Annotated in this window: 53 protein-coding genes, 1 tRNA gene and 1 pseudogene (2 of these 55 running past the window's edge); 33 read left to right on the top strand and 22 right to left on the bottom strand. The window is 62.0% G+C overall.

Annotated features, from left to right (window positions below):
• The 5 genes and pseudogenes from RHE_RS19735 to RHE_RS32980 all read left to right on the top strand — a co-directional run.
• Positions 1-1025 carry the 3' portion of a formate dehydrogenase beta subunit gene (locus tag RHE_RS19735; protein WP_011427053.1) on the top strand. 532 nt of this gene lie to the left of the window's left edge, so only the last 1025 of its 1557 coding nucleotides appear in the window; the start codon falls outside the window, past its left edge; the stop codon is at positions 1023-1025.
• Between the two features lie 66 nt (positions 1026-1091).
• Positions 1092-3971: a formate dehydrogenase subunit alpha gene (fdhF, locus tag RHE_RS19730; RefSeq protein ID WP_011427052.1), complete on the top strand. Its 2880-nt coding sequence runs from the start codon at positions 1092-1094 to the stop codon at positions 3969-3971.
• A gap of 120 nt (positions 3972-4091) precedes the next feature.
• A complete protein-coding gene (gene fdhD / locus RHE_RS19725; RefSeq protein WP_011427051.1) occupies positions 4092-4916 on the top strand; it encodes a formate dehydrogenase accessory sulfurtransferase FdhD in 825 nt (274 codons plus the stop codon).
• Positions 4906-5151, top strand: a complete 246-nt coding sequence (locus RHE_RS19720; RefSeq protein WP_011427050.1) for a formate dehydrogenase subunit delta — start codon at positions 4906-4908, stop codon at positions 5149-5151. Before fdhD ends, RHE_RS19720 begins: the two co-directional genes overlap by 11 nt.
• A gap of 103 nt (positions 5152-5254) precedes the next feature.
• Positions 5255-5967, top strand: a pseudogene (locus RHE_RS32980) (MFS transporter); the annotation flags it as partial.
• A 280-nt stretch (positions 5968-6247) separates the two neighbouring features.
• Here RHE_RS32980 and RHE_RS19710 read toward each other — a convergent pair.
• From RHE_RS19710 to rocF, 3 genes are all read right to left on the bottom strand, one after another.
• Positions 6248-6724 (bottom strand): chemotaxis protein CheW, encoded by a 477-nt coding sequence (locus RHE_RS19710; RefSeq protein WP_011427049.1) that lies wholly within the window; start codon positions 6722-6724, stop codon positions 6248-6250.
• 197 nt (positions 6725-6921) lie between these two features.
• Complete coding sequence (gene rocD / locus RHE_RS19705) at positions 6922-8121, bottom strand: ornithine--oxo-acid transaminase (protein ID WP_011427048.1); 1200 nt, start codon at positions 8119-8121, stop codon at positions 6922-6924.
• A gap of 13 nt (positions 8122-8134) precedes the next feature.
• The gene (gene rocF / locus RHE_RS19700) at positions 8135-9070 is read right to left on the bottom strand and encodes an arginase (RefSeq protein WP_011427047.1); all 936 of its coding nucleotides are present in this window, start codon (positions 9068-9070) and stop codon (positions 8135-8137) included.
• Positions 9071-9201: 131 nt separating this feature from the next.
• Between rocF and RHE_RS19695 the strand changes: the two genes are divergently transcribed.
• Entirely contained in the window at positions 9202-9630 is a 429-nt protein-coding gene (locus RHE_RS19695) for an Lrp/AsnC family transcriptional regulator (RefSeq protein WP_011427046.1), read from the top strand.
• 18 nt (positions 9631-9648) lie between these two features.
• Here RHE_RS19695 and RHE_RS19690 read toward each other — a convergent pair whose 3' ends face one another.
• The 3 genes from RHE_RS19690 to RHE_RS19680 all read right to left on the bottom strand — a co-directional run bounded on the left by RHE_RS19690 (position 9649) and on the right by RHE_RS19680 (position 18484).
• Positions 9649-16068, bottom strand: a complete 6420-nt coding sequence (locus RHE_RS19690; RefSeq protein ID WP_011427045.1) for a translocation/assembly module TamB domain-containing protein — start codon at positions 16066-16068, stop codon at positions 9649-9651.
• Between the two features lie 61 nt (positions 16069-16129).
• Complete coding sequence (locus tag RHE_RS19685; protein ID WP_187331700.1) at positions 16130-18058, bottom strand: autotransporter assembly complex protein TamA; 1929 nt, start codon at positions 18056-18058, stop codon at positions 16130-16132.
• Positions 18059-18226: 168 nt separating this feature from the next.
• Positions 18227-18484, bottom strand: coding sequence for a YMGG-like glycine zipper-containing protein (locus RHE_RS19680; RefSeq protein WP_011427043.1), 258 nt, complete (start codon positions 18482-18484; stop codon positions 18227-18229).
• 328 nt (positions 18485-18812) lie between these two features.
• Here RHE_RS19680 and hemA point away from each other — a divergent pair, with 328 nt between their 5' ends.
• The 7 genes from hemA to RHE_RS19645 all read left to right on the top strand — a co-directional run bounded on the left by hemA (position 18813) and on the right by RHE_RS19645 (position 27530).
• Positions 18813-20027 (top strand): 5-aminolevulinate synthase, encoded by a 1215-nt coding sequence (hemA, locus tag RHE_RS19675; RefSeq protein ID WP_011427042.1) that lies wholly within the window; start codon positions 18813-18815, stop codon positions 20025-20027.
• A 298-nt stretch (positions 20028-20325) separates the two neighbouring features.
• Positions 20326-21345: a substrate-binding domain-containing protein gene (locus RHE_RS19670; protein ID WP_073990398.1), complete on the top strand. Its 1020-nt coding sequence runs from the start codon at positions 20326-20328 to the stop codon at positions 21343-21345.
• A gap of 57 nt (positions 21346-21402) precedes the next feature.
• Positions 21403-22641 (top strand): ABC transporter substrate-binding protein, encoded by a 1239-nt coding sequence (locus RHE_RS19665; protein WP_011427040.1) that lies wholly within the window; start codon positions 21403-21405, stop codon positions 22639-22641.
• A 73-nt stretch (positions 22642-22714) separates the two neighbouring features.
• Positions 22715-23632: a carbohydrate ABC transporter permease gene (locus tag RHE_RS19660; RefSeq protein ID WP_011427039.1), complete on the top strand. Its 918-nt coding sequence runs from the start codon at positions 22715-22717 to the stop codon at positions 23630-23632.
• Positions 23629-24492: a carbohydrate ABC transporter permease gene (locus tag RHE_RS19655; protein WP_011427038.1), complete on the top strand. Its 864-nt coding sequence runs from the start codon at positions 23629-23631 to the stop codon at positions 24490-24492. The genes RHE_RS19660 and RHE_RS19655 overlap by 4 nt, the downstream gene beginning before the upstream one ends.
• 19 nt (positions 24493-24511) lie before the next feature.
• On the top strand, positions 24512-26434 hold the full coding sequence (locus RHE_RS19650; RefSeq protein ID WP_011427037.1) for a glycoside hydrolase family 127 protein: 1923 nt from the start codon (positions 24512-24514) through the stop codon (positions 26432-26434).
• Between the two features lie 10 nt (positions 26435-26444).
• Entirely contained in the window at positions 26445-27530 is a 1086-nt protein-coding gene (locus tag RHE_RS19645; RefSeq protein WP_011427036.1) for an ABC transporter ATP-binding protein, read from the top strand.
• 18 nt (positions 27531-27548) lie between these two features.
• Here the strand turns inward: RHE_RS19645 and dxr are convergent, their stop codons facing one another.
• On the bottom strand, positions 27549-28739 hold the full coding sequence (gene dxr / locus RHE_RS19640) for a 1-deoxy-D-xylulose-5-phosphate reductoisomerase (RefSeq protein ID WP_011427035.1): 1191 nt from the start codon (positions 28737-28739) through the stop codon (positions 27549-27551).
• 372 nt (positions 28740-29111) lie between these two features.
• Between dxr and RHE_RS19635 the strand changes: the two genes are divergently transcribed.
• Positions 29112-29762, top strand: a complete 651-nt coding sequence (locus tag RHE_RS19635; protein WP_011427034.1) for a hypothetical protein — start codon at positions 29112-29114, stop codon at positions 29760-29762.
• Positions 29763-29824: 62 nt separating this feature from the next.
• Positions 29825-30112: a BON domain-containing protein gene (locus tag RHE_RS19630; protein WP_011427033.1), complete on the top strand. Its 288-nt coding sequence runs from the start codon at positions 29825-29827 to the stop codon at positions 30110-30112.
• Positions 30113-30208: 96 nt separating this feature from the next.
• Here RHE_RS19630 and RHE_RS33705 read toward each other — a convergent pair whose 3' ends face one another.
• Both RHE_RS33705 and RHE_RS19625 read right to left on the bottom strand, forming a co-directional pair.
• On the bottom strand, positions 30209-30361 hold the full coding sequence (locus RHE_RS33705) for a hypothetical protein (protein ID WP_166486919.1): 153 nt from the start codon (positions 30359-30361) through the stop codon (positions 30209-30211).
• 104 nt (positions 30362-30465) lie between these two features.
• Complete coding sequence (locus RHE_RS19625) at positions 30466-30729, bottom strand: hypothetical protein (RefSeq protein ID WP_042119062.1); 264 nt, start codon at positions 30727-30729, stop codon at positions 30466-30468.
• A 167-nt stretch (positions 30730-30896) separates the two neighbouring features.
• Between RHE_RS19625 and RHE_RS19620 the strand changes: the two genes are divergently transcribed.
• Both RHE_RS19620 and RHE_RS19615 read left to right on the top strand, forming a co-directional pair.
• Positions 30897-31415 (top strand): DUF2937 family protein, encoded by a 519-nt coding sequence (locus RHE_RS19620; RefSeq protein ID WP_011427032.1) that lies wholly within the window; start codon positions 30897-30899, stop codon positions 31413-31415.
• A 91-nt stretch (positions 31416-31506) separates the two neighbouring features.
• Positions 31507-31752, top strand: a complete 246-nt coding sequence (locus RHE_RS19615; protein ID WP_042119061.1) for a DUF982 domain-containing protein — start codon at positions 31507-31509, stop codon at positions 31750-31752.
• Positions 31753-32074: 322 nt separating this feature from the next.
• Here RHE_RS19615 and RHE_RS19605 read toward each other — a convergent pair.
• Together RHE_RS19605 and RHE_RS19600 are read right to left on the bottom strand one after the other, a co-directional pair.
• Positions 32075-32151, bottom strand: a tRNA-Arg gene (locus tag RHE_RS19605).
• 53 nt (positions 32152-32204) lie between these two features.
• Positions 32205-33368: a M20 aminoacylase family protein gene (locus RHE_RS19600; protein WP_011427030.1), complete on the bottom strand. Its 1164-nt coding sequence runs from the start codon at positions 33366-33368 to the stop codon at positions 32205-32207.
• Between the two features lie 158 nt (positions 33369-33526).
• Here RHE_RS19600 and RHE_RS19595 point away from each other — a divergent pair, with 158 nt between their 5' ends.
• Positions 33527-34660: a D-alanyl-D-alanine carboxypeptidase family protein gene (locus tag RHE_RS19595; protein ID WP_041678770.1), complete on the top strand. Its 1134-nt coding sequence runs from the start codon at positions 33527-33529 to the stop codon at positions 34658-34660.
• 32 nt (positions 34661-34692) lie between these two features.
• Positions 34693-35856, top strand: coding sequence for a CobW family GTP-binding protein (locus tag RHE_RS19590; protein ID WP_011427028.1), 1164 nt, complete (start codon positions 34693-34695; stop codon positions 35854-35856).
• Between the two features lie 63 nt (positions 35857-35919).
• On the opposite strand, the gene RHE_RS19585 is transcribed toward RHE_RS19590, so the two are convergent.
• From RHE_RS19585 to RHE_RS33280, 5 genes are all read right to left on the bottom strand, one after another.
• A complete protein-coding gene (locus RHE_RS19585; RefSeq protein ID WP_011427027.1) occupies positions 35920-36144 on the bottom strand; it encodes a sulfurtransferase TusA family protein in 225 nt (74 codons plus the stop codon).
• Between the two features lie 5 nt (positions 36145-36149).
• A complete protein-coding gene (locus tag RHE_RS19580; protein WP_011427026.1) occupies positions 36150-37382 on the bottom strand; it encodes a L,D-transpeptidase family protein in 1233 nt (410 codons plus the stop codon).
• A 196-nt stretch (positions 37383-37578) separates the two neighbouring features.
• The gene (locus tag RHE_RS19575) at positions 37579-38532 is read right to left on the bottom strand and encodes an acetyl-CoA carboxylase carboxyltransferase subunit alpha (protein WP_011427025.1); all 954 of its coding nucleotides are present in this window, start codon (positions 38530-38532) and stop codon (positions 37579-37581) included.
• A 62-nt stretch (positions 38533-38594) separates the two neighbouring features.
• Positions 38595-39548 carry a site-specific tyrosine recombinase XerD gene (gene xerD / locus RHE_RS19570; RefSeq protein WP_011427024.1) on the bottom strand — a complete coding sequence of 318 codons (954 nt, stop codon included), beginning with the start codon at positions 39546-39548 and terminating at the stop codon, positions 38595-38597.
• 5 nt (positions 39549-39553) lie between these two features.
• Complete coding sequence (locus tag RHE_RS33280; RefSeq protein ID WP_020922424.1) at positions 39554-39730, bottom strand: hypothetical protein; 177 nt, start codon at positions 39728-39730, stop codon at positions 39554-39556.
• Positions 39731-39878: 148 nt separating this feature from the next.
• On the opposite strand from RHE_RS33280, the gene RHE_RS19560 reads away from it, so the two are divergent.
• Genes RHE_RS19560 through RHE_RS19550 form a run of 3 tightly spaced genes read left to right on the top strand, consistent with a single transcriptional unit; the run spans position 39879 to position 42903 of the window.
• Positions 39879-40466, top strand: a complete 588-nt coding sequence (locus RHE_RS19560) for a shikimate kinase (protein ID WP_011427023.1) — start codon at positions 39879-39881, stop codon at positions 40464-40466.
• Positions 40463-41596, top strand: coding sequence for a 3-dehydroquinate synthase (gene aroB / locus RHE_RS19555; protein WP_011427022.1), 1134 nt, complete (start codon positions 40463-40465; stop codon positions 41594-41596). The genes RHE_RS19560 and aroB overlap by 4 nt, the downstream gene beginning before the upstream one ends.
• On the top strand, positions 41593-42903 hold the full coding sequence (locus tag RHE_RS19550; protein ID WP_020922421.1) for an HlyC/CorC family transporter: 1311 nt from the start codon (positions 41593-41595) through the stop codon (positions 42901-42903). The genes aroB and RHE_RS19550 overlap by 4 nt, the downstream gene beginning before the upstream one ends.
• Before the next feature lie 44 nt (positions 42904-42947).
• Here RHE_RS19550 and RHE_RS19545 read toward each other — a convergent pair whose 3' ends face one another.
• On the bottom strand, positions 42948-43232 hold the full coding sequence (locus RHE_RS19545; RefSeq protein WP_020922420.1) for a BolA family protein: 285 nt from the start codon (positions 43230-43232) through the stop codon (positions 42948-42950).
• A 102-nt stretch (positions 43233-43334) separates the two neighbouring features.
• On the opposite strand from RHE_RS19545, the gene RHE_RS19540 reads away from it, so the two are divergent.
• From RHE_RS19540 to RHE_RS19520, 5 genes are all read left to right on the top strand, one after another.
• Positions 43335-43952 (top strand): J domain-containing protein, encoded by a 618-nt coding sequence (locus RHE_RS19540; protein ID WP_042119057.1) that lies wholly within the window; start codon positions 43335-43337, stop codon positions 43950-43952.
• 305 nt (positions 43953-44257) lie between these two features.
• The gene (gene cobS / locus RHE_RS19535) at positions 44258-45250 is read left to right on the top strand and encodes a cobaltochelatase subunit CobS (protein ID WP_004679595.1); all 993 of its coding nucleotides are present in this window, start codon (positions 44258-44260) and stop codon (positions 45248-45250) included.
• A 12-nt stretch (positions 45251-45262) separates the two neighbouring features.
• The gene (gene cobT / locus RHE_RS19530; protein ID WP_011427018.1) at positions 45263-47164 is read left to right on the top strand and encodes a cobaltochelatase subunit CobT; all 1902 of its coding nucleotides are present in this window, start codon (positions 45263-45265) and stop codon (positions 47162-47164) included.
• A 24-nt stretch (positions 47165-47188) separates the two neighbouring features.
• The gene (locus RHE_RS19525) at positions 47189-48214 is read left to right on the top strand and encodes an esterase-like activity of phytase family protein (RefSeq protein WP_011427017.1); all 1026 of its coding nucleotides are present in this window, start codon (positions 47189-47191) and stop codon (positions 48212-48214) included.
• A gap of 63 nt (positions 48215-48277) precedes the next feature.
• Positions 48278-48844, top strand: coding sequence for an ATP-binding protein (locus tag RHE_RS19520; RefSeq protein WP_011427016.1), 567 nt, complete (start codon positions 48278-48280; stop codon positions 48842-48844).
• A gap of 15 nt (positions 48845-48859) precedes the next feature.
• Here the strand turns inward: RHE_RS19520 and RHE_RS19515 are convergent, their stop codons facing one another.
• Positions 48860-49495 carry a VUT family protein gene (locus tag RHE_RS19515; protein ID WP_011427015.1) on the bottom strand — a complete coding sequence of 212 codons (636 nt, stop codon included), beginning with the start codon at positions 49493-49495 and terminating at the stop codon, positions 48860-48862.
• Positions 49496-49606: 111 nt separating this feature from the next.
• Positions 49607-49903 (bottom strand): 50S ribosomal protein L28, encoded by a 297-nt coding sequence (rpmB, locus tag RHE_RS19510; RefSeq protein ID WP_008527777.1) that lies wholly within the window; start codon positions 49901-49903, stop codon positions 49607-49609.
• A 240-nt stretch (positions 49904-50143) separates the two neighbouring features.
• On the opposite strand from rpmB, the gene RHE_RS19505 reads away from it, so the two are divergent.
• Both RHE_RS19505 and yddG read left to right on the top strand, forming a co-directional pair.
• Positions 50144-50923, top strand: a complete 780-nt coding sequence (locus tag RHE_RS19505) for a DUF3108 domain-containing protein (protein ID WP_011427014.1) — start codon at positions 50144-50146, stop codon at positions 50921-50923.
• 30 nt (positions 50924-50953) lie between these two features.
• The gene (gene yddG / locus RHE_RS19500) at positions 50954-51844 is read left to right on the top strand and encodes an aromatic amino acid exporter YddG (RefSeq protein WP_042119055.1); all 891 of its coding nucleotides are present in this window, start codon (positions 50954-50956) and stop codon (positions 51842-51844) included.
• Between the two features lie 10 nt (positions 51845-51854).
• On the opposite strand, the gene RHE_RS19495 is transcribed toward yddG, so the two are convergent.
• Positions 51855-52277, bottom strand: a complete 423-nt coding sequence (locus RHE_RS19495; RefSeq protein WP_011427012.1) for a cupin domain-containing protein — start codon at positions 52275-52277, stop codon at positions 51855-51857.
• Positions 52277-53047 (bottom strand): hydroxyacylglutathione hydrolase, encoded by a 771-nt coding sequence (gene gloB, locus RHE_RS19490; RefSeq protein WP_011427011.1) that lies wholly within the window; start codon positions 53045-53047, stop codon positions 52277-52279. Before gloB ends, RHE_RS19495 begins: the two co-directional genes overlap by 1 nt.
• Positions 53048-53100: 53 nt before the next feature.
• Between gloB and RHE_RS19485 the strand changes: the two genes are divergently transcribed.
• The 4 genes from RHE_RS19485 to RHE_RS19470 all read left to right on the top strand — a co-directional run bounded on the left by RHE_RS19485 (position 53101) and on the right by RHE_RS19470 (position 56446).
• The gene (locus RHE_RS19485; RefSeq protein ID WP_041678769.1) at positions 53101-53877 is read left to right on the top strand and encodes a class I SAM-dependent methyltransferase; all 777 of its coding nucleotides are present in this window, start codon (positions 53101-53103) and stop codon (positions 53875-53877) included.
• A 123-nt stretch (positions 53878-54000) separates the two neighbouring features.
• A complete protein-coding gene (gene hisC, locus RHE_RS19480) occupies positions 54001-55098 on the top strand; it encodes a histidinol-phosphate transaminase (RefSeq protein WP_011427009.1) in 1098 nt (365 codons plus the stop codon).
• Complete coding sequence (locus RHE_RS19475; RefSeq protein WP_011427008.1) at positions 55095-56021, top strand: prephenate/arogenate dehydrogenase family protein; 927 nt, start codon at positions 55095-55097, stop codon at positions 56019-56021. The genes hisC and RHE_RS19475 overlap by 4 nt, the downstream gene beginning before the upstream one ends.
• A gap of 5 nt (positions 56022-56026) precedes the next feature.
• Positions 56027-56446 (top strand): GNAT family N-acetyltransferase, encoded by a 420-nt coding sequence (locus RHE_RS19470; RefSeq protein ID WP_011427007.1) that lies wholly within the window; start codon positions 56027-56029, stop codon positions 56444-56446.
• Positions 56447-56454: 8 nt separating this feature from the next.
• Here the strand turns inward: RHE_RS19470 and RHE_RS19465 are convergent, their stop codons facing one another.
• Positions 56455-57193: the 3' portion of a DUF2125 domain-containing protein gene (locus tag RHE_RS19465; RefSeq protein WP_011427006.1), read on the bottom strand. 278 nt of this gene lie beyond the right edge of the window; only the last 739 of its 1017 coding nucleotides appear in the window; the start codon falls outside the window, past its right edge — the gene reads right to left on this strand; the stop codon is at positions 56455-56457.

Below are 57193 nucleotides of genomic sequence, written 5' to 3'. Positions count from 1 at the left end.
TCTGCAATGCCGATGAGGGCGATAGCGGCACCTTTGCCGACAGGATGATCATGGAGGGCGATCCCTTCGTGCTGATCGAGGGCATGGCGATTGCGGGGCTTGCGACCGGCGCCACGAAGGGGTTCGTCTACACCCGTTCGGAATATCCTCATGCTATCGCGGTGATGAGCGAGGCGATCGGCATCGCCCGGCAGGCCGGCATTCTAGGCCCGTCGGTGCTTGGCTCGGGCCGCGCCTTCGATATCGAGGTGCGCACCGGCGCCGGCGCTTATGTCTGCGGCGAGGAAACGGCCCTCTTGAATAGTCTCGAGGGCAAGCGCGGCATTGTGCGCGCCAAACCGCCGCTGCCGGCGCATAAGGGGCTATTCGACTGTCCGACCGTCATCAACAATGTGATCTCACTGGCTTCGGTGCCTGTCATCATGGAAAGGGGCGCCGCCTTCTACCGCGATTTCGGCATGGGCCGCTCGCGCGGCACCATTCCGCTGCAGATCGCCGGCAATGTCAGATATGGCGGTCTCTACGAAACAGCCTTCGGCCTTTCACTCGGCGATATCGTCGACAGGATCGGTGGCGGCACGAGGACCGGCCGACCGGTCAAGGCCGTGCAGGTCGGCGGACCACTCGGCGCCTATTTCCCGCGGGCGCTGTTCGATACGCCTTTTGACTACGAATCCTTTGCCGCCAAGGACGGGCTCATCGGCCACGCCGGCATTGTCGTCTTCGACGACACGGCCGACATGCTGAAGCAGGCGCGTTTCGCCATGGAATTCTGCGCCGTCGAAAGCTGCGGCAAGTGCACGCCCTGCCGCATCGGCTCGACGCGCGGCGTCGAAACGGTCGACAAGATCGCGCGCGGCATTGAGCCGGAGAAGAACCGGGTGTTGCTCGGCGATCTCTGCAATACCATGAAATTCGGGTCGCTCTGCGCGCTCGGCGGTTTCACGCCCTATCCCGTGATGAGCGCTATGACGCATTTCCCGGAAGATTTTGTGCCGGCACCGGTCGTGGAGGCTGCCGAGTGATGATCTTCCAAGCTGCAGCCGCATGCCGTGACCTGCGCAATCCCATTTCCCTACAGGAGGCCGACCATGTCTCTCATCCATGAAATCGACTACGGCACTCCCGCTTCGAAATCCGAAACCATGGTGACGCTCACCATTGATGGGCAGCAGATCAGCGTGCCGGAAGGCACCTCCATCATGCGCGCCTCAATGGAAGCCGGCATCGAGGTGCCGAAGCTCTGCGCCACCGACATGGTTGATGCCTTCGGCTCTTGCCGGCTCTGTCTCGTCGAGATCGAGGGCCGCCCTGGCACGCCGGCCTCCTGCACGACGCCGGTCGCGGCAAACATGGTGGTGCACACGCAGACGGGACGATTGAAGGATATCCGCCGCGGCGTGATGGAGCTCTACATTTCCGATCATCCGCTCGACTGTCTCACCTGCGCTGCCAATGGCGATTGCCAGTTGCAGGACATGGCAGGCGCTGTCGGCCTGCGTGACGTGCGCTACGGCTATGAGGGCGACAATCACGTCAAGGCGCGCAGCAACGGCGACATCAATCTGAAATGGATGCCGAAGGACGAGTCCAATCCCTATTTCACCTACGATCCCTCCAAATGCATCGTCTGTTCGCTTTGCGTGCGCGCCTGCGAGGAAGTGCAGGGCACTTTTGCGCTGACGATCGAGGGGCGCGGTTTCGGCTCCCGTGTGTCACCCGGCATGCATGAGAATTTCATGGATTCCGAATGCGTTTCCTGCGGCGCCTGTGTCCAGGCCTGTCCGACGGCGACGCTGACGGAGAAATCGGTGATCGAGATCGGCCAGCCGGAACATTCGGCCGTCACCACCTGCGCCTATTGCGGCGTCGGCTGCTCCTTCAAGGCGGAGATGCGCGGCGAGGAGCTGGTGCGCATGGTCCCGTGGAAGGACGGACAGGCCAATCGCGGCCATTCCTGCGTCAAAGGCCGCTTCGCCTACGGTTATTCCACTCACAAGGACCGCATCCTCAACCCGATGATCCGCGAAAAGATCAGCGACCCCTGGCGGGAGGTGAGCTGGGACGAGGCGTTCGCGCATGTGGCGTCGGAGTTCCGCCGCATCCAGTATCAATATGGCCGCGACGCGATCGGCGGCATCACCTCCTCTCGCTGTACCAATGAGGAAACCTATCTGGTGCAGAAGCTGGTCCGGGCCGGTTTCGGCAATAACAATGTCGATACATGCGCCCGCGTCTGCCATTCGCCAACCGGCTACGGCCTCGGCCAGACGTTCGGCACCTCGGCTGGCACACAGAATTTCGACAGCGTCGATCATTCCGATGTCGTCGTCATCATCGGCGCCAATCCGACCGACGGCCATCCGGTATTCGGTTCGCGGCTGAAGAAGCGGCTGCGCCAGGGCGCCAAGCTTATCGTCATCGATCCGCGCCGTACCGATATCGTCCGGTCGCCACATGTCGAGGCTTCATATCATCTGCCGCTGAAGCCCGGCACCAATGTCGCCGTCATGACGGCGCTGGCGCATGTGATCGTCACCGAAGGGCTTTATGATGAGACCTTCATCCGCGAGCGTTGCGACTGGTCGGAATTCGAGGATTGGGCCGCCTTCGTCGCCGAACTGCAGCACAGCCCTGAAGAGACCGAGGCATTTACCGGCGTGCCAGCGGCGGATCTGCGCGGTGCAGCAAGGCTCTATGCCAAGGGCGGCAATGGCGCGATCTATTACGGCCTCGGCGTTACCGAGCACAGCCAGGGTTCGACCACGGTGATCGCCATTGCCAATCTGGCGATGGCGACCGGCAATATCGGCCGTCCCGGCGTCGGCGTGAACCCGTTGCGCGGCCAGAATAACGTGCAAGGCTCCTGCGACATGGGCTCCTTCCCGCACGAACTGCCCGGCTACCGGCACATTTCCGACGATGCGACGCGCGATATCTTCGAAAAGCTCTGGGGCGTGAAGATCAACAACGAGCCGGGCCTGCGTATTCCCAACATGCTGGACGCGGCGGTCGACGGTTCCTTCAAGGGCCTTTATGTCCAGGGCGAGGACATCCTCCAGTCCGATCCCGATACCAAACATGTCGCAGCAGGCCTTGCGGCAATGGAATGCGTGGTCGTGCAGGATCTCTTCCTCAACGAGACCGCCAATTACGCCCATGTCTTCCTGCCGGGCTCGACCTTCCTCGAGAAGGACGGCACCTTCACCAATGCCGAACGCCGCATCAATCGCGTACGCAAGGTGATGACGCCGCGCAACGGCTATGGCGACTGGGAGGTGACACAGAAGCTTGCTCAGGCCATGGGACTCGACTGGAATTATAGCCATCCGTCGGAGATCATGGACGAAATTGCCGCCACGACGCCGAGTTTTGCCCTGGTGTCCTACGATTACCTCGATAAGCTGGGCTCGGTGCAGTGGCCCTGCAACGAGAAGAACCCGCTCGGCTCGCCGATCATGCATGTCAACGGCTTCGTGCGCGGCAAGGGCAAGTTCATCCGCACCGAATATGTGGCGACCGACGAGCGCACCGGTCCGCGCTTCCCGCTGCTGCTCACCACCGGCCGCATCCTCAGCCAGTACAATGTCGGGGCGCAGACGCGGCGGACCGAAAATGTCGTCTGGCATGCGGAAGACCGGCTGGAAATCCATCCGCACGATGCCGAACAGCGCGGCGTCCGCGATGGCGACTGGGTGAAGCTCATGAGCCGCTCCGGCGACACGACGCTCCGAGCGCTGATCACCGATCGTGTGGCGCCCGGCGTCGTCTATACGACCTTCCATCATCCCAACACGCAGGTAAACGTCATCACCACCGACTATTCCGACTGGGCGACGAACTGCCCGGAATACAAGGTGACGGCGGTGCAGGTTTCGCCTTCCAACGGGCCGAGCGATTGGCAGATGGAATATGACGAGCAGGCACGGCAATCGCGCCGCATCGCCGGCAAGCTGGAGGCTGCGGAGTGACGATGGGGGGACGGTTCGGCGTTGTCGGCGAGGTTTCTCCCCATTGCAGTCCGAAGGACGGGGCGAGACCCGCGGCTCGACCCCGGGCGGTACCCAAAGGGGGATGAGGGCGCGAAAACCATGACCTTCCCCACCACCGCTCACGCCCCCAAAACCGCCCGCCGCAACGGCCTCATGCACAGCGGCTCTCGTATCGTGCCGGAAGAAGTGCCGATCGCCTTTTCCTATGGTGGCAGCTCGCATGCGGTGATGATGGCGACGCCCGCCGACCTCGAAGACTTTGCCGTCGGCTTCAGCCTGACCGAAGGAATCATCACCGAGCGGGCGGAGATATCGGCCATCGAGGTCGTTGCGGGCGAGCAGGGAATCGACGTGCAGGTCAGCCTTGTCGACGACGTCGCCGATCGGCTGCGGGCGCGGCGCCGCAGCATGGCGGGGCCGGTCGGCTGCGGGCTCTGTGGCATCGAATCGATCGAACAGGCGGTGCGGCCGGTGCCGGATGTCTCGACATCACCGCTGTCACTCTCGCATGCCGATATCGTGCGCGCCGTTTCGCTTCTGAACGAGGCGCAGCCGCTGCATCGCGAGACGCGGGCGGTGCATGGCGCCGCCTTCTATCGTCCCGGCAGAGGTCTGGTTGCCGTGCGCGAAGATGTCGGCCGGCACAATGCGCTCGACAAGCTCTGCGGCGCCGTCATCGGCTCGGGCGAAAGCGGCGATGATGGCGCCGTCGTCGTCACCAGCCGGCTTTCGGTCGAGATGGTGCAGAAGGCAGCGATCCTCGGCAGCCCCGTGCTTATCGCCATTTCAGCCCCGACGGCTCTCGCCATTCGCGCGGCCGAAGAGGCCGGCATGACGCTCGTCGCCCTGGTGCGCGGCGAGGACTTCGAGATTTTCACCCACCCGCACCGCATCTCGCCCGGAAGCATCGCCGATGTCGCATGATACCAAGACCAAACTCGTCTATATGGCAAACCAGATCGCCACCTTCTTCAAGAGCCAGCCGGCCAACGAGGCCGCTGAGGGGGTCGCCAATCATATCAACAAATTCTGGGAGCCGCGTATGCGCCGGCATTTGTTCGAAATTCTCGAAAAGGAGGAAAACGGCCTGGATGCCCTCGTGCTGCAGGCCGCTCCCCTCATCCGCAAACCGGCGGCGGAAACACACCAGATCCGGTAATCCAACTGGCTCATGCCTGCGGAGGCAGCAGCATGCTGCCTTTCACATTCACTGCCCTCAAAATTTAAATCGATTTAGATATGGTCTAAGCGGAAATCGAAGCGTTATAGCGTTGCTGCGCTGGTGTGGCGGCATTCTGCTTGCCGCTGTCGGCATCATCACTCATCAGCTGTGGCTGATGTGGCTCGGCGCCGGCGTCATCGGCGGCATAGGTCTCGGCCTCGGTTACATCTCGCGGTTTCGACGCTGATCAAATGGTTCCCCGACCGGCGCGGCATGGCGACCGGAATGACGATCATGGGCTTCGGCGCCGGCGCGATGATCGGTGCGCCTCTTGCCAACCTGCTGACGAATGCCTTCAAGACCGATGCCTCGGTCGGCGTCTGGGCAGACCTTCATCGTCATGGCGGCGATCTATTTCGTCTTCACGATGAGCGGCGCCTTCGGCTGCCGCATTCCGCCAGTTGACTGGCGCCCGGATGGCTGGACGCCGCCTGCTGCCAAGAGCACGATGACCACCAATCCGGTCCGACCCTCTATACCGGCACGATGTATATCCTCGCCGGCATGTTGGCACTCGGCCTCATCGCCAATGCGCTTGTGAGGCCGCTCCCGGACAAGTGGTTCATGAGGGATGACGAGGTCGCAGCGCTGCAGGCGAAGTCGGCGGCCGTCAATGCCGGGCCGATAGGTTCCTTCGGCATCGGTACCGGCGGGCTCGATGCCAAGGCGGCGCTTGCCTGGGCAGTCGTCGGCATTCCGCTGCTCTGGGGTGTATGGGTGACGCTGCGGGCGACCTTCGCGTTGTTCGGATAACCGATCGTCGGCGCGCTTCATCTTGGTCCTACGGCGTAATTCCCGGAATCGATTTATAGGAAAGGCTCGAAGATCAATTCCTCCCAGCTGTCGGCGCTTGCCGCGGCAGCGCCGTGCCCCTGACGACGTGTGAAACCAGATGCCGCGCCGGTGAGTCCGCTGGAGATGGCGTCAAGAATGTATTGCCGCATCCGAAGATTGGCTGCCGTGCGCAAATAAAAAACCGCCCGGACGGGCGAGCCCGGACGGGCGGTTCTCGACGGCGAATTCTACTGGCGGATCAGGCTGCCAGGTCGTCCGTTTCGTTTTCCTTGAACATCTTGGAGAGGTTCAGGAAGCAGATCATCCCGTTTTCCGACGCGATGATGCCTTCGCAATAGGCGCGGTCGAAAGAGGCGGTCACCTCGGGCACCGGCTGGACCTGGCTGGAGGAGATGGTGAGGATATCCGAGACGCGGTCGACCAGCATGCCGATGACCATGCTGTGAACTTCGGCAACGACGATGGCGCTGCGCTCGTTGGCGACGGTGCTCTTCATGCCGAGCTTGTAGGCGAGATCGATAATCGGAATGACCGAGCCGCGCAGGTTCATGACGCCGATGACATCGGCCGGGGCATGCGGGATCGGTGTCGACGGCGCCCAGCCGCGGATTTCGCGGATGGTCGTGGTCTTCACGCAAAATTCCTGATCATGCAGGCGGAAGGCAATGATCTCGAGCGTATCGCCGCTGAAGCTAGTGGAATTGATCGTGGCCATTAGAATTCTTCCCAACTGTCGTAAGCCAAAGCAGAAGCGGGTGCGCCACCATTGGCGCTGACGAGCTTTGCCTTCACACCACGCGACGGCTTGGCACTTAGCGAAGCATCGTTACGGTTACGACGACATTAGCGAAAGAGTGTTGCCCAAATCTAAATCGAGAGCGGCATTGCGAAGGTTTTCAGCTGCGATTTACTTCAGCCTATGGTCTTTTCGATCTGTGAGACCGCCCAATCCACCTGTTCTCTCGTGATGACCAGGGGCGGAGCGAGGCGAATCGTATGGTCATGGGTGTCCTTGGCAAGGAGGCCGCGCTCCTTCAGCGCATGGCAATATTGCCGCGCGCCGCCGGCTTCGGGCTCCAGCTCGATCGCCATCATCAGGCCGCGGCCGCGCACGTCCCTGACGATGTTTGAACGGATCGACCGCAGGCCTTCGAGGAAATAGTCGCCCATCTCAGCGGCATTCTCGATCATGCCCTCTTCGACGAGAACCTTCAGCGCGGTGCGCGCCACCGCGCAGGCGAGCGGATTGCCGCCGAAGGTCGAGCCGTGCTGGCCGGGCTTCAGTACACCCAGCACCTCGGAATTCGAAAGGACGGCGGATACAGGATAGAAGCCGCCGGACAGTGCCTTGCCGATCAGCGTCACATCGGCCTCGATGCCTTCGTGCTCTTCGGCCAAGAGCTTGCCGGTGCGGCCGAGGCCGGTCTGGATCTCGTCGAGGATCAGAGTGACGTTGTTTGCCGTGCAGAGCTCGCGGATGCGGGAGAAATAACCGGCCGGCGGGATGATGACACCAGCTTCGCCTTGGATCGGCTCGATCAGGGCGGCCACCGTATTGCTGTTGATCGCGGCCGCGAATGCCTCGGCGTCGCCGAAGGGAATGGTGCGGAAACCTGGCGTGTAGGGGCCGAAGCCGGTGCGAGCGTCGGGATCGGTGGAGAAGCTGATGATGCTCAGCGTCCGGCCGTGGAAGTTGTCGGCGCAGACGATGATCTCCGCCTGGCCTTCCGGCACGCCCTTGACCTCGTATCCCCATTTGCGCACTGCTTTGATGGCGGTCTCCACGGCTTCGGCGCCGGAATTCATCGGCAGGATCTTGTGCGAGCCGGTCAGCGCCGCAAGCTCTTCGTAGAGATAGGCGAGCTGGTCGTTGCGGAAAGCGCGGGAGGTGAGCGTCAGCCTACCCGCCTGCTCGACCATGGCGGCAAGGATTTTTGGATGACAATGGCCCTGGTTGACGGCGGAATAGGCCGAAAGGCAATCAAGATAACGGTTGCCATCGGTATCCCAGACATGAACGCCCTCGCCGCGCGTCAGCACCACGTCGAGCGGCTTGTAATTGTTGGCGCCGAGTCGCTGTTCTGTGGCGATCAGTTTTTCCGAAGTGTTCATGGCCGTTCTCCCTCTATGCGGCACGGGTTGGACGATCGAAGATGCGGCGGCCGAAGAGGCTTGCCGTCAACTCCACCAGGATGCGGGCGCTCTTGCCGCGATCGTCGAGAAACGGATTGAGCTCGACGAGATCGAGCGACGACACAAGGCCGCTGTCAGACAGCATTTCCATGACAAGATGCGCCTCGCGGAACGTCGCGCCGCCGGGCACCGTCGTGCCGACGCCGGGGGCAATCTCGGGATCGAGGAAATCGACATCGAGGCTGACATGCAGCAGGCCGTCCGCCTTGGCGACGACGTCGAGAATGTCCCGCACGATGGCGCCGATGCCCTGCTCGTCGATGGCGCGCATATCGAAGACGTTGACGCCATGTTCATGGATTTCCTCGCGTTCGCGCGCATCGACGGAACGAATGCCGACCTGGAAGACATTTTTCGGATCGACGAAGGGACGGTCCTTCGGCAGGATTTCGGCGAACTCCGCCTCGCCGCAGAAGAAGGCGACAGGCATGCCGTGAATATTGCCGGAGGGCGAGGTGGCCGGAGAGTTGAAATCGGCATGGGCATCGAGCCAGAGCACGAAGAGTGGGCGGCCTTTGCTGGCGGCATAACGGGCCATGCCGGAGACGCTGCCCATGGAAAGGCTGTGGTCGCCGCCGAGAATGAGCGGAAAACGGCCGGCGGCGGCGACGTCGTGGACGCTGCTTTCGAGCGCGCGGGTGAAGGCGCCGACGATCCTCAGATTGTGGGCTTTCGGATGATTCGGCAGATCCATCGCCGGCACGATACCGAGATCGCCATTATCGGCGACATCGTGGCCGAGATCGATCAGCGTCTGGTCGACACCGGCAATGCGCAGCGCCGCAGGGCCCATGGCAGCGCCTCTGCGGCCGGAGCCCTCTTCCAATGGTGCGCCGATGAGGGTGACAGATCGCGATTGGACATTCATTCGAGGGCTCCGTGTTGAGGCCTGTTTTGGCCGATAGTGGGATAAAGGGCTGGCGGCAAAAAGATGGAAAAGTGCCAGAAATGGATTATGATTGCGCAGATTGATAAAGCACTTCTGACAAAGTGATCAGCATGGACGATCTTGACACAGAACTTCTGAGCGCCCTGCGCCATAATGCCCGGATTTCCGTCTCCTCGCTGGCGGCGATGACCGGAGCATCGCGGGCAACGGTTGCCGCGCGTATCGACCGGTTGGTCGCCAGCGGCACCATCGTCGGCTTCACCATCCGCACCGGGCATGAAACGCGTTCCGCCGGCGTGCGCGCCATCGTCATGATCGAAGTGCTCGGCAAGCTTGCCGACAGGGTGGCCGATCAATTGAGGGGCCTGCCCCAGGTGCGCGCGCTCCACAGCACCAACGGCAAATGGGACTTCGTCGCCGAACTCGAGGATCGCGACCTTGCTTCCTTCGACGAGACGCTACGCCGCATCCGGCTGATCAACGGTATCAATTCGACCGAAACCAATATTCTGCTCAAGACGAGCAAGACGGGTTTCTGAGCCGCTTTAAGTTCTATCTCAGTATTCCCGCTCGTAGACCACGCCAGCTTCCCCCGCACCGTTGCCGCCGGCAGCACCCCGCAGTTTGACGCCGCGGCCGACATCGAGGTTGATGATCGCCTTGGCGCCGGCCGAGCCGCCCTGCTGCAATTCGAAATAGGTGCGATCGTTGAGGTAGCGGCCGACGCTGACGCTCGTCTGGCCTTTGGCATCGGTGCTGATGTCGAGATCGTCGACGCCGAGCTGATTGCGCAGGCCTTCGAAAAGCGACGTGGAGCGGTTGCCGGCCAACTGGCTGACGGCGTCGGCGAGCTGAGCGATCTGCACCGGCGAGAGCTTCGACATCGACTGGCCGAAGATCAGCTGCGCCAGCACCTCGTCCTGCGGCAACTGGGGCGAAGAGGAAAAGGTGATCGAAGGATCGGTGGCGAGGCCCGCGACGTCGACGGTCAGCGTCGTCGAGCCGGAGGTCGAGGTCGCTTCCATATCGAGCGCCGGCGTCAGGTCGCCGGCAAAGGTGATCCGGCTCTTGTCGGTAAAATCCAGTCGACGGTTGAGAATCGTCAGGCGACCGCGGCGCATGGTGAAACCGCCGGTCACGATCGGTGCTGCCGCCGTTCCGCGGATCGTCACGCGGCCACCGAGCTCGGCATCGATGCCGCGGCCGCGCGCGAAGATATGCGAGGGCGCGTCGATTTCGAGATCGAGGGTGATCACGGAGGATTTCTGGCCGGGTTTCCTTTCGCCGTCATCCCGCAGCTGCGCAAGCACCGCCCGCGGCGCATTCTTATGCCGGATGTCGATTTCACGCAGCGAGGTCGGCAATTTTTCAGGGACGGTGATCGAGGTCTTGTCCAGGCGGAGCTTGCCACTCAGCGTCGCAGTCATGATCGGCCCGCGCAAGCCCAGCGTTCCGTTGACGGTCGAAACGACGAGCGTTCCGTCGACATAGACCGCCTTGTCGAGCTTGATCGAAATGTCGGCGGGAAAGCCGCCGGCCGGCTGAATGCCGATGGTGCCGCTCGCCGAAATCGTGCCGCCGCCGCCAAGATTGCCATTGAGGCGCGATATCACGGCCTGCGTGCCGTTGAAGGTCACAGTGGCTGCGAGATTGTTGACGGCAAGATTGCGCCGGACGTCGACGAGCTTTGCGCTATTGGTCGCGACAGTGCCGTTGATGACGGGCGCTGCGGCCGTTCCGCCGATTCGGAGATCGACTGTGGCGACGCCCTCGGCAACGAAGCCCTGCTCGGCAAGCGGCGCGCCGAGCACGGCGAAGGGGAGATTGCCGTTGAAGCGCATGTCGAGGGCGCGATCGCCGGATATCATTACGCTGCCGCCGCCTTTCAGCGACATGCCGGCGTCACCGGCGAGACTGGTGTCGACCGTCAGCTTGTTGTCGGCAAGTTTGCCTGATGCACCGATGGTGAAAGGCGAGAGCCCGGCGCCTTTCGTCTGGCTCGTCGCGGCGTTCTTCCAGTCAACCTTGAAGTCGACGGAGGGCGCCGACAGCGCGCCGGTAGCCTTTGCAGTCGCCGAGACCGTGCCTTCGGCGGCAAGGCCGGGGACAAAGCCGTTGGCGATGCCGGCCGGAACATTCTCGGCATTGGCCGTAACGTCGACCGACTGGATCGAAGTGCCTGCGATGGCGAGGTTGCCGGCTGCTTTCACGGCAATGCCACCGCCGCTGAGATTCGCATTGAAATCGAGCCTGTCGCCAGCGAATTTTCCCGTCGCCGCCAATGCGAGGCGGGAAAGGCCGACAGCCCGCGTATGGCTGGTCGCAGCATCCTTCCAGTCGAGTTTAAAATCGACGATCGGATCTGCCGAGGTGCCTGAGGTGACGGCGCTTGCCGAAAGGGTGCCCTCGGCACCGAGGCCGGGAACGAAGGCATTGGCGATACTGGCCGGCAGGGCAGGGATATCGGCATTGATTGAAAGATCCTGAATGGCCGTTCCGGCGATCGTCACGCCGCCTGTCGCCTTGGCCAGCAGTCCGTCCTTGCCGGTTAGGTTGGCATCGAAATCGATCCTGTCATTGGCGAACTTGCCGGATGCTGCGGCGCTCAGGTTTGACAGGCCACTGCTCCTGGTATGGGCGGTTGCAGCGTTTTTCCAATCGAGCTTGAAATCGACGGTGGGTTGGGGCAGCGCGCCGGAGGCGGAAGCCGTTCCCGATACCGTGCCCTCTGCCGCCAGGCCGGGAACGAAGCCATTGGCAAGGCCCGCAGGCAGATTGGCGAGATCGGCCTTGACGTCAAGATTGCGGACCGAGGTGCCCTCTATCGCAACATTGCCCGCGGCTTTCAGCGAGAGGCCGTTCTTGCCGCCGAGATTGGCATCGAAATCAAGCCTATTGTCAGCAAGATGTCCCGAAGCGGCAAGCGCCAGGTCGGACAGATCAGCGCTTCGGGTATGGCTGGTTGCGGCATCCGTCCAATCGAGCTTGAAATCGGCCTTCGGCGCGGCGAGTGTGCCGGCCGCCGATATAGTGCCTGATATCGTGCCGCCGGCCGCCAGATTGGGAACGAAAGCGTTGGCGAGAGCGGCCGGGAGCTTGGCGATCTCGGCATCAACCTTCAAGCTGTCAATCGCCGTGCCGGCGAGGGCGACATTGCCCGCGGCCTTCAGCGAGAGGCCTTGATCGCCAACGGCCGCCGCGTTGAAATCCAGTTTGTGTTCGGCGAATTTTCCCGACGCCATGATGCCGAGAGGGGCAAGACCGGCTCGCTTCGTGTGGCTCGTTACAGCGTTTTGCCAATTGAGGTCGAAATTGGCGGTCGGCGCGGAAAGCGAGCCTGCCGCCGAGACCCTTCCCGAGACTGCGCCTTCGGCGGCGAGATCGGTGACGAAGCTGTTGGCAATGCTCGCCGGGATATTTGCCAGTGTCGCATCGACGTTTGCGGTGCCGATCGTCGTACCGGTGACGGCGACACTGCCTTTTGCCTTGAGCGACAGGCTGTCGGCGCCGCTGACCGCAGCGTCGAAATCAAGCTTGTTGTCGGCGAACTTTCCGGACGCCCTTACGCCGAGGCCGGCAAGGCCGGCACGCTTTGTGTGGCTCGTGGCGGCATTTTGCCAATGGAGATCGAAATCGGCGGTCGGAGCGGCAAGAGATCCGCTGGCAGAGACCGTTCCTGACACAGTGCCTTCCGCCGCGAGATCGGGGACGAAACCGTTTGCAAGGCCCGCGGGGGCATTGGCCAGTATAGCGTCGACCTTGACCTCACCAATCGTTGTCCCGATGATGCCGACATTGCCGCTGGCCTTCAGTGATAGGTTGTCGGCGCCGCTGACCGCAGCGTCGAAATTTAGTCTGTTGTCGGCGAATTTTCCGGACGCCGTCACTTCAAGGCCCGCAAGGCCGGCACGCTTCGTGTGGCTCGTCGCAGCATTTTTCCAGACGAGGTCGAAATTGGCGGTTGGCGCCTTAAGGGAGCCCGAGGCGGTCGCTTTTCCCGTTATCACGCCTTCTGCGGCGAGATCGGCAACGAAACCATTGGCGATGCGGGCCGGCAGGTTGAGGATATCGGCGTCGATATCAAGCACCGGTGACGTTGGGTCGGCAAGCCCGACCTTGCCGGCGGCCTTGAGCGAGAGACCGTCGTCGCTGCCGATCGTCGTGGCGAAATCGAGCTTGTTGTCGGCGAATTTTCCGCCGGCGGTGATGCCGAGCGGCATCAGGCCCGCGTCCTTGGTCTGGCCCGTCGTCGCATCCGTCCAGTGAAGCTTGAAATCGGCGATCGGTGCTGCCGGCGTTCCCGTGACGGCGATGGTTCCGGAGATCGTGCCGCCGGCTGAAAGCGTGGGCACGAAACCATTGGCGAGTGCTGCCGGCAGGTGGCGGATGTCGGCATTCAGCTTCAGCGTCTCGCCGGCCGAACCGGTAACACTGACCGAACCGGCGCCGGTTTTCAGCGTCAGCCCGTTCAGATTGGCGACGCCGTTGGCGACCGTGACCTGCGTCGGTGCGGCAAGCTCGATCGGGATATTGCGCGGGCTTGCCGAGAAGCGATCGAGGTTCAGATCGATCGCGCCGCTCGTTGTCGCGATATTGCCGGCCGCCAGCACCGGGTTGCCGTCATAGGCGGCATTGAGATCGAAGTCGGTATGATCTTGCTGTTTGGTAAAGCCGAGCGAGAGGGTGGCAAGGCTGTTGGTCCCGGCATTCAGCGCCTCGGCCTTGACGGTCCCGTTTGCCGCAAACGCGCCGAGATCGCTGATCGTGACGTCTATTTCCGGCTTGATGATCGCAAGCGTATCGCGACGAATCGAGTTGCCTGATGCAAGCAGCTTGAGCGTGATCCTGCCGCTGTCGCTCTCGACGCCGAGGTAACCCTTGAGATCGCCTTCGGCTTTCTGGCCGCCGAGTGCGGCGAGCAAGCCGATATTGGGAAAATCGAAGGTCAGAGCGCCGGTCGGCTCCAGCGTGGGTGAGAATTCCAGATTGCCGGTCAGCCGGTTGCCGCCGATATCGGCAGTCAGTCCGGGAATGCTTGTCTTGCCGTTCTCAGAACGGATGTCGCCGTTGATGCCGATCGGCTGTCCGTCGATCGTGCCGGTGGCCGCAAACTTCCCCTGCGGCGCCTTGGGATCGGCGACACCCGACAGATCGATATTGAGGTTGGCGACCATGCGATCGCCCATCTGCAGGCTGGGAGCCTTGATATTGGCCGTTACGGAGATCGCCGGCAGCTCGCCTCCGACCCTCAGAGCGTAACCGGCTCCGCCGGTCGCGCCCGTCATCAGCTTGCCGATATCGGGCAGCCGACCTGAAAGATCGGCGTTCAACATCGAGCCGTCGATCGCGACGTTGCCGGCAGCTTCAAGCGTGCCGGATTTCAGGACGAGGTTGGACAGCGCGAATTTCGACGGGAAAGTGCCGGTCACCTGGCTTTCAAGCGAGATCGGCCGATCGAACCTGCTCGTCGCCGCGGCCGGCAGGGCCGCTGGTTCGATGCTCAGCTTGACATTGCCGGTCAACGCGCGGTCCGCCAGCCGATAGGAGCCGTTGAGAATGCCGTTGATATTGGCGCTTTCGACGGTGGTGCCGTTGAAGCCGATGTCGCCCGGCGAAATCTGGAGCGGCGAGGCGATCGTGATAGGGCCTTGGACTGCGCGGTTGAGGTTCGGTTCGGAAAAGGTCGCATCGCCGGCAACGAGGCGCAGCTGAACGCTGCCGGAACGGGCGGCAAGATTGAAGGCGTCGCTCTTTGCCGTCAGCTTGACGTTGCCGATATCGGCTTGCGGAAGGGTGGCGCTGTCGAGCGAGCCGCTGAGGCTCAGTCGGGCGGTCTGCGCGTCGCCTGTTAGAGCCAGGTTGAGGCCTGATATCAGGAAGCGCGCTTCGCCCTCGGCGAGCGGCCAGCGGAAATCAACGGGGCCGGATGTGCCGAGCAGATTGGCGTTCAGGCTGTTGTTGCCAGCCGGATCAAGCGCGCCCGAGGCGGCGATGACGACGCTGCCAGTGGCGATATTGCCGGTCTGGATATCGATCTTGCCACGGTCGTCGAAAGTGGCGGCGACGTCGATATTGGTCTGGCCGGCGAAAAGCGGCCGGAATGCCGCGGGAAGAAGCGAGCTCAGGTCACCGCCACCCTTGAGATCGAGATGGTGCAGCCCGTCTGCGCTAATCGCGTGCCGGCCCTCGATTGCAGCGCGCTGTTGCCCGTCGAGTGCAGCCTGCATTTTGCCTGCCCAGTTGGATATCGGTCCTTGGCCGTCGAGGTCGATGTTAACGGCAGGATTGCCGGGCAGGCCGAGGAAGCCTGCCAACAGCCCACCCTTCGGCTCGGCAAGCTGCGCCTTCAGCCGCAGCCGGTTCTCGGCGGGCGCGTAGGCGATATCGGCAGTTAGACGCGCATCCGGAACCGCGTGGCGGCTGACATTGACCATCGCTTCGCCGCCGTCGCCATCCGCCGAAAGGCTGCCTTCGGCGGCGAGCGCGAAAGCGCGTCCGGCAAAAGCTTCGGCCAGTTTGATATCGGGCAGGGCCATATGGTCGACATCGACCTTGACCGGAAGTGCGAAGCCACCGGAATTTTCTGCGTTGGGCCGGGAGGGCAGGGTGCGCACCGGCTTGCGCAGCACGCTGATCGTGTCGATCTGGAAACGCTTGGCGTGGAATGTTCCCGTCAGCAGCGCCAGCGGATTCCAATCTATCGCCACGCCGTGAATTTCCGCAAAAACACCCCTCGTGTCGGACAGGGAGATTTCGGCGGCGCGAAGCCCGCCGGTCAATAGCCCTTCCGGTTCGCGCACCTCGATGGTCATGTCGCGGTTGGAAAGGGTGGAGGCGATCCTTTCGGTGACGATGCGGGCGCCAAAGGAGGTGAAGCCGAAGATCGCAAGTGCCGCGACAGCGAGAACCAAAATGGCGCCGACGGCATAGCCGGTGACCCGCACGACCCAGTTGACGATTTTTGCCAGCGTTTGCATCGGCGCGGACTACCCCGTTTTCATGCGGCCCATCGATCGGAAGGAACCCGAATCGGCAATCCTAGAAGGATTGGCCGATGCCGGCATAAATTCCATAATCTGTGCCATCTTCGTACTTGTTCAGCGGCACGGCAAAATCAAGCCGCAGCGGCCCGAAAGGTGTGGCATATCGTATTCCCGCGCCGGCGCCGGCGCGGATATCGGAAAAACCCGGAAAGGTGCTGTCCGATACGGTGCCGACATCGATGAAGGGCACGAGGCCGATCGTATCGGTGATCTTGATGCGCGCCTCCAGCGAACCGGTGACATAGGAGCGGCCGCCGGTGGCATCGCCATTATCGTTGTAAGGCGAGATTTCCTGATAGCTGTATCCGCGCACCGAACCGCCGCCGCCGGCAAAGAAGCGCTGCGTAGCGGGGATGTCTTCGATCCCGCCGCCGCCGATCAGCACGCCGGCGGCGACTTTGCCGGCCAGCACCAGGCGGTCCTCGGCGCCGGACGGCAGGTAGCCGGAGAGAGAGCCTTCGAAGGCTGCATAGGGCGTCGAATCGAAGATCTCGTAGCCGGGCTTTACCGAAACCGTGGCGCGATAGCCCTGCGTCGGGTTGAACTTGTCGTCGCGGGCGTCGCGATCATACTGGATCGGCAAGGTGAAGGTCAGGTAATCGTTCTCGCCGAAGGCGTCATCGTCGCGCTCCCAGCTGATTTCGCCGCTCGCCGACACCGTGTCCTTATCCGTCAATTCGTAGGAAAGGCCGAGCGAGGCAGTGACGAGTGTCGCGTTGTATGGGTCCGGATTCTGGGTCTTGGCGACGATGCCGGCCTTCAGCGTGGCGGCCGGGAAGAAGGCGCCGGGCTTGGTGAAGAGGATGCCGGCGGAATAATCGAGGCTGCCGACATCGGTGGTTTCGCCGAGCCGCGAGACAGATCCCTCGATCCGCAGCGTCTCGGCTTCGCCGAACAGGTTGCGGTGCCCCCAATAGCCCTGAACGCCGAAGCCGTCGGTGGTGGAGTATTGGGCGCCGACGCCGAAGTAGCGCCGCTTGCCTTCGGAAACCTCGATCGTCATCGGCAAGGTGCCGTCCGGCGCCAGCGCATCGCCTTCGTGAATGGTGACGCTTGAGAAGACGCCGAGCGCGCGCAGGCGCTCGCCGGCCTTCTTCAGCGCCTCCGGAGAATAGGCTTCGCCCTTGTTCAGCCGGGAATAACGCTGGATGAACGCGGGCTTGACGGTCTTTTCGCCGTTGACGCCGACATCGCCGATCGGGGCGACAGGTCCGCCCTCGGCAGCAAGCACGATGTCGACCGTATCGCTCCGGTGATCGGCGACGACTTTGCGTTCGGTCAATTTGGCAAAGGGCCGGCCTTCGCTTTTCAACTGCTCGACGATCTTGTCGCCGGCCTTGATGATGGCGAGCGAACCGGCCTCAGCGCCTGGGGCAAGATCGTAATCGGCGGGGTTGCGGCTTGCTGCGTCGCCACCGAACTGCACCTCCCTGACTCTGAAGACCGGACCGGGCGTGATGTCGACGGTGACGGGGATCGGCCCGGAGCGATCGAATGTCGGATTGGGCGGCAGGTCGTCGATGTTCTTGCCATCGATGGTGATCGTCACCACGCCGCCGTAGCGGGCCTTTTCATACAGGGTGGCGATCAGTCGCTCGCGGTCGTCGCGCGCCTTGACGACGACGCCGAGATCGCCGGAGACGGGCTGTTTCTGGTCGCTGACGAGGCGGGAGCTGTTTTCCAGCGCTTCCTTGAGATCGGCATCGGCGGTGTCGGTTTTGAGGTCGACGTGATAGCGCACGGGATCGGGCACCTGCTCGCCTTCATCCTCTTCCTTGCCAAAAATGGTGATGCCGAAAAGCTTGAAGGCGTAAGCGTCGCCGATCAGGACCGGTGAGAATGCAGCTGCCGCTGCGATCACCATCATGGTGCCTGTTCGCCGATACGCAGTACCTGTTTTCGGACTTGTCCCTCTAATCCGCATCCGCCGCTTTTGGTTAGGTCTTCAATGAAGTTTCGTTGCCCAGCCGTGAACAGCTTAGCGGCAAAATCGCGCAGGGTGTACCATTTTAAATTGCCAACGCGCTAATTTAGTACAAAAAATCCCGGATGTGTGTCCGGGATTTCCTGTTTTAGCGTTTTGCCAGCGCCCTCAGCGCGGGCAAGCGTCGATGTAACGGCGGCCATAGCGGTCGCGATAGTAGCACTGGCCGGGCTGTTCCGCGACGCTGCCGATGAGGGCGCCCGACACGCCGCCGATGGCGGCACCGACCGCCGCGCCGCGGACATTGCCGGTGACTGCACCGCCAATGACTGCGCCGGATGCAGCACCGATGCCGGCGCCCTGCTGGGTCGGTGTGCAGCTTGCGACCGACAGGCCGATCAATGCGAGTATGACAGCTTTTTTCATCTCTTTTCTCCTGGGTTGTCGCCCAATGGGCATAGGCCGTCCCTATTGTTTTTTTGGCACGCTAGCTCGAAAACTATGTCGGAAGAAAGGGTTGTCCACTCTTGTCCGGATTTTTTTGCGTTGAAGGGGTGTTGTGCGCCTTGCGGGTTTTGCGCCTATTTCGGGCGCTTTTGCCGCATGACCCTCTTGATTGTGGCGCACGGATTTTTTTGTCTGGAATCATTCAAAAAACTGGGCCTTTTGCCGCAGTTGATGTTAAACCAAAGGGTAAGCATTGACGCGCGGACGTCCGATCGGCAAGAACGGCCGCGTGATACTGGAGCATATGATGGATTTCGAAGCATTTTTCAAAAACGAGCTGGACGGGCTTCATGCCGAGGGCCGCTACCGCGTTTTTGCCGATCTCGAACGTCAGCGCGGCCACTTTCCGCGCGCCACGCGCCATACGGCCGATGGTGAAAAGGACGTCACGGTCTGGTGCTCCAACGACTATCTCGGCATGGGCCAGAACCCCAAGGTGATCGAGGCGATGAAGGCCGCTATCGACCACTGTGGCGCGGGTGCGGGAGGCACCCGGAATATTTCTGGCACCAACCACTATCACGTCCTGCTCGAGCGTGAGCTTGCCGATCTGCACGGCAAGGAAGCAGCCCTGATCTTCACGTCAGGCTATGTCTCCAACTGGGCCTCACTCGGCACGCTCGGCGGGAAAATTCCCGGCCTGATCATCTTCTCCGATGCGCTCAACCATGCCTCGATGATCGAGGGCATCCGTCATGCCAAATGCGACAAAGTGATCTGGAAACATAATGACGTCGCCGATCTCGAAGCCAAGCTGAAAGCCGCCGATCCGAAGGCGCCGAAGCTGATCGCCTTCGAGAGCGTCTATTCGATGGACGGCGACATCGCTCCGATCAAGGAGATCTGCGACCTCGCCGACCAATACGGCGCGATGACCTATCTCGACGAGGTGCATGCGGTCGGCATGTACGGCCCGCGCGGCGGCGGCATTGCCGAGCGCGAGGGGCTGATGGATCGGCTGACGGTCATCGAAGGCACGCTCGGCAAGGCCTTCGGAGTGATGGGCGGCTATATCGCCGCGTCGGCAGCGCTGTGCGACTTCATCCGCTCGTTTGCCTCCGGCTTCATCTTCACCACGGCGCTGCCGCCCGCATTGGCAGCCGGCGCCGTCGCCTCGATCCAGCATCTGAAGGTCAGTCAGTTCGAGCGCGCCCGCCACCAGGACCGGGTGCGCAAGCTCAGAGCCATGCTCGACCAGCGCGGCATTCCGCATATGCACAATCCCAGCCATATTGTGCCGGTGATGGTTGGCGATGCGGCCAAATGCAAGTGGATCTCCGATCTGCTGCTCGACAATTGCGGCGTCTACGTCCAGCCGATCAATTATCCCACCGTACCGAAGAAAACCGAACGGCTGCGCATCACCCCGACACCGCTGCATTCCGACGCCGATATCGCCCATCTCGTCGACGCCCTGCATTCGCTCTGGTCGCGTTGCGCGCTGGCAAGGCACGTCGCCTGATCTTTCAACGATCGCTTGGGTTCTAATCCGCGAATCAGAACCTCCATCGGAGGTTCTGACGGAGATTGTTCGTTCCGCGCTTATCAGCTGGTTAAGATTAACCAGCTTTGCCCTGTCGCTCTACGATGACTGACGCATTGCAATCCAGTCCCTGAATTCGCATCGGCCTTTTCCACGTCTTCCTTCCTGACAATCCTCTCCTCACTGCTCCGCTCTCGAGTTGCATGAGAAAACCTTTTCTCACTTGACAGAGAGATTGGTAAAAGCTTTTCTCAAGCCAATTTAGAAGGAGGAAGGCCTGAACATATCGGGAGGAAAGAGAGGCAGGATCACAATCCATGAGGTCGCGTCGGCTGCCGGCGTGAGCATCTCGACGGCGTCGAAGGCACTCAACGACACCGGCCGAATGGGAGCGGAGACGCGCGAGCGGGTGAAGCGGATTGCCGGCGAAATCGGCTATCGGCCGAACGCGCTGGCAAGAGGTCTTCTCAGCAAGCGCAGCTTCACCATCGGGCTGCTGACGAACGACACTTACGGCCGTTTCACGCTGCCCGTCATGGCGGGTATTTCGGATGCCCTCGTCGATCACGGGGTTTCGGTTTTCCTCTGTGCGATCGAAGACGATCCGGCGCTCGCCCAGATCCATGTTGATGCAATGCTGGACAAGCAGGTCGACGGCATCATCGCGACGGGAAAGCGGCTGGACAGGCGTCTGCCGGTCGATCTTTCGAATTTGCATGTGCCCGTCGTCTATGCCTTCACGGAGGGGACGCAGAACAGCGTCACCTTCCGTTCGGACGACGAACAGGGCGCGAGACTGGCCGTCGAATGGCTGACGAAGATAGGGCGGCGGCGGATTGCCCATGTCACCGGGCCGGAGGACTTTTTTTCGGTGCGGGAGCGTGCCGGCGCCTATCATCAGGTGGCGGGTCACTGCGAGCCGGTGCTCTATGGCGTCTGGTCGGAAAGTTGGGGGCATGAGGCGATCGAGCGGCTTTGGAAGAGGTCTGGCGAAAAACCGGATGCGATCTTCTGCGGCAATGATCAGATCGCCCGCGGCGCGGTGGATGCCTTGCGCGAGCGCGGCATCAAGGTGCCGCAGGATGTCTCGGTGATCGGCTTCGACAATTGGGAGATTGTTGCGGCCCAGACGCGGCCGCCACTGACGACGGTGGATATGGAGCTGAAGGAGCTCGGGCGGCAGGCCGGTTTGACGGTGCTGGCGCTTGCGGAAGGACGGCCCGTCGAGCCGGGAGTGAGGAAATTGCCCTGCCGGCTTGTCGTCCGGCAGTCGTGCGGGGGTAAGGCTCCCGAGTGATTGGGAATAGGGAATGAGCAAAGGCGCGAGGAGATGCGCCATAATGGGAGGAATGTCATGATCAAGCGTCTATTGGCGGCGACCGGCATCGCTACCTTGTGCCTGGTGTCGGCTGCTTCTGCTGCCGAGAACGTCGAAATGTGGGTTCGCTCAGGCATCGGCGACGCCTTCAAGAAGGTGGTCGAAGCCTATAATTCCAGCCATGAGAACAAGGTCGTGATGACCGAAGTGCCGTTCTCCGAACTGGTGCAGAAGTATGCGACGGCCATTGCCGGCGGGCAGGCGCCGGATGCGCTCTCTATGGATCTCATCTACAACCCCGCCTTTGCTGCCGCCGGCCAGCTGGAAGACCTGACGGACTGGGCGAAGTCGCTTCCCTATTTCAATTCGCTGTCGCCCTCGCATGTCCGCCTCGGCACCTATCAGGACAAGATCTACGGTCTGCCGCTTTCGGTCGAGACGTCGGTCTTCGCCTGGAACAAGGATCTCTACAAGAAGGCCGGTCTCGACCCAGAAAAGGCGCCGGCGAGCTGGGACGAAATCACTGCCAATGCGGAGAAGATCCGCGCGCTGGGTGACGATACCTACGGCTTCTATTTCTCCGGCGGTGGCTGCGGCGGCTGCATGATCTTCACCTTCACGCCGCTCGTCTGGGGTGGGGGCGCCGACATCCTGTCGGCCGACAGCAAGACGGCGACGCTCGATACGCCTCAGATGCGCAAGGCCGTCGATATCTACCGCAACATGGTCAAGAAGGACCTCGTGCCGGCGGGTGCCGCCAGCGACAACGGCACTAACTTCCTGACCTTCACCAACGGCAAGATCGGACAGCAGAGCCTCGGCGCCTTCGCGATCGGAACGTTGGTAACCCAGCATCCCGAGATCAATTTCGGCGTGACCCTGATCCCCGGCGTCGACGGGAAGCCGTCGTCATTCGCCGGCGGCGACAACTTCGTCATAACCAAGGGCACGAAGAAGATCGACGCGGTGAAGGAGTTCCTCGAATATATCTATTCGATGGACGGCCAGAAGGTCATGGCGAAATATGGCAGCCTGCCGACGCGCGGCGATATCGCCGACAAGGTGCTGGAAGGCCTCGATCCGCGCATGCAGGTCGGTCTGAAGGCGATCAGCGTCGCCAAGACGCCCTATACGCTGCAGTTCAACGACCTGATCAACAGCGCCAACGGCCCGTGGGCGACCTTCACCAACGCTGCGATCTTCGGCGACGATGTCGACGGCGCGTTTTCGAGCGCCCAATCGGAAATGCAATCGATCATCGATAGCGGCCAATAACTCTCCCGGGCCGCGGCCGGGGAGCGGTGGCAGCTTCCCGGCCAATTCCAACTGACAGATGCGGAGCGTTTCGATGACCGGTTCCGGTTCGAACACCCTATTGCCTCGGCGAAAGCGACGGCGCAAATCGAACTGGCGCGGCCCTCTCTACATCGCGCCAGCCATGGCGCTGGTGATCGTCTTCTTCGTCATGCCGGTTCTCTTCACGGGATGGATGAGCCTCCACAACTGGCCGCTGATGGGGGCCGCGCGCTGGATCGGCTTCAACAATTATTTCCGCATGTTCAACGACAGCCGTTTCATGACAGCGCTGAATTTTACCGCCTGTTACACCGTTATCGTCACCGTCGCGATCTTCGCCGTCGCCTTTCCGCTCGCCATCTTCGTCGAGAAGGAGCGGCAGTTCGTCAGCGCCTACCGCACGATCATCTTCCTGCCTGTCGTCGTCGGCCTTGCCACAGCCTCGCTGCTCTGGGTCTGGCTCGCCAATGTCGACAGCGGCTTTATCGGCCCGGCCCTGAAAGCGCTCGGTCTCGTCGAGAAGAGCCCTAATCTGCTTGCGACTTTCGACACGGCATTTCTGACGATCGTGGTGATGGTGGTCTGGAAGATCGCCGGCTTCACCATGATCATTCTCCTGACCGGGCTGCAGGCCATTCCGTCCGAGCTGACGGAGGCTGCCCGCATCGACGGCGCCGGCCGCTGGCAGCGTTTCCGGCATCTGACGCTGCCGCTGATGCGCAAGACCATCGCGCTGGCGCTGATCGTTTCCGTCACCGGCTCGATCCTGGCCTTCGACCAGTTCTACATCATGACGTCGGGCGGACCGCAGAACAAGATGATCTCGGTGGTCTACTACATCTTCAACCAGTCCTTCGTGTCCTTCAATCTCGGTTATGGCGCAGCGCTTTCGATCGCCCTTCTCTCCATCCTGGTTGCCATCAGCATCGTCCAGCTCTGGCTGCTTCGCGTCGGGGAGGAGCGTCCATGACGACGTCAAGGCAACGCCGCGCCCGGAAGGCCATCCGCACGAAGTCGGCCTATCATCTCACCGGCATCGCCATTTCGATCTTCTTTCTGGCGCCCTTCGCGATCACGCTGCTCGCCTCTTTCCGGCCGGGTGCCGAAGCCAGTCTGCCGCCCTTGCCGCCGTGGCCGACATCCGGGGTCAGCTTCGATGCCTATGCGCTGCTCGATACGTTCGGCGCCGGCATCTGGCAGCACATGATCAATTCGCTGTTGGTGTCGGTCGCCACCGTGGTGCTGACCGTTCTGGTCAGCCTGCTCGCGGGCTATGGCTTCTCGCGTTATCGCTTCCCGATGAAGAATGCGCTCTTCGTGCTGATCATCGCCACGCTGATGATTCCGTTCCAGTCGATCCTGACGCCGCTCTTCATCATCCTGGCAAAACTCGGCCTCAACAATTCGCTGCTCGGGCTGACGCTCGTCTATGTGACGCTGCAGCTGCCTTTCTCCGTGTTCATGATGCGCAATGCCTTCGACGCCGTGCCGAAGGAAATCGAAGAGGCCGCGCGCATCGACGGCGCGCGCGATCTGAGGCTGCTGGCGCGGGTTCTGCTGCCGCTGGTGCTGCCCGGCGTCGCGACGGTCGCGATCTTTGCCTTCCTCAACGCCTGGAACGAGTTTCTTGCCGCGCTCGTACTGCTCTCCAGCAATGAGAAATACACCCTGCCGGTGCTGATGACGGCGGTGCGCGCCGGTCGGCTCGGCGCCATCAACTGGGGAGCGGTGCAGGCCGGTGTCGTCGTCATGACGATCCCCTGCCTGATCGTCTTCCTGCTCCTGCAACGCTACTACATGCGCGGGCTGATGGCCGGCGCGGTGAAATGATCCCAAGAAGGTAGAGCCCATGACCAAGTCAAGCAACGACCGCCAGTTTCGTCCCGTCGCCGTTCCCGATGTCGATCTCGGCGGGTTCTGGGGCAAATGGCAGGATGCCGTCTGCAATTCCACCGCAGAGACCCTGCTCGACCGCTGCGTCGAGGCCGGCATGCTGAAAGCGATCGACGTCAGCCAGCCGAGCCCTGGCGTCGTCATTCCCATCCAGCCCTGGGGCGGGACAACCCAGATGTTCTGGGATTCCGACCTCGGCAAATCGATCGAGACCATCGCCTATTCGCTTTATCGCCGGCCGAACCCGAAGCTCGAAGCGCGGGCCGACGAGATCATCGACATGTATGAGAAACTGCAGGACGAGGACGGCTATCTGAACGCCTGGTTCCAGCGCGTGGAGCCGAGCCGTCGCTGGACCAACCTGCGCGACCACCACGAGCTCTATTGCGCCGGCCATCTCATGGAAGCCGCCGTTGCCTATTATCAGGCGACCGGCAAGCGCAAGCTGCTCGACATCATGTGCCGCTTTGCCGACTACATGATCAAGGTATTCGGCCATGGCGAAGGCCAGATCCCGGGCTATTGCGGCCATGAGGAGATCGAGCTGGCGCTCGTCAAGCTCGCCCGCGTCACGGGTGAGAAAAAATATCTCGATCTGTCGAAATTCTTCATCGACGAGCGCGGCACAGAGCCGCACTTCTTCACGGCGGAGGCCGTGCGCGACGGCCGCAGCCTCTCCGACTACCATCAGAAGACCTATGAATACGGGCAGGCGCACCTGCCGGTGCGCGAGCAGAAGAAGGTCGTCGGCCATGCCGTGCGCGCCATGTACCTCTATTCCGGCATGGCCGACATCGCCACCGAATATAAGGACGACAGCCTGACGGCGGCGCTGGAAACGCTCTGGGACGATCTGACGACCAAGCAGATGTACATCACCGGCGGCATCGGACCGGCCGCCTCCAATGAAGGCTTCACCGATTACTACGATCTGCCCAACGCCACGGCTTACGCGGAAACCTGCGCTTCTGTCGGCCTGGTTTTCTGGGCAAGCCGCATGCTGGGTCGCGGGCCGGACCGGCGCTATGCCGACATCATGGAACAGGCGCTCTATAACGGCGCGCTGCCGGGCCTTTCCACCGACGGTAAGACCTTCTTCTACGACAATCCGCTGGAAAGCGCCGGCAAGCACCACCGGTGGAAATGGCACCATTGCCCGTGCTGCCCGCCCAATATCGCGCGGCTGGTGACGTCGATCGGCTCATACATGTATGCCGTTGCCGATGATGAAATCGCCGTGCACCTCTACGGCGAAAGCACCGCGCGGCTGAAGCTTGCCAATGGCGCCGAAGTGGAACTGGAGCAGGCCACCAACTATCCGTGGGACGGCGCTGTCGCCTTCACCGCCAAGCTGGCGAAGTCGGCTAAATTCGCGCTCTCGCTGCGCATTCCCGACTGGGCTGAGGGTGCGAGCCTCAGCGTCAACGGAACGGGGGTCGAGCTCGGCGCACATCTTCGCGACGGATATATCAGGATCGAGCGCGAGTGGGCCCACGGCGACCGCGTCGCGCTCGACCTGCCGATGGCATTGCGTCCGCAATATGCCAATCCGAAAGTGCGGCAGGACGCCGGTCGTGTCGCCTTGATGCGCGGCCCACTCGTCTACTGCGTGGAGACGACGGATAATGGCCAGGATCTCAACGCCATCATTCTGCCACGTGAACTCCCGGCCGCCGAAACCGTCGTGCTGAAGGACCTCAACGATGCCGTCGCCCTCGATCTGAAGGTCGAGCGCGAGGAGACGTTGAATTGGGGCACGCCGCTCTATCGCAAGGCGCCCGCCGAAAGGCAGGTCGCCACGGCGCGCTTCGTGCCCTATCATCTCTGGGATAACCGTACGCCCGGAGAGATGCTCGTCTGGGTTCAGTCGGGCAGGTAGGTCGTTTGGGATGACGAACGGTATGGGCAACAAGAGCGTCGTCCTTCAGGACGTGCAAAAAAGCTATGGCGGTCTGCCGGTGGTTCACGGGATCGATCTGACGATCGAGGAGGGGGAATTCGTCGTCTTCGTCGGCCCCTCCGGCTGCGGAAAATCGACGCTGCTTCGCATGATCGCCGGCCTGGAGGACGTGACCGACGGCGAGATCGAGATCAAGGGGCGCATCGTCACCGATCTCGACCCATCCGAGCGCGGCATCGCCATGGTGTTCCAGTCCTACGCGCTTTACCCGCATATGAGCGTGCGCGACAATCTGGCCTTCGGCTTGAAGATGGCGCGCACCAACGTCGCCGAGATCGACACGCGGGTGAAAGCCGCCTCCGCGATCCTCAAGATCGATCATCTTCTCGACCGACGGCCCGGACAGCTCTCCGGCGGCCAGCGGCAGCGTGTGGCGATCGGCCGGGCGATCGTGCGCAAGCCCGATGTCTTCCTGTTCGACGAACCACTGTCCAATCTCGATGCGGAACTGCGCGTTTCCATGCGTATCGAGATCGCCCGCCTCCATCGCGAACTCGGCAACACGATGATTTATGTGACGCACGACCAAACGGAGGCGATGACGCTCGCCGACAAGATCGTCGTGCTGCGCGACGGCCGCGTCGAGCAGGCCGGAACCCCGCGGGAAATCTACGAGAATCCCGAGAATACTTTCGTGGCGGGCTTTATCGGTTCGCCCAGGATGAATCTCCTGAGTGCCCGGTGGGGGGAAGGGGGGCTGGTCGATGTAGCCGGCGAGCGCGTCGAAAGCGCCGTGCCAGCGGCAGACAGGCCGGCCGGCGCCGCCGTGACGCTCGGTCTGCGGCCGGAGCATCTGAAGGTGGCATCCGATCTCACAGGCAGCCTGACGGCCAGGGTTGATTTTTCGGAATATCTCGGCGGAACGCAGTATCTCTACTGCCAGCTCGGCGATGGCCAGTCGCTCACCGTCGAACACCGGTCGCCGGTGAGCATCGCAGCCGGCGAGCAGGTCAGCCTGCAGTTCGAGCCGTCGAATTGCCGATTGTTCGATGAGGGCGGCAATCGGCTGCGGTAGCGCCAGCCTTGCGAACCGTCACCCGACGAGATCCAGTTTCATCAGCTCGGCCGCCCGCTGCCGGGCCTGCCTGTCGGCGCTGAAGACATCGTCCATGCCGGCAGCCGGCGGCAGGTGGGCGAGATCGTCCATGACCCTTTCGGTGATCTCGGCCATGGCGAGGAAGGCGAGCCGCCCCTCGATGAAGGCTTCGAGCGCCACTTCCTTGGCGCCGTTCAGCACCGCGCCCTGGACACCGCCGCGGGTCATGGCGAGGTGCGCCAGCCGCAAGGCCGGGAAACGCACTTCGTCAGGCGCCTCGAAATCCAGCCGCGCCAGCTTGGCAAAATCCAGCCGTTCGACCGGCAGCTTCGGCCGGCGCGGGAAGGAGAGCGCATACCCGATGGCGGTGCGCATGTCCGGCGCGCCGAGCTGTGCCAGCACCGAGCCATCGGTATAGCCGACCATGGAATGGATAATCGACTGCGGATGAAAGATGACTTCGATCTGATCGGGGTTCAGGCTGAAAAGGTGCCGGGCTTCAATCATTTCCAGCGCCTTGTTGAACATCGAGGCGCTGTCGATCGATATCTTCAAGCCCATCGACCAGTTCGGATGGGCGCGCGCGGTTTCCGCCGTCACATGTTTCATCTCTTCCAGCGAAGCGTTGCGGAAGGGACCGCCCGAGGCCGTCAGGATAACGCGCTCGATGGCGTGACGCTGGTTCTCTTCCAACACCTGGAAAATTGCATTGTGCTCGCTATCGACGGGAAGCAGCCTGCCGCCGCCTTCACGGATCGCCTTGATGAAGAGATCGCCGGCCGAGACCAGGCATTCCTTGTTGGCAAGGGCGATATCGGCGCCACGGCGCGCAGCGGCGAGCGTCGGCGCCAGACCCGCAGTGCCGACGATAGCCGCCATCACCCAGTCGGCGTCGCGGTCGGCCGCTTCCATCAAACCGGATTTTCCCGAGGCGACCGCGATGCCGCTGCCGGAAAGCTCTCTCTTCAGCGATTCATAGTGCCGGTCACTCGCTGTCACCGCCAGTCGCGCGCCGGACGACCTTGCCTGCCGGGCGAGCAATTCGACATTGCCGTTGCCCGTCAGCACGGAAATTTCGAAGTTTTCCCGCCCGCCCAGGTGTTCGATCACATTGAGCGTGTTGCGGCCGATCGAGCCGGTCGAACCGAAGATGCTGAGGCGCCGCGGCGCGGTTTTGCCGGTCGTCATATGGATTTCGCGAAAAATTTCTCTCGTTAAGCTCAGGCTCTACTAGTGTTTAGAGGGTGCGGCAAGTGTGCGGTGCAGCAGATTTCAGTCATCGCGGGGTTTACAGAGCGGCGGCGGGATGTGATCCTTAGAACGGTCCCTGAGGGGATCGTGATTCCCGTGCGGCTGCTGATGGTCGCCCGCGTATCCATGGGCGCTGCGGCGTCCGTTGAAAACAGGCACTTGGCTGCCGCCGGCCTTTTTGGCCAAACACTAAATCGAGGATGACATAGGGACGGACGCTTCGCCGCTCTGCCCGTCCGTGTTCACTGGGGCACTTTTGGTGCGGTACCGTGCCGTTCGGCGAGCAGCCTTGTCAAACGATCGGATCACATGACGAGATTCAAAACAGCCTGCATTCTTTTCGCCATCCTGCTGTCGCTCACCGCGGCGGCAAAAGCGGACGACCTCTTGATCTGGTCGCCTGCCAAGCTTTCGGACCGGTCTTACAAGGCGACGTTGGGTTTTCGTCTGCCGGCGGAATGGGAAACCAGCGCCGGCGCCGACGTCGCACTGGCCGCGACAACAGGCGGCGTGCCGCTGCCCGATTCCGAACAGGCAATGCTCTGGGGTCGCATCAGCCGGGCGACCGTCACGCCCGCGGGCCGATCACAGCAAGGCGCGCGCGTCAGCGTCGATACGCTGCGCGGCAGCGGTGTGCTAACGCTCAGCCGTTCCCGCAGCTGGATCCTGTCGGATACGCTCGACATGCAAACGAGCCGCTCCCTCAGCGTCGGATACGACCCCGTCGAAAGCCGGCAGGCCTCGGTGACGGCGTCGCAGGCGCTGAAACTCATTCATCCCTGGACAGGAACCTCGCTTTCGGCCGGCGCCGGCATCAGCAATGCCAGCGGCGACTTCTCCAGTTCGGTGGGCGTCAGCCAGACGATCCTGCCGAACCTCAATCTCGATGCCTCGATGAAGAATCCGCTTTCGGAAGCTGAAACCGGCAGCGTCAACCTGCGCTACCGCCTCAACTGGTAATGCGCTGAAACCAAAGCCTGCCGGTGGGCGTTTCTTTCGAAGGTTTCACAGAGGAACGGATCATGGTTTTCAAGGAGCAGACATTTCACGGGCTCGAGCCTGAAATGGCGGAAATTGCCAATCGTGCGTCGCTTGAGGCAGCCGTCGCCAATGCGCTGGCGATTGCCGGCGGCATCGATGCGTCCGATGTCGAGGTGACGATGGAAAAGGACAAGATCGTGCTCACCGGCACGGTCGGAACCGTTGGCGAGATCGAACGGGCGACGGCGGTCGCCAAGGCTGTCGAGGGTGTGCAGAGCGTGCAGAATCGGATCCTCCTTGGCGGGTCTTCACTGGACGGCACGCATTGATGGTCGGGAGGCGCTCCGGTCATCGGCCGGAGCGCGACGCCGTGGCACAATCGCGCGCCGCGGCGTTCTCACAGGTTGGCCTTTCGGGCGCGCTGATCAGCCGGCGAAGCGCTCGACGAGGAAGGACGAGCCGGGCGGACGATCAGTCTTTGCCGTGGCCACCGGCCGCTGCAATTCATAGGCGATGGTGAGAAGCAGAGCGCAGACCGCGACATAGGCGATTGCCAGAGCGGTCATCTTGATAAGCATGGCGAATACTCCCATTTCGCCCTAAACGCGGCTGGATTTGCGAAGTTCCTTGGCGGGAGAGACCAGATGAAAACGCCGGCCGAAAGGATCGGCCGGGCTTTGCCTTATCGGCAGATTCGGGTTTCTTTAATGACCGTATGACCGTGGCGGCGGATCCTTTCCGTCTTGGTGAAGCAGTCGCGGGAAACGTAACGCCGCCGCATATCGTGTCGATAATAGGGACTGTGGTGGCGGTAATAAGGGCGGTCCGAATCGCGATAATAGGGGCGAGCATCATCCGTGGTGATGGTCACACTTGCCGCCTGGGACGGCATGGCCGAAAAGACCGATGCTGTGGCGAGCGTGCAGGCGAGGATAAGCTGTTTCATGACGAACCTCTCTTTTTCAGTTGCTCACGGGAGCAACTTGTTTGTCAGGAGCTCAACTCACCGGAAGCGCTGCCGGTTCAATCACATAGCGTTACCGATTGTATCGAAGAGAGAAACCTTTGGCTCGCCGGCTCGTTAGCGCAGATGGATAGCCGGAGGCTTCGATCATGGGACCGATTGCCAGAATAGTCGCCATCGTCGCCGGGCTTGCCGGCGGCACGGTTTTCTCGCAGGCGCCGGAATTTGCCCAGCAATACCGCCAGCGGATCGGCGGCGCGCTGGACGAACTGCGCGTCATCGTCGAGGACTTCAACCGGCAGGCGGCCGCGCACCAGCTCGATCGCCAGCAGGCGCTCGCCGCCTATGCGCAATCTCCCGACGATTTCCTGCGCGACCGCGGCGTCTCCATGCAGAGCACGATTACCCGTTATGAAAGGCTGCAGTCGCAGCAATTGAAACTCAGCACCGTCGCCCCCGTCGCCAAGCCTTTTGTGCTGCTGAGGAATGCGGATGATGTGGTTTTCGCCAACACCTGGCGTGACTTCGTGCCGGGCGTGCCCGTCAATTTTGCAGGACTTGTCTGGGGTGTGATCGGCTTTATCGGCGGGTGGGGGATGGCGGCGCTGCTGGGATTTGGAGCGCGGCGGGTCGTGCGCGGGCGACGCGCCTATCGCCAGGCGCCGTGAGCGGGTACAGGAGGCAGCGCGTTCGGTGCCGGTTCACAAAATGAGATCCGTCGCTTTAACCACTCCCACAGCACGCAAGGCAGGTAAAACAATGCAAACCATCTGGAAAAAGCCGGTGACGATCGCCCTTGAAGGACCGCATCAATGGGTCGTGATTCAGACCACCCAGGCTGCAACATGGGCGTTGGTCGAAGACTGGCCGACGGACGAGGGCCCCGCTCTGGATCGTGCTTGCGCTGTATGCGCAGATGTCATATCTGGCAAGCGAAGCCGGGAAGAGGCGCGGCAGGCTTTCATCGAGGCCGCGATCGAGGCGGGGATTCCTATCAAGGAATGAAACCAGCTGCTAAGCGCGATCTGGTTCCATGCTCAGCGTGCTAGAGCTTTTCCGGGTTAGCTTGAATCATTCTGCCGGAGCAGGTTTTCGTCAGGGCAGAGGCGATTGGCGATGGGCATACCCCCAGGTACGTCCGAGCCGATCGCCTCTGATCCTGGCGGAAAGATGCCCGGCCGTTCGGGTTGGCTGAAACGGGCCGGACTGATCGACCGGCCGGCTTGGCCGTAGAGCTGGGCTACGACGCGCGCCAGCCGGTCGACCATCCGACTCCGTTTGAGCCAACAGAATGCTTCAATCTAACCCGGAAAAGCTCTAGATGAACTGGTGATCCCGGCGCGATTCGAACGCGCGACCCCCAGATTAGGAATCTGATGCTCTATCCTGCTGAGCTACGGGACCACTTGCAGCCATGCATACAAAAGGCTTGGCTCGAAGCCAAGCCTTAATTGTCATCAGAGACCCAAGCGCTGTTCGGCGAGGCGGACCCAATAGGAGATGCCGTGGGCGATGGCTTCGTCGTTGAAGTCGTAGGCCGGGTTGTGCAGTCCGGCGCTGTCGCCGTTGCCGATGAAGATGAAGGCGCCGGGGCGCGCGTTCAGCATGTAGGAGAAATCCTCGCCGCCCATCATCGGCTCGATTTCGGCGTTAACGTTGTCCTCGCCGGCAATGTCGCTGGCGGTGGCGACCGCGTGCTCCGTCTCATCAGGATGATTGACGGTGACGGGATAGTTGCGGTTGAAGCTGATCTCGGCTTCGGCACCGTGGGCTGCGACCACACCCTCGACGATCTGCCGGAAGCGCGTCTCGGCAAGCGTGCGCATCTTGTCGTCCAGGGTGCGGACGGTGCCTGCGAAGGTCGCATCGTTCGGAATGACGTTGTGGGCGAAACCGGCATTGAACTTGGTCACCGAGACGACGACCGAGCTGATCGGATCGGCGGTGCGCGAAGCGATCATCTGTAAGTTGCCGACGATCTGAGCGCCGATGGCGATCGGGTCGATCGTCCGGTGCGGCTGGGCGGCGTGGCCGCCGCGACCCTTGATGGTGACGGTGAACTCGTCCGTCGCCGCCATGATCGCGCCCTTGCGGGTGGCGAACTGGCCGATGGGCAGGCCCGGCAGATTGTGCATGCCGTAGACTTCTTCGATCTCGAAGCGCTCCATCATGCCGTCCTTGACCATCAGGTTGCCGCCGCCGCCGCCCTCTTCGGCGGGCTGGAAGATGACGGCGATATTGCCGTTGAAATTGCGGGTCTCGGCCAGATATTTTGCGGCGCCGAGCAGCATCGCCGTGTGGCCGTCATGGCCGCAGGCATGCATCTTGCCCGGCGTCTTCGAGGCCCAGGGCTTGCCTGATATCTCGGTCAGCGGCAGCGCGTCCATATCGGCGCGCAGGCCGATCGTCCGGCGGCCTTCGCCCTTGCCCTTGACCAGGCCGACGACGCCGGTGCGGCCGATGCCGGTGACGATCTCGTCGACGCCGAATTCCTTGAGCTTGTCAGCGACAAAAGCGGCCGTATTTTCCACCGCGAAAAGGAGCTCGGGCCGGGCGTGGATATGACGGCGCCATTCGGCGACTTCGTCCTGCAATTCGGCGGCTCTGTTCAAAATCGGCATATCGGCGTTCCTGTTATCAAATCCCGACAATCGTTCATCGCTTCACAAGGGTGTGAGGCTTACGCAAATTACTTCGTCAATGACCTTTGCCATGTCATAGCCATATAGGCTAGATAGATGAAGGTTTCGAGATTTTCCGCACATCTGAAGGACGAACCGTGTCGACGAGCCACTCCCGTTTGTTTGCCGCCATGCAGCCGTTTCGTTTCATGATTGCCGCGACTGCCGCTTTTGTTGCCTCTGTTTCGCTTGTTCAGGCGAATCCGCATATTCTCGTCGAGGTGCAGACAGGCCGCGTACTCGAACACGAAGAAGCCTTCCGCAAGTGGTATCCGGCCTCGCTGACCAAGCTGATGACCGTCTATACCGTCTTCGATGCGATCCGCGCCGGTCAGATCAGTCTCGATACGCCCATCGTCATCAGCAAACGCGCCGCCGCGCAGCCGGCCGCAAAGATGTATTTCAAGCCGGGCCAGAAGCTGACGCTCGACAGTGCCTTGAAGATACTGATGGTGAAATCGGCCAACGACATTGCGGTTGCGGTCGCAGAAGCCGTCGGCGGTACGCAGGAAGGTTTCGTGACTCGGATGAATGGCGAGGCGCTGAAGCTCGGCATGACGGATTCGCATTTCGTCAATCCGAACGGCCTGCCGGGAAAGGGCCAGTATACCACGGCGCGCGACTTGGCGGTGCTGACGGTGGCGTTGCGCCGTGACTTTCCGCAATATGCCAGCTATTTCGCGCTCGAGGGCTTCACCACCGGCCAGCAGAACGTGCCGAACCTCAATATGCTGATCGGCCGCTTCGCCGGCGCCGACGGCATGAAGACGGGTTTCATCTGTGCCTCGGGCTTCAACCAGATCGGTTCGGCGACGCGCAACGGCCGTACGCTTGTTTCCGTGGTGCTCGGCACTGACAGTCTCGCGGCGCGTGCCGATGCGACGGCGAACCTGTTGCAGAAGGGCTTTACGACGCAGTTTCCCGGCAGCGACACGCTCGGCTCGCTGAAGCCCTACGGGCCGGGACAAGACCAGGTGACCGACATCACCGCCGATATCTGCAGCGCCAAGGGCGCCAAGATACGCAGCGAAACGCGAGACGAGGTCGGCCGCATGAAGGTGCATTCGCCCTATATTCTGGAAATGGACCACGACCCGCACTTCGTCTTCGCTGGCCTCATTCCGGGGCAGGATGCGCAGCCGTCTCAGCAGCCGGAAAAGGTGGCGACCGGCGATACGGCTGGAGGCATCGCCAACGTGCCGGTGCCGCTGCGGCGCCCGACCTCGTTTTAAAACAAGATGGGCTTTTTAAGGTAAAAGCAGATATGAGCGCGTTTAACGACAGGATTCCGGTCACCATCCTGACCGGCTTTCTCGGCGCCGGCAAATCGACGCTCTTGAACCGCATCCTCAAAGACCCCGACATGAAGGATACGGCTGTCATCATCAATGAATTCGGTGATGTCGGCATCGACCATCTGCTGGTCGAAAGTTCCGGCGATTCGATCATCGAATTGTCCGATGGCTGCCTCTGCTGCACGGTGCGGGGCGAGCTTGTGGATACGCTGGCGAACCTGATGGACGCCGTGCAGACGGGTCGCGTCAAACCAGTGAAGCGCGTCGTCATCGAAACGACCGGCCTTGCCGATCCCGCGCCCGTCATGCAGGCGATCATGGGCAATCCGGTCATCGCCACGAATTTCGAGCTCGACGGTGTTGTGACGGTCGTCGATGCGGTTAATGGGCTGCAGACGCTCGACAATCACGAGGAAGCGCGCAAGCAGGCTGCGGTCGCAGACCGGCTGATCGTCTCGAAGATATCAATGGCCGGCGCAACGGCGGAGCTAGAACGGCGCCTGCAGACGCTCAATCCGCGCGCGGCGATGATGGATGCCGACGAACCCGAGGCCGGCAGCGCCGCGCTCCTGGTGAACGGTCTCTACGACCCGGGGACGAAGATCGCCGATGTCGGCCGCTGGCTGCAGGACGAGGATGCGCATGAGGCGCATCACCACAATCACGGCCACGATCACGATCACGATCACAATGGCGATCACCATCACCATGGCCACAGCCATGCGGCTCAGGATCCGCACGACGTCAATCGTCACGATGCCTCGATCCGGTCTTTCTCCATCGTCGAAGAGAAGCCGATCGATCCGATGGCGCTCGAGATGTTCGTCGATCTCCTGCGCTCGGCCCATGGCGAAAAGCTGCTGCGGATAAAGGCGATCGTATCCGTCTCCGACCGGCCGGAACGGCCGCTGGTGCTGCACGGCGTCCAGAGCATCTTTCACCCGCCGGTGCGGCTGCCGGCGTGGCCGAATCCGCAAGACCGGCGTACGCGCATGGTGCTGATCACCAAGGACCTACCCGAGGCCTTCGTGAAGGATCTCTTTGACGCCTTCCTCGGCAAGCCGCGGATCGACACACCGGATCGTCAGGCACTGTCCGACAATCCGCTCGCCATTCCCGGTTTGCGAATCTAAAAGCGCCACTCACGCTATCCGAAAATCGAGTCGGATTTTCAGGCGATGCGCTGGTGACATGTTTTACCGCTTGCGGATCAGGAAGCGATGACCGCCCTCGGTCTTTTCCGTCTCGACCAGTTCGTGGCCGTCCTCATTGCAGAAATGCGGCATGTCGATCACCGCCATCGGATCGCTGGTATCGACGAGGATGAGCGCGCCGCTTGCCATGGTGGCAAGTTTCCTGCGTGTCTTCATCACCGGGAGTGGGCATTTCAGGCCGCGAAGATCGTAGAGAACGGGGTTCAAGCCGTTCAGTTCCGCGCCCAGAATTTCCAGAACGGCTTCTTTGCCGCGGCTTCTGCCGTCTCCTGCGGTTCGGGCGCGGGCGCGGTATAGGCGAGCGGATTCTGCATCGGCACCGGCACGACCGCAGGCGCCGCAGCGGCAACGGTCGTTGCCTGCGGCTGGGCCGGCGTTGCGGGTGTGGCGCCGGCCGCGGAGTTGGTGGTGAGGCTCTGCGTCGTGCGCTTGGCCATCAGGTCTTCGAGTTCGGCGACCTTGACCATGCGGCCGGCTTCGAGAGAGGTGCCGGTCGGCGCGAAGGCGAGTTCGCGGCCCTTGCGCAGCTTGGCGACCACGGCTTTGCGCTCGGCTTCGGACGGGTCGTACCAGGCCATGCCGTCATATTTGCTCATCGCCTTAGCATAGTCGGCGTCATAGGTCTTGCCGTAGGAGGCAAGGGCGGCCGTCAGCGCCGGCGGCGTCGACATGGCAGGGCATTTGCCGGCGGCGTTGAAGGCGCCGCCATCGGTTGCCTGCTGGTTGAAGACATATTTCTTCTCGCAGACGTTCACCTCGGGCGGCCGCTTCGTCACTTCGAAATTGTCGTAGCCGACCTTCAGCATCTTCCAGAAGTCGTAGTTCGGGTCAAGCCGATGCTTGACCATGTTTTCCGCCGTCATGCGGAAGGGGAAGGCCTGCAGCTGCACGGTCGATTGGCCGCCCTTGAAGGCGTCGCGGGCAAAGGCATAGATCTCCAGCACCTGCTGGTCGGTCATCGAATAGCAGCCGGAGGACGAGCAGGCGCCGTGGATCATCAGATCGGAGCCGGTGCGGCCGTTCACCGCGTCGTAGCGGTTCGGGAAGCCGGTGTTGATCGCCAGATAATATTTGGAATTCGGGTTCAGGTTGGCGCGTGTCAGCTCGTAGAAGCCTTCCGGCGCCTGCCTGTCGCCGGTCTTGACCTTCGGACCGAGGCGGCCGGACCAGGCGCAGATCTTGTAATCGGCGATCTTGTCAAAACGGTTGTCGGTCTTCGCTTTCCAGATCTCCATTGCACCTTCTTCCTTGAAGATGCGGATCATGATGGGCGAATTGCGGTCCATGCCCTTGGCGGCCATGGCGTTGAGGATATGGGGAGGGAGCGGCTGCTCGACCTTGTTCTTCACCTTGGAGAGATCGACCTGCGCGGTTTCCAGCGTGTCGTTGCAGCCGGCGAGAGCCAGCGCCATGAGTGAAACATAGGCAAAATGACGTATGCGCATCCAAATTAGCCCATAAAGATAGTGCGATCCGGTCCGCCTATGGAGTTCGGGCACTGGAAGGAATCATAGGCGGCTTATACTTTATAAAACCTTACCAGCCTATGACGTGCCCCGAACATCCCCGCAAGCGCGAATGTTACAGATAATATCAATGTGGCCAAGATTTGGCCCCAATCGCTGAAAGGCGCAACTTGTCTTAGAGGTTGCGGCCCATATTGAGGAATTTCTGACGCCGCTCATTGCGCAGCTGTTCGCCGGAACGCGATGCCATTTCGCCGAGCGCATTGGCGATTACATCGCCGGTTGCGGCTATGACGCTGTCGGGATCACGATGGGCGCCGCCGAGCGGCTCGGAAATGATGCCGTCAATGACGCCGAGCGATTTCAGGTCTTCGGCGGTGATCTTCATGTTGGTGGCCGCTTCCCGGGCGCGGGTCGAATCGCGCCAGAGGATGGAGGCGGCCCCTTCCGGCGAAATGACGCTGTAGATCGAATGCTCGAGCATATAGACCCTGTTGCCGGTGGCAATCGCGATTGCGCCGCCCGAGCCGCCTTCGCCGATGACGACGGAAACGAGGGGAACCTTGACGCCGAGACACATTTCCGTCGAGCGGGCGATCGCCTCGGCCTGGCCGCGCTCTTCGGCGCCGACGCCAGGATAGGCGCCGGCCGTATCCACCAGGGAAATCACTGGCAGGCCGAAACGGTCGGCCATTTCAAGGATGCGGATCGCCTTGCGGTAGCCTTCCGGGCGAGGGCTTCCGAAATTGTGTTTCAGGCGGGACTTGGTGTCGTTGCCCTTTTCCTGACCGATGACGGCGACCGGCTGACCGCGGAAGCGGGCAAGGCCTGCCTGGATTGCAGCATCCTCGGAAAACTTGCGATCGCCGGCCAGCGGCGTGAATTCCTGGAACAGCGTCTTGGCGTAATCGACGAAGTGCGGGCGCTGCGGATGGCGGGCAACCTGCGTCTTCTGCCAGGCATTGAGCTTGGAATAGATTTCGACGATCGCCTCACGGACGCGAACCTCCAGCCTGCCGATTTCATCGGTGGTGTCGATGCTCTCGTCTTCCGATGCGAGCTTCTTCAGCTCGATGATCTTGCCTTCGAGGTCGGAGATCGGCTTTTCGAAGTCGAGATAATTGTGCATGAGGTGCGTTTCCGTTCCTTGTGCCCGGGGCGTTTTCCTGGCTCCGCCCCTTGTCGCCGGTCCTATTCGTGCTTTTTCGCCTGTTTGGCAAGGGGGTGATGCATCTGGACGAGCTGCTGCAGCCTCTCTTCGAGCACATGCGTGTAGATCTGTGTGGTCGAAATGTCCGAATGGCCGAGGAGTTCCTGCACGACGCGCAGATCGGCGCCGTTGGCAAGCAGATGGCTGGCGAAGGCGTGGCGCATGACATGCGGCGAGATCAGCGACGGCGTCAGGCCGGCGCGGATCGCAAGATTTTTGAGATCGCGGGCGAAAACCTGACGCGGCAGATATCCCTCCTTCGAGGCGGCCGGAAACAGCCAGGGGCTTTCCTGCGGCTCCTTCGCCGCGGCGGCATCGGCGGCCAGCAGACGCCCATACGATTTCAGCGCTGCAATCGCCGAATGCGATAACGGCACCAGGCGCTCCTTGTTGCCCTTGCCGCGGATCATCAGGAAGCGGCCCTCTTGGTCGAGCACGCGGGCGGGGAGTGAGACGAGCTCGCTGACGCGCATGCCGGTGGCATAAAGCAGTTCTAAGAGCGCCAGCATGCGCCGGCGCTGCAGTTGACCCGGGGCCGGATCGTCGGCCTCGGTCTGCGCTTGGGAAAGAAGCCTGCCGACCTCCTCGACCCCCATCGTCTTCGGCAGTGGCCGCCCCTTCTTCGGCGCATCGAGGACGCCTGTGGGATCGTCGGTCCTCAGGCCCTCGGCATAGAGGAACTTGTAGAACTGCCGCATGGCCGCAAGCCTGCGCGCCTGCGAGGAGGGCTTGAAGCCCTGGCGGGCGAGCGAGGCGAGATAGGCGGCCAGATCGGCGGAGGCGGCTTCGGTCAGCCGAATGCTGCGGCCGTTCAGGAAGGACCTGACGTCATCGAGGTCGCGCTCATAGGATTGCAGAGTGTTGGCGGCCGCGCCACGTTCGGCGCTCATCATTTCCAGGAAGGATTCCACGTGGACGCGGCTTAGATCCATCATCTCACTCACTTCCCGGTCGTGTCGATCGTGCCCGTCGCCGGCGGGTTGACCCGTTCGGAGGGAATACGGATCGTCACGTCGCGCTGCTGCGGCTCGACGAAGGTCACGAGCGCCCACATCGCTCCGTAAACCGTCCCGGCGAGGATCGCGCAGAAGAACAGGAAACGGAACAGGGTCGGCATCCGGCAACTCCTTCATGCTCTGCTTCTGTTATAAGAAGCGTATTCGCAAGTGCAAGAAGCGCTATTCAAGCCATGATTCCCTTGTCCGCGACTTGACGCTCCACCTGCATTTGTCGATACGGTTTGCAAACAAAGTGTGAATGGACCGATGAGTGACCCACTGCTGACCGTTGCTAACAGCCTGAAAGACAGAGCTCGCGCTGCGCTCGGTTCGCGTAATCTGGTTCTGGTCGGGCTGATGGGCGCCGGGAAATCCTCCGTCGGGCGCATCGTCGCCAGCCAACTCGGCATTCCCTTCATCGATAGCGATCATGAAATCGAGCGGGTGTCGCGTATGACGATCGCCGAACTTTTCGCAGCCTATGGCGAGGAAGAGTTCCGGGCGCTGGAAACGCGGGTGATGAAACGGCTCCTCAAGAGCGGACCACGCGTCGTCTCCACCGGCGGCGGCGCCTTCATCAATGGCCGTACGCGCAGGCATATCAAGAAGGGCGGGCTGTCGATCTGGCTGAAGGCGGACCTCGACGTGCTCTGGGAGCGGGTCAATAAGCGTGACACGCGGCCACTGCTCAAGACCGAAAATCCGAAGCAGACCCTCGAAAATCTGATGAACGCGCGTTATCCGATCTATGCGCAGGCAGACCTCACCGTAATCTCGCGCGATGTGCGCAAGGAAATCATGGCAGACGAGGTGCTGAAGGCCGTGGTCGAACAGAAAGAAAGTGCAGCGTCATGAATGCGATAAGCTCCACCTCCGCCGTCCAGACCGTACATGTGCCGCTCGGCGAGCGCGCCTACGACATCCTGATCGGGCCGGGGCTGATTGCGCGAGCCGGCACTGAGATCGCCTCGCGTCTCAAAGGCCGCAAGGCGGCCATCATCACCGACGAAAATGTCGCTCCACTCTATCTCGACGCCCTCGTTGCCAGCCTCGATGCGGCGGGCATCGTCTCGGCCGAGGTCGTGCTGCCGGCCGGTGAAAAAACGAAGAGCTTCGAACATCTCATTACTGTCTGTGACAAAGTGCTGGAAGCTCGCGTCGAACGCAACGACTGCGTGATCGCGCTCGGCGGCGGTGTGATCGGTGATCTCTCCGGCTTTGCGGCCGGGATCGTCCGCCGCGGCGTGCGCTTCGTGCAAGTGCCGACTTCGCTATTGTCGCAGGTCGATTCCTCTGTCGGCGGCAAGACCGGCATCAATTCCCCCCGCCACGGCAAGAACCTGATCGGCGTCTTCCATCAGCCGGACCTGGTTCTAGCCGATACGGATGTGCTGAATACACTGAGCGAGCGGGAATTCCGCGCAGGTTACGCCGAGGTCGCAAAGTATGGGCTGATCGACAAACCGGATTTCTTCACCTGGCTGGAAGCGAACTGGAGGTCGGTGTTTACGGGCGGCTCGGCCCGCATCGAGGCCATCGCCGCCAGCTGCCAAGCGAAAGCCGATGTCGTCGTGGCCGACGAGCGGGAGAACGGCCAGCGGGCGCTGCTCAATCTCGGTCATACATTCGGCCACGCGCTAGAGGCGGCGACCGCCTATGACAGCCGCCGCCTGGTGCATGGTGAGGGCGTTTCGATCGGCATGGTGCTGGCGCATGAATTCTCCGCCCGGATGAACCTTGCAAGCCCCGACGATGCGCGCCGCGTCGAGCGGCACCTGCGGGAGGTCGGCCTGCCGACCCGCATGTCCGAGATTGCGGGCGAGCTGCCGCCGGCCGAGGTGCTGATGGAGGCGATCGCACAGGACAAGAAGGTCAAGAGCGGCAAGCTCACCTTCATCCTGACGCGCGGCATCGGTCAGTCCTTCGTCGCCGATGATGTTCCGGCATCCGAAGTGCTCAGTTTTCTCCGGGAAAAACATCCTTGACGATCGAAGGCGCTCTGACATTTCTCGCGGTCTATTGGCCGGAGATCCTTTCGATCACGGCGCTCGTGCTGATGTCCGCCTTCTTTTCCGGCACGGAGACTGCTCTCACCGCCGTTTCGCGCAGCCGCATTCATACGCTTGAGGTCAATGGTGACGAACGGGCCGGCCTCGTCCGGCAGCTGATCGAACGGCGGGACCGCCTGATCGGTACGCTGCTGATCGGCAACAATCTTGCCAACATCCTCTCCTCCTCGATCGCCACTAGCCTATTTCTCGGGCTGTTCGGCAGTTCGGGTGTAGCGCTGGCGACGCTCGCCATGACCATCATCCTCGTCATCTTCGCGGAAGTGCTGCCGAAGAGCTGGGCGATCTCGGCGCCGGAACGCTTCGCGCTTGCGGTCGCATTTCCCACCAGACTCTTCGTCGCCACCGTCGGCCCGGTGTCCTCCTTCGTCAATGCGGTTGTGCGGCAGATCCTGGCGCTGTTCGGCATCAATCTTTCGCGGGAGGTATCGATGCTGACGGCGCATGAGGAGCTGCGCGGCGCCGTCGATCTGCTGCACCGCGAGGGATCGGTGGTGAAGGCCGACCGCGACCGCCTCGGCGGCGTGCTCGACCTCAGCCAGCTGGAACTCTCCGACATCATGGTCCACCGCACCAAGATGCGGGCGATCAATGCCGACGATCCGCCGGAGGCAGTGGTGCGCGCCATTCTCGAAAGTCCCTATACGCGCATGCCGCTGTGGCGCGGCACGATCGACAACATCATCGGCGTCGTCCACGCCAAGGATCTCTTGCGGGCATTGGCCGAGCCGAACATGGAGCCGCAGAATCTCGACATCGTGAAGATCGCGCAGAAGCCGTGGTTCGTGCCGGACAGCACCAATCTCGAGGACCAGCTCAACGCCTTCCTGCGGCGCAAGCAGCATTTCGCCGTCGTCGTCGACGAATATGGCGAGGTGCAGGGCATCGTCACGCTGGAGGATATTCTCGAGGAAATCGTCGGCGACATTTCCGACGAGCACGACATCGAGATTCAAGGCGTGCGCCAGGAGGCGGATGGTTCCATCGTCGTCGACGGCGGCGTGCCGATCCGCGACCTCAACCGTGCGCTCGACTGGAACCTGCCCGACGAGGAGGCAACGACGATCGCCGGCCTCGTCATCCATGAATCGATGACCATTCCGGAAGAGCGCCAGGCCTTCACCTTTTATGGCAAACGTTTCGTCGTCATGAAGCGGGAGAAGAACCGCATCACCAAGCTGCGCATCCGCCCGGCTGGGGAAGACGGCACAAAACCGGCCTGATCGGCTTGGCGCGAAGGCAACCGGTTCCTATATGAGCTGCGGTTCTACCAGCGTGTCGCCTCGCCGGGTGCCGCCGGTTCGACGGCCAGCGCGTGCAGGCCGGCATCGAGTTCCGGCTTCAGCAGTTCGGTGATCGCCCGGTGGCGGGCCAGCCGCGACAGGCCGGCGAATTTCGCCGAAACGATCCTCACCCGCATGTGGGTTTCGCCGGTGCCTGTGATATCGGGCTGGTGGCCGGCATGCAGATGGCTTTCGTCGATGACGCTCAGGCGTTCGGGGGCGAAGGCTTCGACAAGTTTCTCTTCGATGCGGGTCCTGAGAGTCATCATCCGGTCTTGCTGTTGCGCGAAAGGGGTTCCCACCAAGCCAGCAACATTCCCATTTGTCAATTCTTGTTGTCGCCTTCCGACAGCCCCATAATCAGCGCCGCCATGAGACTTGATTCCAAATACTTCGACCGCATCCGAACACGCCGCAAACGCGAGCAGGAGGCCGAGCAGGCACCGCCTACCTGCCAGTGGGACGGCTGCGACAAGAAAGGTTCGCATCGCGCCCCCGTCGGACGCAATGCGGAAGGCCAGTTCTTTTTGTTCTGTTTCGAGCACGTCAAGGAATACAACAAGGGTTACAACTATTTCTCCGGTCTTTCGGACGGCGAGATCGCCCGATACCAGAAAGAGGCGATCACCGGCCACCGGCCGACATGGACCGTCGGCGTCAACAAATCGGCGAAGGACAGTCCGCTGCATTCGGAAGTCCGCTCCGGCGCCTATACCCGCGTTCGTGATCCCTTCGGCTTCGTCAAGGAAGGCGGCAAGGGCAGCGGGCCGCGGTTTCCTCAGGCGCGCAAACTGAAATCGTTGGAAAGCAAGGCCTTCGATACGATGGGGCTGCATACCAATGCGACGTCGGCGGAGATCAAGAGCCGCTACAAGGAACTGGTCAAGAAGCACCATCCGGATGCCAATGGCGGTGACCGCGGCTCGGAGGAGCGTTTCCGCGCCGTCATCCAGGCCTATCAATTGTTGAAGCAGAATGGTTTTTGTTAATTCCCGTCCTTGCTCTTAGGCTTCAATCGGGTATGGTCCAAATCGGCTGAGGCCGCAGGCAAACGCGGCTCCTATTTGCGTGTTTACCCATCGCCTCCGCCGACCTTCCGGACGCGGCGTTTCTTGTCCGGGACTCTTTCAAGAATGCTCGCAAGCGGTCATCATCCCGCCGAGGTTTCGTTTCAGTCCCGGAGAAGTATCGCCGACGTTCCGACCTGGACGGGCGCGGAGATAATCGCGGCGTCACGGTTGCGACATGGCCTGAGACAGTATGGCCGGGTGGCATCACCCGCCTTGGAGACATGATGAGCAAGATCGATCTGGATATATCTGAACTGCCCGACACCACCGTTTCGGTTCGCGAGACCTTCGGCATCGATTCGGACATCCGCGTTCCCGCCTACAGCAAGGGCGACGCCTATGTGCCGGACCTCGATCCCGACTATCTGTTCGACCGCGACACGACGCTAGCCATTCTCGCAGGCTTTGCCCATAACCGACGCGTGATGATCTCCGGCTATCACGGCACCGGCAAGTCTTCGCATATCGAACAGGTGGCGGCACGGCTTAACTGGCCTTGCGTGCGCATCAACCTCGACAGCCATGTCAGCCGTATCGATCTCGTCGGCAAGGACGCAATCGTCGTCAAGGACGGGCTGCAGGTCACCGAATTCAAGGACGGTATCCTGCCCTGGGCCTATCAGCACAATGTCGCCCTCGTCTTCGACGAATATGATGCCGGCCGTCCCGACGTGATGTTCGTCATCCAGCGCGTGCTCGAATCCTCCGGCCGCCTGACGCTGCTCGATCAGAGCCGCGTCATCCGGCCGCACCCGGCTTTCCGCCTGTTTGCGACCGCCAATACGATCGGCCTCGGTGATACCACGGGCCTTTATCACGGCACGCAGCAGATCAACCAGGCGCAGATGGACCGCTGGTCGATCGTCACGACGCTGAACTACCTGCCGCATGATCACGAAGTGAATATCGTCGCCGCCAAGGTGAAGAGCTTCGGCAAGGACAGAGAAGGCCGTGAGACCGTGTCGAAGATGGTGCGGGTTGCCGACCTGACGCGTGCCGCCTTCATGAACGGCGATCTCTCCACCGTCATGAGCCCGCGCACGGTCATCACCTGGGCTGAAAACGCGGAGATCTTCGGCGATCTCGCCTTTGCCTTCCGCACCACCTTCCTCAACAAGTGCGACGAGCTGGAGCGCCCGCTGGTGGCCGAGCACTATCAGCGCGCCTTCGGTGTCGAGCTGAAGGAAAGTGCCGCAAACATCGTTCTCGGAGCCTGAGACCGACCGATCATGGCAGCTCGCGGTGACAATTCGAAAGCAAAGCCCGGTGCGCCTGTCGATGTCGAGCCGCTGCGCCGGGCGATATCCGGCTGCGTGCGCTCGGTCGCCGGCGACGGCGATGTCGAGGTAACCTTCGCCAATGAACGGCCGGGGATGACCGGCGAGCGCATCCGCCTGCCGGAGCTTTCCAAGCGGCCGACGGCGCATGAGCTGGCGGTCACCCGCGGGCTCGGCGATTCCATGGCGCTGCGGCTGGCCTGCCATGACGAGAAGGTGCATGCGACGATGGCGCCGCAGGGCTCGGACGCCCGGGTGATCTTCGACGCGGTCGAGCAGGCGCGCGTCGAATCGATCGGCGCGCTGCGCATGGAGGGCATGGCGTCGAACCTGCGCTCGATGACCGAGGAGAAATATTCCAAGGCGAATTTCACCGGCATCGAGCGCCAGGAAGACGCACCGATCGGCGAAGCCGTCGCGATGATGGTGCGTGAGAAGCTGACCGGCCAGCGCCCGCCGGCCTCCGCCGGCAAGGTGCTCGACCTCTGGCGCGGCTTCATCGAGGACAAGGCGGGCTCCGAGCTCGACAACCTGTCGGGCGCGATCAATGACCAGCAGGCCTTCGCCAAGGTGATCCGCAACATGCTGTCGGCCATGGAGATGGCCGAGGAATACGGCGACGACGACAGCCAAGCCGACAATGACGATCAGTCGGAGCAGGAAGACCAGCCGAGCGGCGACGAGCAGGATCAGGACGAGGTCGACGAGGATGCCGGCACCGATGCCGCGCCCGTCGAGGACAGCGAAGTCTCCGACGAGCAGATGGAAGACGGCGAGACCGAAGGCGCCGAAATCTCCGACGACGACATGATGGAGGAGGGCGAGGACGATTCGGAAACGCCTGGCGAGACCCGCCGTCCGAACACGCCATTCGCCGATTTCAACGAGAAGGTCGATTATCACGTCTATACCGAAGAGTTCGACGAGATCATCACCGCCGAGGAGCTCTGCGACGCCGCTGAGCTGGAGCGCCTGCGCGCCTTCCTCGACAAGCAGCTGGCGCATCTGCAGGGCGCCGTCGGCCGCCTTGCCAACCGGCTGCAGCGCCGTCTGATGGCGCAGCAGAACCGCTCCTGGGATTTTGACCTGGAGGAAGGTTATCTCGATCCGGCCCGGCTGCAGCGCATCATCATCGATCCGATGCAGGCGCTCTCCTTCAAGATGGAGCGCGACACGCAGTTCCGCGATACGGTCGTCACCCTCCTCATCGACAATTCCGGCTCGATGCGCGGCCGACCGATCACGGTTGCCGCCACCTGCGCCGACATTCTTGCCCGCACGCTGGAGCGCTGCGGCGTCAAGGTCGAGATCCTCGGCTTTACGACAAAGGCCTGGAAAGGCGGGCAGGCGCGTGAGACCTGGCTTGCCGGCGGCAAGCCGCAGACACCGGGCCGGCTCAACGACCTGCGCCACATCATCTACAAATCAGCTGATGCGCCATGGCGGCGGGCGCGCGCCAATCTCGGGCTGATGATGCGCGAGGGCCTGCTGAAGGAAAACATCGACGGCGAGGCGCTGATCTGGGCGCATAACCGCCTGCTTGCGCGCCGCGAACAGCGCCGCATCCTGATGATGATCTCGGATGGGGCGCCGGTGGACGATTCGACGCTGTCGGTCAATCCCGGCAATTATCTGGAGCGGCATCTGCGCGCCGTCATCGAACGGATCGAGACGCGTTCACCAGTGGAACTGCTGGCGATCGGGATCGGGCACGACGTGACGCGCTACTACCGCCGGGCCGTGACGATCGTCGATGCCGACGAGCTTGCCGGCGCGATGACCGAGCAGCTTGCCTCGCTTTTCGAAGATCAATCCGCCCAGCCGCGCGGCGGCCGGCTGCGCCGTGCCGGCTGACGCCGCTTCAGGGAAATGTCCGGAATGACAGGCAAGCGCCTCTGCCATGCGGCGTCGATTGCTCTTTGCATCGCAACAGGCGCTTGTCCCTCATGGGCCGGCGGCGAGGCGTCGGTCATTAGCCGGCAAATATCAGAGTTCAGGATCGGCTCTTCGGAGACGAAATTCGGATCGCTGGAATTTCTCGGCGGGCTGGAGATGGTTTCCGGCAAGGCGCTGTTCGGCTCGCTTTCCTCCATCCGTTTTCGGCCGGACCAGAGGCATTTCGTGGTCGTGCTCGATACCGGCCAGTGGCTGACCGGCAGCATCGAGCGCGATGCCAAGGGCAAGCTCTCGGGCCTTTCGGATATCGAGATCATTCCGATGAAGAACCGTGCAGGCCTGAGTTTGGAAGGCAAGGGATATATGGATGCCGAGGGCCTGGCGCTCGACGGCGACCGGATTCTGGTCTCCTTCGAGCAAGATCATCGGGTCGATATCTATCCCGATCCAGGCTTTGCCGAATCGCGGGCGATCGGCACCCTTCCGCTCCTCATTCCGCGCAAGATGCTGAAGGACAATCGCGGCATCGAGACGATTGCTGTTGCGCCCCCATCGAGCCCGCTCAAGGGCGGTGTGGTTGTGGTCTCGGAGCGCGGCCTCGACGGCGAGGGCAACCGGGTGGCGGCGATTCTCAGCGGGCCGCTGAAAGGGCGTTTTGCGGTGGCGCGGGACGGGAGTTTCGACGTCACCGACGGGACCTTCCTGCCGAACGGCGACCTGCTGCTGCTCGAACGCCGCTTCAACATGGCCGAGGGCATCGGCATGCGCCTTCGCCGCATCAAGGGCGCCGATGTCAGGCCCGGGGCCGTGGTCGAGGGCGAATTGCTGCTCGAAGGCAATTTCAGTTCGCAGATCGACAATATGGAAGGTCTTGATGCTTTTCAGGCGGCCGACGGCACCACCCATATCGTTCTGGTGTCGGATGACAACCATTCCATTCTGCAGCGTAATCTGATGCTGGAATTCCGGCTCGCCGAAGAGCCGCAATTGCTCGGATCGTCAGATTAACATCACATGCCTCGGTTATCCCGCTGGTGGTATCGCAGAAGCGGCGGTTTTCGGAGGAAAATCATGGTGCATATTCATGTGATGGGTGCGTCCGGTTCCGGCACCACGTCGCTCGGTCGCGCGCTTGCCGAAAAGCTGGATATCGCCCATCTCGACACCGATGATTTCTTTTGGCTGCCGACTGATCCGCCGTTCACGACACCGCGGGATGCCGACGAGCGCATAAGGCTGCTGCTCGAGGAGACGCGGCGGCCCGGCGGCTGGATTCTTTCAGGATCGGCGCTGAAATGGGGAAGACCGCTCGAGCGGCTCTACGATCTGATTGTGTTCGTCAGGATTGAGCCGGAGCTTCGCATGGCGCGAATCCGTGCGCGCGAGGCGACTCGATACGGACACCGGATCGGGCCTGGCGGCGACATGGAAGTGAAAAGCGGAGAATTCCTGGAATGGGCAGCAAGCTACGATACCGCCGGCCCCGAGCGCCGCAGCCTCGCGGCGCATGAGGAATGGCTGGAAACGCAGACCGTGCCGGTGCTGCGGCTCGATTCGTCGCGAGACATCGACAATCTGCTCACGGAGGTTCTGCTGCACCCCGCCATCGCCGCTGGCGCGGTCCGCCGGCGCCGGTGAACTTCTCCGGCGTGTTCAGCTGGCGCGGGCAGGCTGCATTGGCCGCAGCACGTTCATGAGCGCGCCATAGGGCAGCAGCATAACAAGGCCGACGATCATCTTGACGGCGAAATCGCCGATCGCCCAGGAAATCCAGCGGGGCGCCTCGGCAGCGAAAACGCCTAGGATGGGAGCCGCTTCCAACGCAAAGGGCTCGTTCGGGCCGAGGAAGACGAAAAACGCGGCGAAGGAAAGCGAAAAGAACATCACCGTATCAAGCGCTGAGCCGATCAGCGAGCCCAAGAGCGGCGCGCGCCACCATGCCTGGCGGCGAAGGCGGTTGAAAACAGCAATATCAAGCAATTGACCGGCGAGATAGGCCGAGCCGGAGGCGGTGGCGATGCGCGGCACCGATGTAAAGAAGGACAGCGTCACGCCGACGACGAAGCCGGCAAAAACGACCTTGCGGGCTGCCTGCGGGCCAAACTGGCGGTTGGTCAGATCGGTGATCAGGAACGCGATTGGATAGGAGAAGGCGCCCCAGGTCAGGATATCGGCCAAGTTGATGCCCGCGACTTCGGCGTTCAGCGGAAACTGGACGAGGAAGTTGGAGGCGACGACGACAAGCGTCATCAGTGCGACATAGGCGAGCGTATAGCGGGTCTTCAGCATTTTTTTATCCTGGGTGATGCCACCAGTTGGAGTGCTGAACCGGCAAAGCAAAAGGCTTGTCCGGTGTTATCCGTTCAAGCCTTTTGAAGCCGTATGAAAGAGGGCAGAAGCTTACGCAGCAGCGGCTTCGGCGGTCTTCTTGACAATCTGACGGCGCAGCAGGCGCGCGCGCATCGACAGTTCGTTTTCGCTTGCCTTGATCAGGAAGGCATCGAGGCCGCCACGATGTTCGACGGAGCGAAGAGCCGCAGCCGAAACGCGAAGACGATAACGCTGGTTGAGAGCGTCGGAAATCAGGGTTACCTGGCACAGGTTCGGCAGGAACCGGCGCTTGGTCTTGTTGTTGGCATGGCTGACATTGTTACCAGTCAGGACGGCCTTGCCGGTCAATTCGCACACGCGGGACATTGAACACCTATTCTTGTTTTTCTCGGCCCATCGAATTGCCGTCCCCGGCAAAACCGGGCTCGCAATCCAACAGGCATGATTGGAAAGTTGCGGTTCTATAGTCAGAGAGGCTGAGCGCGTCAAGCCAAACCTTGACCTTTCCCGCAATTCCGTCAAAAAGCTGCTGTTTTCTTCGCTTCAAGGCAGGAGTATAGACCGTTCGGCAGGGCTGCCGGCGCGCGGCAAGACAAGGCTTCACTCATGGCTCATTCGGGCAGACGCGTTTTCATTTCGGCCATCGCCGCACTTCTTGCCATACCGGCATCGGCGGCCGAAATCCAGCATCAGACCATCTATCGGGTGACGCTTGCCGGCCTGCCGATCGCGCGCGCGGCATTTCTGACGCAGATCGAGGACGATCACTCTTACAAGATTGCGGGCGATATCAAATCCGCCGGCCTTGCCGATCTCGTCAAGACGATCTCGGCAAAGACCAGCGTCACCGGCGTCGTCCGCAATGATCGGCTGCAGGCGCTGAAGTATTCGCTCTATTACAAGAGCGGCAAGAAGGCCCGTGTCTACGAAGTCAGCTACCGCAATGGCAACATCATCTCGGCGACGACGACGCCGCCGCCGAAACGGCCGAAGAACTGGATCGACGTCACGCCTGGCGACATGCGTTCGGTGCTTGATCCGATCTCCGGCCTGGTCTTCACCGGGGATACCAAGATCTGCGCGCAGACGCTGCCGATCTTCGACGGTGAGACGCGCATGGATCTAGTGCTCTCGCCGAAGGGTGACGAGGATTTCAAGACCGACGGCTTCAAAGGCAAGGCGCTCGTCTGCGGCGTTCGCTTCGTGCCGCGCTCAGGCTACAAGAAGGGTCGCAAGGACATCGACTATCTCAGCAAGAGCGACCGCATGGAAATCTGGTTTGCCAAGTCTGACGCGGCAAATGTATATGCTCCCGTTTATGTGCGCATTCCAACCGAGTATGGAATGGTGACGATCACTGCCATCAAATATGGCAGCGTCGGTTGACGGAGCTTTCGCCTCCGTAAAGGGGGACAGGTGAAGCTTCGCGCGACGGCCATCGGTTTTACGGCCATTCTGATGTGGTCTTTCCTGGCGCTGTTGACGGCTGGCTCCGGCAAGATGCCGCCGTTCCAGCTTTCAGCCGTCTGCTTTGCGATCGGCAGCATTCCTGGCCTCGGCGTGCTTGTCCTCAAACCCGCGCGGCTGGCGTTGCTGAAACAGCCGGCAAAGGTCTGGATAACGGGTATTGCAGGCTTGTTCGGTTATCATTTCCTCTATTTCACGGCGCTCAGGAACGCGCCGGCGGTGGAGGCGGGGCTGATAGCCTATCTCTGGCCGTTGCTGATCGTGGTCGGCTCGGCGCTGCTGCCGGGCGAACGGTTGCGCTGGTATCACGTTGCGGGCGCCCTGGCCGGGCTTTGCGGCACCTTTCTGATCGTCGGCCGCAACGGCATCAATTTCGACGGCGCCTACGCGGTCGGTTATGGGGCGGCCTTTCTCTGCGCCTTCACATGGTCGGGCTATTCGCTGCTGACCAGGCGTTTTGAAGCCGTTTCCACCGATGTCGTTGCCGGCTTTTGCCTAGTCACTTCGATCTTGTCGCTCTTCTGCCATCTCGGCCTGGAGGCGACCGTGTGGCCGGCAACGATGTTCGAATGGATCGCCGTCGTCGGGCTCGGGCTCCTGCCTGTGGGGGCCGCCTTCTACGCCTGGGACTATGGCGTCAAGAATGGCGACATTCAGATCCTCGGTGCGGCAAGCTACGCGGCGCCGCTGCTGTCGACGCTGTTCCTGACGCTGTTCGGTTTTGCCGAGCCGAGCTGGCGCATCGCTCTCGCCTGCCTGCTCGTCACCGGCGGGGCGGTACTGGCTGCTCAGGATATGTTTCGCCGCAAAAGCCAGGCACAGCCCGCGGTGGCAGAGTAAGTCTAAACATCTAGCCGCCGGGATTCCAATCCGTCGGCGCCATCTCGAAGCTCGAAAATTCAAAGCCGGGCGAGACAGTGCAGCCGACAAGGGTGAAATCGCCGAGCGGTTCGGCCGATTGCCACCAATTGACAGGAACGATTGCCTGCGGCCGCTCGCCAGCGGCAAGGTTTGTTCCGAGCATCAGCGTCTCGCTTGCCATCCCGTCCTGCGAGCGGTGCAGCGCCAGCGGCGCACCGGCATAATAATGCCAGACCTCGACCGCGTCATGAACGCGATGCCAGTGCGAACGCTGTCCTTTCGTCAGCAGATAGTAGATCGCCGTCGAATGGCCGCGCTCTCCACCCGCCTTGTCGCGGAATGTCTGCACGTACCAGCCGCCTTCGGGATGCGGCTGCATGCCGAGTTCGCGAATGATCTCATCAGGCGACATCAGAAATTGTCCTTGCGCTTGCGGATCTCGGCAAAGACCTCCTCATTCGTCTTGCCTTCCATGATCAGATGGCGACGGATCGCCGGATCGGCGGCGCGCAGAAACGGGTTCGTTTCCTTTTCCAGCCCGAGCGTCGTCGGGACGGTGAATTTGCCTTCGGCGCGCAGAGCTTCGATCTCGGCGGCGCGGCTTTTCAGGCGCTCATTGTCGGGATCGACCGTCAGTGCGAAGCGGGCGTTAGACAAAGTATATTCGTGTCCGAAATAGACGGCGGTCTCGTCCGGCAGCACGGCGAGCTTCTGCAGGGAATGCCACATGTCGGCGGCGGGGCGTTCGAACAGGCGGCCGCAGCCGAGGGCAAACAGGGTGTCGGCGGCAAAGAGCAGCTTGTCGTCGACGAAGTGATAGCAGATGTGACCGGCGGTGTGACCGGGAGTCTCAATGACCTTGACCGTGTGATCGCCGAAAAGGAAGCTATCGCCATCTGCCATCGTCCGGTCGAGACCAGGAATGGCGATGGCCTCGTTGATCGGGCCGATGATCTCGCAGCCGAACTGCTCCTTCAGCGCCAGATTTGCAGCGACGTGATCGGTGTGGTGATGCGTAGTGAAGATGTGGGTGATCTTCCAGCCGCGCCGTGTTGCCGCTTCCAGGATCGGCGCCTCCTCCGGCGCATCGATCGCCGCGGTAAATCCCGTCTCCGGATCGTGCACGAGCACGCCGAAATTGTCGGTGCGGCAGAGAAAAACGTCTAATTCCAAAGGTTTCATCTTCAAACAATCCCTTGTCCCACGACTCTCGCGGGAATGTAGAGAGTCCGGCCTTGAAGTCCAACCGCCCGCTGATAACATTTATCGCAATGCACGCGGATATCGTCGACCTACGTCAGTTCTATCACTCCGACCTCGGGCGTCTTGCCGAGCAGTCGATCGCCATGGCGCTCTCGTCGCTCTGGGTGCGCCTGCCGCAGGAGCGTCTCGTCGGACTCGGTTATGCCGTGCCTTTCCTTGATCGCTTCCAGGCCGATACCGAACGCACCTTCGCCTTCATGCCAGCCGGACAGGGCGCAGTGAACTGGCCGATGGGCTCGCTGTCGTCGACGACGCTGATTTTCGATGAAGAACTGCCGCTGCCGGACTCCTCGATCGATCGGGTGCTGATGGTGCATTCGCTCGAGTTCGCCGAAAGCCCGCGCGAGACGCTGAAGGAGCTCTGGCGGGTGCTGGCGCCGGGCGGACGGCTTGTTATCGTGGTGCCGAACCGGCGCGGGGTCTGGGCTCGCATGGAACACACGCCCTTCGGTTCGGGCCGGCCCTATTCCCGCGGTCAGCTGACGCATTTGCTGCGCGAGACCAATTTCACGCCGGGTGCGACCGCCGAAGCGTTGTTCTTTCCGCCCTCGAAACTGAGGACCATCCTGCGCCTTCGCCGCGCCTTCGAGCGAGTCGGCCGCACCTTATGGCCGGCTTTTTCCGGTGTCATCATCGTCGAGGCGCAGAAGCGGCTCTATCAGGGGTTGCCGGTCGCCGCGCGCGCCTCCCGCCGCGTCTTCGTGCCCGTTCTCGCGCCGCACGGCGTACCAACCACACGCAGTAGCTGAAGAGTAGGCCTGAGCTCTCCGGCTGCTTGTGTCACGCCCATACCTCTCGACAACAATCACATTCCGCTTTAATGCCACTTGGTCATTTTCCGGAAAATCCAAGGTCAACCCATGAGCGTTGAGATGAGCAAGCCCGTTCCGCGTCCCGGTATTCTCGATATCGCATCCTATGTGCCGGGCAAGGAACACGCGCCGGGGGTCGCCCGCGTCTACAAGCTTTCCTCCAACGAAACGCCGCTCGGCGCCAGCCCGAAGGCGATCGAGGCAGTCAAGGCAGCTGCCGACAATCTGGGACGTTATCCCGACGGGCAGGCGATCGAACTGCGCGAGGCGATCGCCGCGGTGCATGGCCTCAATCCGGCAAACATCCTCTGCGGCAACGGTTCCGACGAACTGCTCGGCCTGCTGTGCCATGTCTATCTCGGCGCCGGCGACGAAGGCATCATCACCGAGCATGGCTTCCTCGTCTACAAGATCCAGATCATGGGCTCGGGCGCCACGCCCGTCGTCGTCAAGGAGAAGGACTATACCGTCGACGTCGACGCCATCCTGGCAGCGGTGACGGAAAGGACGAAGATCGTCTTCATCGCCAATCCCGGCAACCCCACCGGTACATACGTTCCTGTCAGCGAGATTCGCCGCCTACAGGCGGGCCTGCCGAAACACGTCCTCCTTGTGCTCGATGCGGCCTATGCCGAATATGTGCGTCGCAACGATTATGAAGCCGGCATCGAGGTCGTATCGTCCAGTTCCAACGTGGTAATGACCCGCACCTTTTCGAAGGCCTACGGTCTTGCGGCGATGCGTGTGGGCTGGATGTATGCGCCCGCGGAGATCGTCGACGCCGTGAACCGTGTCCGCGCTCCGTTCAACCTGAATGCGGCCGCGATCGCCGCCGGTGCCGCGGCTATCCGCGACCAGGCCTTCGTCCAGCAGGCCGTCTCTTTCAACCAGATGTGGGTGGAGACGCTCACGGAGGCCCTCGAAGCGATCGGGCTGAAAGTGACGCCCTCCGTCGCCAATTTCGTCCTCATCCACTTCCCGGACATCGATGGAAAACGCGCGGCCGATGCCGACGAGCTTCTGACGAGCCGCGGTTACATTCTTCGCGCCGTGCGCAGCTACGGCTTTTCCAATGCGCTGCGGATGAGCATCGGTCCTGAAGAGGCCAATCGCGGCGTCATCGCCACGCTGCGTGAATTCATGGGACGCCAGGCATGAGCGTGCTGTTCGATCGCATCGCGCTGATCGGCATTGGCCTGATCGGCTCCTCGCTTGCTCACGACATCCGGCGGCTGGGGCTTACCAAAGAGATCGTCGTCGCAACGCGCAGTGCCGATACGCTGAAGCGCGCCGAAGAGCTTGGCCTCGGCGACCGCTATACGACGTCTTCGCAAGAGGCCGTCCGAGATGCCGATCTGGTGATCGTCTCGGTGCCGGTCGGCGCTTCGGAAAGCGTAGCGAAGGAAATTGCCGGCAGCCTGAAGCCGGGGGCCATCGTCACCGATGTCGGCTCTACCAAAGCGTCTGTCATCGCGCAGATGCAGCCGCATATGCCCGACAGTGTGCATTTCATCCCCGGCCATCCGCTGGCCGGCACGGAAAAATCAGGCCCGGATGCCGGTTTCCCCGGCCTCTTCGAAGGCCGCTGGTGCATCTTCACGCCGGTTGCCGGCACCGACGAGACGGCGCTGAAACGGTTGCGCGGCTTCTGGGAAGCGCTCGGATCCAAGGTCGACGAGATGGATGCAGAACACCATGACAAGGTGCTCGCGATTGTCTCGCACTTGCCGCATATCATCGCCTACAACATCGTCGGCACGGCCGACGATCTGGAGACGGTGACGGAGTCCGAGGTCATCAAATATTCGGCCTCCGGTTTTCGCGATTTCACCCGTCTTGCCGCTTCCGACCCGACGATGTGGCGCGATGTCTGCCTGCACAATCGCGATGCGATCCTCGAAATGCTGGCGCGCTTCTCGGAAGATCTCGCCTATCTGCAGCGCGCGATCCGCTGGGGCGAAGGCGACAAGATTTTCGAACTCTTCACCCGCACGCGCGCCATCCGCCGTTCGATCGTCCAGGCCGGCCAGGACGTCGATGCACCGGATTTCGGCCGCCCCCACCCGCTGGACAAGAAGTAGCCGAGATGGTGGAGGTGGCGAGCGCGAGCCAGGCGGATATCGACTGGCTGGTGCGCCAGGATGCCAGTGCAGGCAAGGCATGGGTGTCACGATGTGTGGCGCTCGGCGAATATCTCCTTGCCAGGCAGGCCGGGGAGATCGTTGGCTTCCTGCGTTTTTCCCGGTTCTGGGGCAGGGTTCCCTATATGGAAATGATTCGTATCCAGCCTGCCCATCGCCGGTCGGGTGTCGGCACGGCGCTGTTTCTTGCCTGGGAAGAGGCCATGCGGGCAGAGGGCGCCCGCATGCTGATGACGTCGAGCGAATGCGACGAGAGCCGGCCGCAGGACTGGCATCGCCGCAACGGATTTGCTGAAATCGGCGCCATCGAGCTGCCCGGTCTGCAGTCGGTGCCCGAGGTTTTCTTCATCAAGCACATCGGCTGAGGGGGCAGTCAGATCGGCGGGATCTGGCCGAGCGGAATGAAGCCGCTGACGGTGGCATTGCCACGGTCGACGACGAGATCGACCGAGACCTTGTCTCTGCCGCCGGCCAGCGCCTTCAGCATCTTCGTCGCCATGTTGACGGTCGAGGCAAGATCCGGGAAAGCCTGTTTCAGGCTGTCGCCCCAGGGGCCGAGCCGTTCGATCTCCAACTTGAATTTCCCGGAGAGAAAGCCCTGCTCGTCGAAGGAAAAGGGGCCGGTGAGCGTCATCACCTTGCCGTCGCCGATGTCGGCAACGATGCGACGGAGTTCGCCGGCAGAGCCATTGAGGCCGTTCGGGTCGCTGCCGTCGATCAGGCCGGCCTTGCCGACGATCGTGAGATCGACGCTGGCAGAGAGTTTCGGGAGGAGCTGCGGCCAGTCCTTGATCGCGGTCTCCGCATCCTGCACCGAGATGGCGCCGTCGAGATCGGCGCCGTTCTGGCGCAGGTGAATTTCGGTGCGAGCCGCGTCGAAGCTGATGGTCTGGCCGGTATAGGAGGAGATCGCCGTCGCCTTCAGGCCCTCGATGACGGTCGAGCTGTGATCGATGCCCTGCAGCCTGGTCGTCAGGCTCGCCTGCAGATTCGCCCATTGGGCCGAGACCGAAAGGCCGTTTGTGGTGCGGATTTCGGCCGGTGAATCGAGCTCCCAGACGATATGGCTCGGCGCATAGACCTGTGCGGCGGAGCGCAATGCGCCGAAGGTG

The organism is Rhizobium etli CFN 42, assembly GCF_000092045.1.
Taxonomy (GTDB): domain Bacteria; phylum Pseudomonadota; class Alphaproteobacteria; order Rhizobiales; family Rhizobiaceae; genus Rhizobium; species Rhizobium etli.
This window is presented reverse-complemented; position numbering and strand designations above follow the sequence as displayed.

Coding starts and splice junctions, on each gene's coding strand:
- fdhF (WP_011427052.1), top strand. CDS start 1,092: ATGTCTCTCATCCATGAAATCGACTACGGCACTCCCGCTTCGAAATCC.
- fdhD (WP_011427051.1), top strand. CDS start 4,092: ATGACCTTCCCCACCACCGCTCACGCCCCCAAAACCGCCCGCCGCAAC.
- RHE_RS19720 (WP_011427050.1), top strand. CDS start 4,906: ATGTCGCATGATACCAAGACCAAACTCGTCTATATGGCAAACCAGATC.
- RHE_RS19710 (WP_011427049.1), bottom strand. CDS start 6,724: ATGGCCACGATCAATTCCACTAGCTTCAGCGGCGATACGCTCGAGATC.
- rocD (WP_011427048.1), bottom strand. CDS start 8,121: ATGAACACTTCGGAAAAACTGATCGCCACAGAACAGCGACTCGGCGCC.
- rocF (WP_011427047.1), bottom strand. CDS start 9,070: ATGAATGTCCAATCGCGATCTGTCACCCTCATCGGCGCACCATTGGAA.
- RHE_RS19695 (WP_011427046.1), top strand. CDS start 9,202: ATGGACGATCTTGACACAGAACTTCTGAGCGCCCTGCGCCATAATGCC.
- RHE_RS19690 (WP_011427045.1), bottom strand. CDS start 16,068: ATGCAAACGCTGGCAAAAATCGTCAACTGGGTCGTGCGGGTCACCGGC.
- RHE_RS19685 (WP_187331700.1), bottom strand. CDS start 18,058: ATGCGGATTAGAGGGACAAGTCCGAAAACAGGTACTGCGTATCGGCGA.
- RHE_RS19680 (WP_011427043.1), bottom strand. CDS start 18,484: ATGAAAAAAGCTGTCATACTCGCATTGATCGGCCTGTCGGTCGCAAGC.
- hemA (WP_011427042.1), top strand. CDS start 18,813: ATGGATTTCGAAGCATTTTTCAAAAACGAGCTGGACGGGCTTCATGCC.
- RHE_RS19665 (WP_011427040.1), top strand. CDS start 21,403: ATGATCAAGCGTCTATTGGCGGCGACCGGCATCGCTACCTTGTGCCTG.
- RHE_RS19660 (WP_011427039.1), top strand. CDS start 22,715: ATGACCGGTTCCGGTTCGAACACCCTATTGCCTCGGCGAAAGCGACGG.
- RHE_RS19655 (WP_011427038.1), top strand. CDS start 23,629: ATGACGACGTCAAGGCAACGCCGCGCCCGGAAGGCCATCCGCACGAAG.
- RHE_RS19650 (WP_011427037.1), top strand. CDS start 24,512: ATGACCAAGTCAAGCAACGACCGCCAGTTTCGTCCCGTCGCCGTTCCC.
- RHE_RS19645 (WP_011427036.1), top strand. CDS start 26,445: ATGACGAACGGTATGGGCAACAAGAGCGTCGTCCTTCAGGACGTGCAA.
- dxr (WP_011427035.1), bottom strand. CDS start 28,739: ATGACGACCGGCAAAACCGCGCCGCGGCGCCTCAGCATCTTCGGTTCG.
- RHE_RS19635 (WP_011427034.1), top strand. CDS start 29,112: ATGACGAGATTCAAAACAGCCTGCATTCTTTTCGCCATCCTGCTGTCG.
- RHE_RS19630 (WP_011427033.1), top strand. CDS start 29,825: ATGGTTTTCAAGGAGCAGACATTTCACGGGCTCGAGCCTGAAATGGCG.
- RHE_RS33705 (WP_166486919.1), bottom strand. CDS start 30,361: ATGCTTATCAAGATGACCGCTCTGGCAATCGCCTATGTCGCGGTCTGC.
- RHE_RS19625 (WP_042119062.1), bottom strand. CDS start 30,729: ATGAAACAGCTTATCCTCGCCTGCACGCTCGCCACAGCATCGGTCTTT.
- RHE_RS19620 (WP_011427032.1), top strand. CDS start 30,897: ATGGGACCGATTGCCAGAATAGTCGCCATCGTCGCCGGGCTTGCCGGC.
- RHE_RS19615 (WP_042119061.1), top strand. CDS start 31,507: ATGCAAACCATCTGGAAAAAGCCGGTGACGATCGCCCTTGAAGGACCG.
- RHE_RS19600 (WP_011427030.1), bottom strand. CDS start 33,368: ATGCCGATTTTGAACAGAGCCGCCGAATTGCAGGACGAAGTCGCCGAA.
- RHE_RS19590 (WP_011427028.1), top strand. CDS start 34,693: ATGAGCGCGTTTAACGACAGGATTCCGGTCACCATCCTGACCGGCTTT.
- RHE_RS19580 (WP_011427026.1), bottom strand. CDS start 37,382: ATGCGCATACGTCATTTTGCCTATGTTTCACTCATGGCGCTGGCTCTC.
- RHE_RS19575 (WP_011427025.1), bottom strand. CDS start 38,532: ATGCACAATTATCTCGACTTCGAAAAGCCGATCTCCGACCTCGAAGGC.
- xerD (WP_011427024.1), bottom strand. CDS start 39,548: ATGATGGATCTAAGCCGCGTCCACGTGGAATCCTTCCTGGAAATGATG.
- RHE_RS33280 (WP_020922424.1), bottom strand. CDS start 39,730: ATGCCGACCCTGTTCCGTTTCCTGTTCTTCTGCGCGATCCTCGCCGGG.
- RHE_RS19560 (WP_011427023.1), top strand. CDS start 39,879: ATGAGTGACCCACTGCTGACCGTTGCTAACAGCCTGAAAGACAGAGCT.
- aroB (WP_011427022.1), top strand. CDS start 40,463: ATGAATGCGATAAGCTCCACCTCCGCCGTCCAGACCGTACATGTGCCG.
- RHE_RS19545 (WP_020922420.1), bottom strand. CDS start 43,232: ATGATGACTCTCAGGACCCGCATCGAAGAGAAACTTGTCGAAGCCTTC.
- RHE_RS19540 (WP_042119057.1), top strand. CDS start 43,335: ATGAGACTTGATTCCAAATACTTCGACCGCATCCGAACACGCCGCAAA.
- cobS (WP_004679595.1), top strand. CDS start 44,258: ATGAGCAAGATCGATCTGGATATATCTGAACTGCCCGACACCACCGTT.
- cobT (WP_011427018.1), top strand. CDS start 45,263: ATGGCAGCTCGCGGTGACAATTCGAAAGCAAAGCCCGGTGCGCCTGTC.
- RHE_RS19525 (WP_011427017.1), top strand. CDS start 47,189: ATGACAGGCAAGCGCCTCTGCCATGCGGCGTCGATTGCTCTTTGCATC.
- RHE_RS19520 (WP_011427016.1), top strand. CDS start 48,278: ATGGTGCATATTCATGTGATGGGTGCGTCCGGTTCCGGCACCACGTCG.
- RHE_RS19515 (WP_011427015.1), bottom strand. CDS start 49,495: ATGCTGAAGACCCGCTATACGCTCGCCTATGTCGCACTGATGACGCTT.
- rpmB (WP_008527777.1), bottom strand. CDS start 49,903: ATGTCCCGCGTGTGCGAATTGACCGGCAAGGCCGTCCTGACTGGTAAC.
- RHE_RS19505 (WP_011427014.1), top strand. CDS start 50,144: ATGGCTCATTCGGGCAGACGCGTTTTCATTTCGGCCATCGCCGCACTT.
- RHE_RS19495 (WP_011427012.1), bottom strand. CDS start 52,277: ATGTCGCCTGATGAGATCATTCGCGAACTCGGCATGCAGCCGCATCCC.
- gloB (WP_011427011.1), bottom strand. CDS start 53,047: ATGAAACCTTTGGAATTAGACGTTTTTCTCTGCCGCACCGACAATTTC.
- hisC (WP_011427009.1), top strand. CDS start 54,001: ATGAGCAAGCCCGTTCCGCGTCCCGGTATTCTCGATATCGCATCCTAT.
- RHE_RS19475 (WP_011427008.1), top strand. CDS start 55,095: ATGAGCGTGCTGTTCGATCGCATCGCGCTGATCGGCATTGGCCTGATC.
- RHE_RS19470 (WP_011427007.1), top strand. CDS start 56,027: ATGGTGGAGGTGGCGAGCGCGAGCCAGGCGGATATCGACTGGCTGGTG.